The sequence below is a fragment of the Pseudaeromonas paramecii genome, assembly GCF_039540575.1.
GTDB lineage: Bacteria > Pseudomonadota > Gammaproteobacteria > Enterobacterales > Aeromonadaceae > Pseudaeromonas > Pseudaeromonas paramecii.
Genome location: NZ_BAABFC010000001.1, coordinates 1 through 55,385, shown reverse-complemented (window position 1 = coordinate 55,385; position 55,385 = coordinate 1). Strand labels below are relative to the sequence as shown.

Sequence of the window (55,385 nt, the reverse complement as noted above, 5' to 3'; positions counted from 1 at the left end):
AGGCAGGCGAAGCGCTCGCAGGAGCGCGCCTCGATATAGGCACCGACGATGAGGCGATCCACCAGACAGGCCGGCTCATGGGTGCGCACCGCCGCCAGCAACCCCTTGGCATAGCGCCCCGCCGGCAAGGGATGCTCCGGTATCCCCCGCGCCGCCATCAACTCCCGCACCTGGGCATAATGGTGCAGCTCTTCTTGAATCAGTCGCACCAGCTTGCTCAGCAGCGGCCCCGGGGTCAGCAAGTCAAACACCCGCCGCTCATCTTCCGTGGTGAGCCGGCGCCCCAGCACCTCATCCTTGTCCGGCACCGCCTCCAGACCGTCATAGAAGCTCAAGGCCGGCAACCGATGCCGATGCTCGCGAGGCAGACAGTAACGCCGGATCAAGCTGTGGGCGGTCAGCGCCGCCTTCAGCTCACAGTTGGCATGATCTTGCAGCAGCAAGTCCGGCGCCTGCACCGCGGCGCTCAGCCAGGGAATGGGGGTCGGGCAATGCAAGAAGGCATGAATGGGAATCAGCAGATCGGCGTAGTCGTCAATGGGCATGGCATCACTCAGGGCTAACCAGAGGCCCGAGTCTAAGCCAGCCTGGCCGCCCTGCCAAGCCAGCCCCTAGACGGTGGCCCGATGGGGCAGCAGGGCACTCAGGCGGCGCAGGGTGCGTCCGGCCAAGGGCTCCAGCAGGCGGCTATAGCCCCAGGCACAGCTGGCAGCCTGCGCCAGGCACGCCAGCTCCAGCTTGGCGGCATAGCGTTGCAATCCCAGCGCCCCCAGGCTGGCGGCCGTGCTTTTCAAGGCATGGGCCTGCAGGCTGGCCTGAAACCAGTCCTGCTGCCCCAGCAACCAGTTGAGCAGGGTCAGGCGCCGCTGGGTTTCCTCGCTGAAGGTGGTGATCAGTCGACCGGCGGCCGACTGATCCATCTGCGCCAGCAAACATCGAAAATAGGCTTGATCCAGCAGGGTACCTGCCGGGCATGCGTTGTGGTGGTTCACGATAGTCTCCCACGTTGATGGGCAGACACTGCAAAAAATGCGCCTGGATTTTGCCGCAAAGTGCAGTCTCATCCGCTGCCAAACCCCGGCACAGGCAGGCAAAATGCTAAACGACTCTGAGCTGGGCGTTTCAGTTTGCAAATTGCGAAAAAAAAGGACGCTTATGCGTCCCTTTTTGGGTGAGGGAGACTCACGCTGCGGATGACAGCGGCTTACTGCTCCTCGGTGTCTTCGTCAGGCCGCGGCGGCTTGCCACCTTGGGGCGGCTCCGGCATGTTGCTCGGACGACAGCCCAGCTGAGCGCTGGTGTCGGTGCTGCTGGCACCACTGGCGGCAGGCGGTGCCTTGAACAGGGTGCAGACCCCGTCCAGCGACTCACCCTGCGGCGTCTGCACCGAGCAGACATCCCCTTCACCCAAACCGCTACAGGCCGTGATCGCCTCTTGGGGCGGTCCTGGCGGGTGACCATGGTCAGGCAGCTTGGTGGACGCCAAGGCAGCGCTACTGCCCAGCAGGGCCAACCAGGCCGCCAGGGCGACGCGAGTCTTGTTTGTCATGATAAACCTCGTGCTTGTTAGGAGTCCGGTACTACGAGGTCATATTAAGAGAGTCGCTGCCGCCACACAGGGGCTTTTACCCGCTTTTACCCTGGCTTGCGAGGCTTAGCATTTGTCGCCATTTGAATACGACTCAGCGCCTGCCGCCTCTGTGTCCAGTCCCAGGAAACCGCCGGTCTGATGGGCCCACAGCTGGGCATAAATCCCCCCCAGGGCCAACAGCTCGGCGTGGGTGCCCTGCTCGACGATCCGCCCCTTGTCCATCACCACCAGGCGATCCAGCGCCGCTATGGTGGAGAGGCGGTGGGCGATGGCAATCACCGTCTTGCCCTCCATCAGGCGATCCAGGCTGGCCTGAATGGCCGCCTCCACTTCCGAGTCCAGGGCCGAGGTGGCCTCATCCAGGATCAGCAGGGGGGCATTTTTGAGCAGCACCCGGGCCAGGGCGATACGCTGACGCTGGCCGCCGGAGAGCTTGACGCCCCGCTCCCCCACCTGGGCATCGAAGCCTTGATTGCCATAAGGGTCCGAGAGCGTCTCGATAAAGTCCATGGCCTCGGCCTGTACCGCCGCCCGCCGCAGATCCGCCTCGCTGGCTTCCGGCGCGCCGTAGAGGATATTTTCCCGCACCGTGCGGTGCAGCAGCGCCGTGTCCTGGGTGACCATGCCGATATGAGCCCGCAGGCTCTCCTGACTGACCTGACGAATATCCTGGCCGTCGATGAGGATGCGGCCGGCCTCCACGTCATAAAAGCGCAGCAGCAGGTTCACCAGGGTGGACTTGCCGGCGCCGGAGCGACCGACGATGCCAATCTTCTCGCCCGGCTTGATGGTGAGATCCAGCTGATCCAGCACGCCGGCCCCCTTGCCGTAATGGAAGCTCACCTGCTCGAAGCGTACCTCGCCGCGGGTTACCCGCAACGCCGACGCGTTCGGCGCATCCACCACCTCCAGAGGCTTGGCGAGGGTCTGGCTGCCGTCGGCCACGGTACCGATATTCTCGAACAGGGCACTGAGCTCCCACATGATCCACTGGGACATGCCGTTGAGCCGCAACGCCAGGCTGATGGCGATGGCAATGGCACCTATGCTGATGGCGGACTGACTCCACAGCCAGATGGCGGTGGCGGCCACGGCGAAGGCCAGCAGGTAGTTAAGCACCTGGACGCTGACGCTGACCCCGGTGGCCAGCCGCATCTGCCGGTTCACCGTCTCCATAAATTCACCCATGCCCTCACGGGCATAGTCGGCCTCCCGGCGGGTGTGGGAGAACAGCTTGACGGTCTGGATGTTGGTGTAGCTGTCCACCACCCGACCGGTCATCAGCGAGCGGGCCTCCGCCTGGGCACTGGCCACCCGCTTCAGGCGCGGCACGAAGTACCACTGCAACACCAGGTAGCCCAGCAGCCAGGCCACCATGGGCAGCATCAGGCGGGTGTCCGCCTGGCCCACCATCACCAGCATGGAGCCGAAATAGACCAGCACGTAGACCATGACATCCAGCAGCTTCATCACGGTTTCCCGCACCGCCAGCGCCGTCTGCATCACCTTGGTGGCCACCCGACCGGCAAAGTCATTGCTGTAAAACGACAGGCTCTGCTTGAGCAGATAGCGGTGGGCCTGCCAGCGAATCGCCATGGGATAGTTCCCCAGCAGGCTCTGGTGCATCAAGAGCGAATGCAGCAGCACCAGGAGCGGCAGACCGATGAGCAGCAGGGCACCCATCCACAGCAGGCGATCGCCACTGCTGTCAAACAAGGAACCCGGCTGCTGGGTGGACAGCCAGTCCACCAGGCGCCCCAGGAAACCAAACAACACCACCTCCCCCACGGCGATCAGGGCGCTGAGCAGCGACATGAGCAGCAGGTAGGGCTCCATGCCCCGGGTGTAGTGACGACAGAAGCGGTAGAGACCTGCAGGAGGCTGAGTGGGCTCCTCCTCGGGGAAGGGACGGGTCAGCCCCTCGAAAAAGCGAAACATGAGATACCTCGAAATGGTGCGACGGCCGCCGTCATGGGTTAAAGGCCGGCGGCAGGATCCGGTAGGTTAGCAGCCATAAAGACTAGGATAAAGTGCTGTCCTAGGGCAGTGGATCGCTCTGAATGCGAATGACCACCGCATCCTGCCGCCAATACTCCATGTCGCAGTCGATCAGTCGCCCCTGGCCGTCCAGGTTCAGCCGGCAGATCTGCAACAGGGGCGCCCCCTGGGGCAGCCCCAAGGCCCGCGCCACGGCGCCGTGGGCGGCGGTGGGCAGAATGTCGAAGGTGGACTGGCCATAGCCGATGCCATAGCGTTCGGCATACAAGCGCGTCAGGGAGCAGGTGAGATCCATCTCCAGCAGGCCGGGAAACCGTTCCGGCAGCAGGTAGTGCTCCACGTACAAGACATCCCGGGAGTCCAGGGAGCGCACCCGACAGATCTTGAGCAAGGGGCTCAAAGGCGCCAGCCCCATGCGCTGGCACAGCTCGGCGTTGGCCACCACGGGGCCGGCCTGCAGCACCCGGGTGGTGGCGGCGCGGCCCTGACTCTCCACCATGGCCTGGAAGTGGCTCTTGGTGCGCGGATCGTAGATGAGGCGTGGCGGCGCCACGAACCAGCCGCGTCGCTCTTCCCGGTAGATCTGCCCCTCGGTCTCCAGCACCGCCAGGGCTTCCTTCAGGGTGATGCGGGTGGTGGCGAAGCGTTCGCTCAGTGCCCGTTCCGACGGCAGCCGCATACCGGGCCGCAACAGGCCAGCGCGGATCTGCTCCTGCAAGGATTGACGGATCTGGGCCACCTGGGTGGGCTGGCGCTCATCTGGACTCATCCACTGGCTCATGACATCCCCTCTGACATGGTAACGGCGGGCAAAGATAGCATAACCGGGGTCAACTGCTCCCCGAATGCCCCTCACAATAGCCTGCCGACGTGGCGTTTTAGTGTCATGACCCGCTGTCGAACCCCATAACCGCCGGTAAATCACCCATCTGGACTAGTCCAACTAGCCGATTGTTGCGAATTGCATTCTGGCTATTGTTTGCGCTACATCACACCGTTAACCTTCAAGAAACTGTCACCCAGGTGTCACAAGTGGCTGTGAATAATACAAAACAACAGCAACAACCCAATCTGACCTAGTCCAGAAGGAGTCACACCATGAAAGCCCTATCCCTCTGTCTCATCCTGGGCAGCCTTGCCCTCCCCTTCGCCAGCCAGGCAGCGGCCCCGGCCGATCTGGTCAAGGCCGCCCAGGCCGAAGGTGCCGTCAACAGCATCGGCATGCCCGACAGCTGGGCCAACTGGAAAGACACCTGGCAAGACCTGCACAGCCAGTATGGCCTGGCGCACATGGACACCGACATGAGCTCCGCCGAGGAGCTGGCCAAGTTTGCCGCCGAGGCCGGCGACGCCACCGCCGATATCGGCGATGTGGGCCATGCCTTCGGTCCGTTGGCGGTGCAAAAGGGCCTGACGCTGGCCTACAAACCTACTCATTGGGACGCCATTCCCGCCTGGGCCAAAGATCAAGATGGCAACTGGATGTTGGCCTATACCGGCACCATCGCCTTCATGATCAACAAGGATCTGGTGCCCAACCCGCCCAAGAGCTGGGCCGACCTGCGCAGCGGCCAGTACAAGGTGACCGTCGGCAACGTGGGGGTCGCCTCTCAGGCCAATAACGGCGTGCTGGCTGCCGCCATCGCCGGTGGCGGTAACGAGAAAAACCTCAAACCCGCCTTCGACTTGTTTGCCGACTTGGCCAAGCAGGGCCGCCTCTCCCTCACCGATCCCTCCCTGGCCAACCTGGAGAAGGGTGAGGTAGCCGTCGCCGTGCTGTGGGACTTCAATGCCTTGAACTACCGCGACAAGATAGATCCCAACCGCTTCCTGGTGGTGATCCCCTCCGACGGCTCAGTGATCTCCGGCTACACCACCATCATCAACAAGTACGCCAAGCACCCCAATGCCGCCAAGCTGGCCCGGGAATATATCCTGAGCGACGCCGGTCAAATCAACCTGGCCCGCGGCTATGCCCGCCCCATTCGCAGCGATGTGGTGCTGCCGGATGACGTCAAGGCCAAGATGCTGCCGCCGGAGCAATACGCTGCCGCCAAGCCGGTAGGCGACTTTGATGCCTGGAGTGAAGCGGGTAAGGCCCTGCCCCGTCTGTGGCAGGAAAACGTCATGATCTATCAGCCGTAACCGCCATGACACACGCCAAGGTCATCTATCTGCTTATTGACGGCCTGGCCTATCAGGTAGCCCAGCACAGCATGGGCTACCTGCTGGCCTTGTGTGAGTCGGGCGACGCCAGCCTGCACAAGTTGCAGAGCGAGTTGCCCTCCCTCTCCCGTCCCCTCTACGAGACCCTGCTCACCGGTCAGACACCGGTGCAAAGCGGCATCCGCCACAACGGCATCACCCGCCTGTCCCACGGCCCCAGTCTGTTTGGCCTGGCGCAGCAGGCCGGGCTCACCACGGCGGCGGCCGCCTACCACTGGGTCAGCGAGCTGTATAACCGCAGCCCCTATGACGCCCGGCGGGATCGCTTCACCGAGGATCCCAGCCTGCCCATCCAGTACGGCCGCTTCTATCACCAGGACCATTACCCGGACGATCACCTGCTGATCGATGCCGATGATCTGCTGCGCCGCCATCAGCCGGATCTTCTGTTCATCCATCCCATGAACGTGGATGACGCCGGCCATCAGTACGGCCTGTCCAGCCCTCAGTACCGCAACGCCGCCCGGCGTTTCGATATTATGCTGAGCGACTTCCTGCCCGACTGGCGCGCCGCCGGCTATCAGATCCTGATCACGAGCGACCACGGCATGAACGACGACCACACCCATGGCGGCAGCCTGCCCTGCGAGCGGGAGGTGCCGCTGTTCCTGCTGGGCGAGGCCTTCAACCACAGCCCCAGTGTGCCGCCACAGCAGGTGGAGTTGTGCGGCACATTGGCCGACCTGCTGGGCCTGGAGCACGCCCTGCCGGCCTGCCCGGCGCTGCTCAATCCCCCTTGGAGAGCCGCATGACCAGTCTCATCCTAAGCCGCACCACCACCTGGGATGCCCCTCGAACCGGCCCGTCAACCCGCCGGCCGCTAGCCCTGCTGTGGCTGCTACCCCTGCTGTTGCTGCTGGGCCTCTTCTGCCTGGCGCCCCTGGGCTGGGTGCTATGGCATGCCATCTGGAGCCCGGACGGCTTTACCCTGTCGCGCTTTGCGTCCATCCTGGACTCGCCCTTCTACCGGCAGGCCTTCGGCAAGAGCCTGTGGCTCTCCGGCTGCTCCAGCCTGGCTGGCCTGCTCATCGCCGGCGTGGGGGCCGCGGCCCTCACCCGGGTACCGGGCCGCTGGCGCGATGCCGTCATCGCCTTCACCAACATGAGCAGCAACATGGCCGGTGTGCCCCTGGCCTTCGCCTTCATCGTCATCCTGGGCACCAACGGCGCCATCACCCTGATGGCCCGCCAGTGGTGGGGCATTGAGCTGTTTGATCTCTACTCCATGAATGGCCTGCTGCTGCTGTATATCTACTTTCAGCTGCCCTTGGCCCTGCTGCTGCTCTACCCGGCCTTCGACAACCTGCAGCCCCAGTGGCAGGAGGCCGCCGCCCTCTTGGGAGCCAGCCCCTGGCAGATCTTGCGGCACATCACCCTGCCCGTACTGGCGCCGGCCCTGCTGGGCACCTTCATCCTGTTGTTTGCCAACGCCATGGGGGCCTACGCCAGCGCCTATGCCCTGACCCTGGGCAACATCAACCTGCTGACCATCCGCATCGCCAGCCTGGTCTCCGGCGATCTCTTCCCGGATCCCGAGCTGGCCGCCGCCCTGTGCGTCTTGCTGCTGCTGATCCTGGCCCTCATCTGCTGGGGCAATCAGCTGCTGAAGGGGAGGTTCCACTATGCCAATCGCTAGACACTGGCCCAAGGCGGTGCTGGGCAGCCTGATGGGGCTGCTGTTGCTGCCCATCTTCGCCACCCTGGTCTATTCCCTGTCCAGTCACTGGGGCGCCACCATACTGCCAGACGGTTTCTCGCTGAACTGGTACCTGCAGTTGTGGGCCGAACCGCGCTTTTTGGCGGCGTTGGGGCGCTCCCTGCTGGTCTGTGGTGGCAGCCTGCTGCTCACCTATCTGGTGGTGGTGCCGGCGGCCTTCGTCATCTTCTACCGCTATCCGCAGCTGGACAAACCCATGGGGCTGCTGATCCTGCTGCCCTTTGCCATGCCGCCGGTCGTCGCCAGCGTCGGCCTGCTCAGCCTGTATGCTGGGGGAGCCCTGCCCCTGGTGGGCACCCCCTGGATCCTGCTGGGCTGCTATTTCAGTCTGGCGCTGCCCCTGCTCTACCGCGCCCTGGCCAACCGCCTCTCCCGGCTGGCGCTGCACGATTTGATGGCCGCCGCCCAGCTGCTGGGGGCCTCGGCGCCCAAGGCCTTTTGGCTGGTGATACTGCCGTCCCTGCGCAAGAGTCTGTTCTCGGCGCTGTTCTTGAGCTTCTCGTTTTTGATGGGGGAATTCGTGTTCGCCAACCTGCTGGTGGGCACCCGCTTCGAGACGCTGCAGATCTACCTGTACAACATGCGCGCCACCAGCGGCCACTACACCAGTGCCCTGGTGATCAGCTACTTCCTCATCACCCTGCTGCTGACCTGGCTGGCCAGCCGTTTCAACCGATAAGGAGCCACCCATGAGCTTTGTTACCCTGCGTGGCCTGAGCAAACAGCTCCCGGACCGCCCCCTGTTCGACAACCTCCATCTCAGCATTCAAGAAGGGGAGCTCATCACCCTGCTGGGCCCCAGCGGCTGCGGCAAGAGCACACTGCTGCGCGCCCTGGCGGGTCTGACCCCCATCGACGGCGGCCAGATCCTGATGGCCGGCGAAGAGATCACCCACCGCGCACCGCAACAGCGCCAGATTGGCATGGTGTTCCAGCATTACGCCCTGTTCCCCAACATGACGGTGGCGGGCAACGTGGGCTTTGGCCTGAAGATGCAAGGGGTGCCGGAACCCGAGCGCCGCGAGCGGGTGATGCAGATGCTGGAGCTGGTGGAGCTGGCCGGTAAGGCCAACGCCATGCCCGGCGAGCTGTCCGGCGGGCAGCAGCAGCGGGTGGCCCTGGCCCGCGCCCTGGCGGTCAGGCCACGTCTCTTGCTGCTGGATGAGCCCCTCTCGGCGCTGGATGCCCGCATCCGCCGTCATTTGCGCAGCCAGATCCGCGAGCTGGTGCATAAACTGGGGGTCACCACCGTCTTTGTGACCCACGATCAGGAGGAGGCCCTGCTGCTCTCCGATCGCATCGTGCTGATGCAGGACGGCCAGATAGTGCAGACCGGCACCGCCGAAGAGATCTATGCCCGTCCGGTGAACCGCTTCGCCGCCCGCTTCATCGGCCATTACAACCTGCTGGACGCCGAGACGGCACGGCGTCTGCTGGGGCATCAGGGCCAGGGTTACCTGGCCATCCGCCCAGAATGCATCCAGCTACAACCTCAGGCTCAGGGCCAAGCCCGGGTGCTGGGCCACCAGCTGCTGGGCAACGTGGTGCGTTATCAGGTGCAATGGCAGGATCAGCGGCTGGACGTTGATACCCTGAACCAGGGTGTGCAGGGCCTGCTGCCCCCCGGCACCCTGGTGGCGCTGCAGTTTCAGACCGATCAGTTTCGGGAGGTGGCCTGATGGCGCTGGCGCTGTTTGATCTGGATGACACCCTGCTGGACGGTGACACCGCCAGCCTCTGGTTTGAGCACATGGTGGCACGGGGCTGGGCCGACGCAGCCATGGCACAGCAGGAGCAGGCCCTGATGGCCCGCTACTACGCCGGCACCCTGGCCATGGAAGAGTACATGGCCTTTACCCTGAGTCCGCTGGCGGATCGCAGCCAGGCCGAGGTAGCCGACGAGGTGGCACTCTGCCTGACGGAGCGCATCCTGCCCCGCCTCTATCCCGAGGCCCAGGCGCTGCTGCAGCGCTATCGTGAACAGGGGGATCGCCTCATCATCGTCTCGGCCAGTGGCGAACATATCGTCCGTCCGGTGGCCGCACACCTGGGGGTCCAGGAGGTGCTGGCCATCGAGCTGGAACAAGCCGATGGCCGCTATACGGGTCGCACTCAGGGGGTGCTGAGCTTTCAGGCCGGCAAGGTGACGCGGCTGCGCCAGTGGCTGGGGGACGAGCTGGATCTGCTGGGCAGCCATGGCTACAGCGACTCCATCAACGATCTGCCGCTGCTGGAACTGGTACAGCATGCCCATGTGGTCAACCCTGGCGAACGGCTGGCCAGGCTGGCCCAAGCCCGGGGCTGGGAGTCCCTGCAGTGGGGCGGCTAAGCCCGCCCCGGCGCACAAACAAACACCCGCCAACTGGCGGGTGTCTGTTTTGGCTCTCATGGCTGTGATTACTCCGGCGTACTCTGGACCTCGGTGCGCCCCAGATAGTGGTCCAGGATGGTCTGGTAGCTGCCGTCCTGCTTCATGGCCAGCAAGGCGCGGTTAAAGGCGCTCACCTGATCACGCGACACACTCTGCTTGCTGAGCATGAAGGCGGCCGGCGCCTGATAGACCGCCAGATCCGCACGCTGAATTTGGCCTGCCAGCCCCTGTTGGTCGATGGCCCAGCGGGTGGCCAGGGTGTCGCCGAGAAAGCCGTCCAGCCGCCCCTTGAGCAGCTTGCCGTAGTTCTGGCTCTCATCCTCCACCTCTTCCACGTTGGGATGATGCCGCATGCCCTGCATCAGGGGCCCGTAGAAGAAGGATTTGGTGACCCCCAGGCGGAAGCCGCTCTCGATCAAGGCCTTGAGATCCCTGTGCCTTAGCTGGGTGCCCTGCTTGACCCAGAGGTGAGCCGAACTGGGATTGTAGGCCTCGGAAAACCAGGCATACGCGGCCCGCTCGTCGTTGTAGTAGGCCTCCATGGCCACATCCGTGGTGCCGGCCTTCAGCTCCAGCAGCACCCGCCGCCAGGGGCGCTCCTTGTATTCCAGCGGGCAGCCCATGCGTTTGGCAACTTCTTCGAGCACCTCGATGGCAAAGCCGCCCATCTTGCCATCGGCGTTCCGGTAGTGATAAGGCGGCCACTGATCATAACCCACCGACAAGGGGCGCTCACACGCCATGGCCGGCAAGGCCCCCACCAGCCAGAGGCCGCCAAATACGCAACCCGTCAAACCAGCCCAGCGCAGCAACGCACTCATCCTATTCCACAGCCTCATATAGGCTCCTTGTTATCAGGCGTCGGTTTTCACCTGTCGGCGGCCGGCATGCCAGCGCTCGTTAAGCCATAGTGCCAGTGTCATGACCAGACCGCCCACCAACAGACGTGGCACATCCGCCTCTTTTCCCCAGATCACCAGATTGACCACCAGGCCTGCCGGGATCAGGACATTGTTCATCACCGCCAGGGCACCGGGGTTAACCAGGGTGGCGCCCTTGTTCCACCAATAATAGCCCAGGCCCGATGCCACCAAGCCCAACCACAGCAAGATACCCCAGTGCAGTGGCGTACTGGGGTACTTGCTCCCCCCCAGGCACCACCAGGCCGGCAAGGCCACCAGTAAGGCTCCCAGAAAGAAGCAGGCGAACACGCTGTGTTGCGGCACCGGCTTGGCCTGTTTGGCCAGCAACCACTTGTAGCTGACCTGGCCCAGGGCAAAGCAGAGGTTGGCCCCCTGCACCACCAAGAAACCCAGCAGATACTGCTCACTGAGCCCATCGTAACGGATGATGGCCGCCCCCAGCACCGCCAACAAGGCCGAGGCCAGGTAACCCAGATTGAAGCGACCGGCCAGCAGATCGTGGAACAGGGCAATGTAGACCGGGGTGAAGATGGTGAAGATCAGCACCTCGGGCACCGTCAGCAGCAAGAAGGAGTGATAGTAGAAGACATACATGACACCCAGCTGAATGGCACCGATGGCCATCAGCTGCAGCGCAAGCCTGAGGGTCAGGTGGCGCGGCCGCAGCAGGGGCACAAACACCAGGGCTGCCAGCAGGATGCGGGTTAACACAGAGAAATAGGGGTCCACCTGGCCAGCCAGGTAAACGCCGATCAGGCTAAAGGAGAAGGCCCAGACCAAGGTGGTCACGGTCAGATAAATCATCAAGCTTTCCAAGTGGTTAAATTGGGCACAGCATACACCTGGACTGCCAGAGACACCATCAGGCCGGCGTCAGCCCCCGACACTCACTCAAGGCCAGCAAGATCTCGGGGGCCGTCTGCAGGCGGCGCACCTGACCAAACAGGGTCTGGGCCTCGGGATAGGCCTCCCGCAGGTAGCTCAGCCACTGCTTGATGCGATTGGGGAAATAGCGCCCCTTGTCACCTTTGATCTCACGCCCGGCATAATCGTGCATCAGTGCCAGCACCTCGGACCAAGGCAAGGGTGCCTCCTGCTGCCGGATCACGGCGCCCAGATTGGGGATATTCAGGGCGCCGCGGCCCACCATCAGGGAACGACAGCCGGTGATGGCCTGGCAGCGCAGGGCATCTTCACGGCTCCAGATCTCGCCATTGGCGGTGACGGGTATGGGTAGGCGAGCGCGGATCTCGCCGATATGCGCCCAGTTGATGGCCTCGCTGCGATAGCCGTCCTGTTTGGTGCGACCATGGATGGCCAGCTCGTTGGCGCCGCCCTGCACCACCGCATCGGCGATCTCCTCACATTCACTGGCGCAGGCCCAGCCCAAGCGGATCTTGGCCGACAGGGGCACCTCGGCCGGCAAGGCCCGGCGCATGGCCTGCAGGATGCGATAGATAAGCTCAGGCTCCTTGAGCAGGGAGGCGCCCCCCTTGGATTGATTCACATGGCGCGCCGGACAACCGAAGTTCACATCGATACCGGGAGAGCCCAATTGTGCCGCCAGCACCGCATTCTCCGCCATCCATTCGGGGGACTGGCCTAATAACTGCACCCGCACCGGGGTGCCGCTGGCGGTCTTGCCCCCCTGCTTAAGCTCTGGCGCCAGCTTGTAGAAGGTACGGGCCGGCAGCAGGGCATCCACCACCCGCACAAATTCGGTGACACACAGATCATAGGGGTTGATGGCCGTCAGCAGTTCACGCATCAGGGGATCCAGCACCCCCTCCATCGGCGCCAACACCAGACGATCACAGGTAAACGCAACCATGGCAGCTCCACATCACAAGGCGGCGTAACTTACCACGTGGTCGCATGCCGCAAAAGGGGCAAGCTAGTACTGAGTTTGTCGTGATTAAGCCCCCGTTTTCTGCGCCGGAATGACGAACCGGCCGAGAAAACCGATACACTGCTGGTCAGACCCCATACCGAGGCAGGGATATCTTGGCATTGCGTTGGTTCATCTTATTGGGCGCCCTCCTGCCCATGCTGTCACAGGCAGTCGACGTGTACCGCTGGCGGGATGCCCAGGGGCAGTTGCATTACGCCCAGATGCTGCCGGCCAACCTGCCGGAGGGAACCCCCTTCGATAAGGTCAATCTGGCCATCACACCGCCGCCCTTGCCCCCAACCCCCTCGGCGCCCGAACGGCTAAACCAGACACTGCAAGCCCAGGCACCCGCCGCCGGGCTGGAATGTACCCCCGCGCAGCGGGATGCCCGGCAATATGAGCTCAAGCGCGCTGCGGATCTGCTGGAGTTGGGGCAACGCCAGTGCCAGTTACGTTATCCCGGCGGCATGCAGTCTCTGCCCATGGACTTCCAGCGCTGCCTCAACAGCCGCCGCTATCTGTGGCAACAGAACCGCACCGGCATACTGCAGCGCTATCCCTGCGCCTGACAAAACCGGACGGCTCTGCTCTAATAGCCCTTTTGCTTGCCAGGGGATCCCATGACCGCCGATCAGCTGATAGAACAGGCTTATGATTATTTTCTGCAACTGGCTGCCGATCACCTCAGTGCCGAGGATCTGGTGGATCTGACGCTGGAATTCGAGGAGCGCGGCGCCGTGGAGTCAGGTCCGCCAGACGCCAGCTGGAGCGCCGAGCTAGGAGCGCCAATCATAGCCGACGACTGGCAGGAGGTGTGGGTGGGTCTGCTGGATCATCAAGAAGAGTTCTGCGTGCTCTACGCCAAGATACTGGTGCCGCTGGACGGCCGGGCCCAACCCTGGCCCATCCGTTGGAAACCCAAGCCGTAGAGACGACCAAGGCCGCCATCGCGGCCTTGGTTCTTCTTAACTCAGGTTGTTTACCTCAGGCCGATGCCCGTTGCGCCGCCAGACAACGCCGGCACAGGCACAGACCCGCAGCCCGGACCTCTGCCATTGCTGGTGCAGCGGGCAGGCCCATACACCAGCAGGTCTGGGCCGGCTCACCGGCCGTCATGGCGCAATAGCTGGGCTCACCGCAGGCTGGGCACGCATGGGTGGACAGGCGGCCTGTCAGCTGCGCCATCACCTGCTGCCGCGCCGTCTCCGACAACACGGACCAATGGGCGATCTCGTGCCGGGTGCGGCCACAGCCCGTACAGAGCTCCCCGGCCAGCTCGCAGCGTTGGCGACAGGGTGAACTCGGCTTATTCATCCGTTGACTGACCGGCGTCGGTCAGCCGGATCCCCTCGTCTTCGATCAGGATCAGCCCCTGCTTGTACAGGCTGCCGATGGCCTTCTTGAACTGCCCCTTGCTGACCCCAAACAGGTTGGCGATGAGCTCAGGCGCACTGGCATCGCTCACCGGCAGATACCCCTGCTGTTTGTGGAGCCGGGCCAGTATCTTGTCCGCCACCGCCTCGCGCCCCGTTTCACCCGGCGCCTGCAGGCTCAAGTCCAGCTTGCCATCTTCACGCACCAGCTTCACATAGCCCGTCATCCGGCGGCCCACCGGCAGGCGAGTGAATACCTCGTTGCGAAACAACATGCCGGCATAGCGTTCATCGACGATGGCCTTGAAGCCCATGGGGGTATGGGCGCCAATGATGAGACGCACCTGATCCCCGCTCTGGTAGGGCGGCCAGTCGGTGCGCAAGAAGCGCTCCAGCTTGCTGGTGGCCGCCACCCGCCCCTGCTCATCCAGATACAGACGCACCAGGTAGTGCCGGCCCACTTGCATGGTTTCGGCCTGTTCACGGATCGGCACGAACAGATCCTTCTTCAGACCCCAATCCAGGAAGGCGCCAATCTTGTTGGCACTCACCACCCGCAGCGCGGCAAATTCTCCCAGGCGCGCCAGGGGCGCGTCGCCACTGATCTCGGCCTCGCCATCGCCGTTCAGGTAGACAAAGACCGCCAGGGTCTGGCCAACCTCGGCCCCCTGGGGCACATGACGACGGGGCAGAAACAACTCGCCATAGTCCCCCACGTCCAGCCAGGCGCCCTTGGCGTCCAGTTCGACGATGGGAAGATGATTCATTTGGCCTAATTGCACCATGGGGAAACTCGCTCTGGCAGGGATGTCACAAAAGGGCGCCATAGTAGCTTGTCCGGGCTGCGGGGCAAAGGGGCTGAGGGAAAAAGGGCGGTGGCCGTCAGGTGGCTGCCCCCAGTGTCTCCCGACGCTTACCCACTTTCCGGGATCTAGGATCAGGCTAAATTGTGTACAAGATCTCGGATCACACAACTGATTATTATTTGTGCGAACTTTTTGACAGCTCGTCTGTCTACTGAGATAACGGACCCACCTAACCGAAGGAGCAAGCCATGCAACGCATAGACTACTCAAGGATCAAGGCGCAGGTATTTGATGCCATGAACAATTGTGCCTCCCCTTATCAGGAAGCCAAGAGCCACTGCATCAACAAGGGACTCCCGTTTGGTTTACGGGAAGAGGAAATGGTCTCCCAGGCTATCCGTGAATTTCACGGTTGGGATACCCACGAAAGCAGCCTGCTGCGTTAACCTGCCACATTGATAAAGGTGTGTTCGCGCCGCCGACGCAACACTGGCGGGTGCAAACTCAACAAAGGAGCCTCTGGCTCCTTTGTTGTTTTCTAGGGACAGTCGCCCAGGCCCGTGCCCCTCGCTCCCCCAGCACCAGCCAGCCAAGACTGGGAAAAGTCCTGCAGTTGCGGGAACAGTGCCAGAAAGTCCTGCTCCAGTTCGGCGTAGTGCCACAGGAGCTCCTCGCCACCGCCCAGCAAGAAGGCCTCCAGCCGGGTGCGGCGCCGGGCCAGACTGTTCAGCGCCCAGCCGACGCTGTCAACCTCACCATAGGACTCCAGCCAGGCCTCGTCCCGCATCCGGGGCCAAAGCCCCTGCAGGCGCGCCGGCAACTGGTCATGACGTTGCGCCAAGGTGGCATAGAAGTCGGCGAGATAATCCCCCAGAGACTGCTCACAAAAACGCCGCCAATGGCACACCAGAAAGTGATCGTAAAACAGATCCACCATGATGCCGGCCACCCGCCGGCGAGCGGGACTTATCCGTCCACAACTTTGCCGAAACAGCGGGTGGGCGTCGGTCTGCACATCGATCTGGCGGTGCAGTGCCACCCCCAGCGCCAGATCCGCCGGCAGGCTGCCCGGCAGCGGGCCTTTGACAAAGTCCCCCAGCAGGCCGCCGATCTGGTGGGCCGGTTCACCGCCGGCTAACAACAGATGAGCCAAAAAATTCATCTTAACCCGTCACCTTCATCACCCCATCACACCTCAAGCCCGGTTTCCCTTGACCTGGCGCCCCCCCTGGCTACACTGCCGGGCAATCGGCCCGCGCCACTATCAATACCACTATCACCCGTAGCAACTCTATCAAGGCCTGCCCATGACCCAGCCATCGCCCCAGACCGATCCTGCGCACCAGGCGCCCGTGTGCATCATAGGCGGCGGGCCGGCGGGCCTGTTTGCCGCCGAGATCATAAGTCAGCAGGGCTGGGCCGTCGATCTGTATGACCGCATGCCCTCGGTGGGGCGCAAGTTCCTGCAGGCCGGCCGTGGTGGTCTGAACCTCACTCACGGCGAGCCCCTGGCGGACTTCTGCCGGCGCTATTACGAGGCCAGCGACTGGATGACTCCCCAACTGATGGCCTTTGGTGCCGACGCGCTGCGGCAGTGGGCCCAGGGCTTGGGGGTTGAGACCTTCGTCGGCAGCTCGGGCCGGGTGTTTCCCACCGACATGAAGGCCGCCCCCCTGCTGCGGGCCTGGCTGCAGCGCCTCAAGCAAGCCGGTGTACGCTTCTACCCTCGCCATCGCTGGCAAGGCTGGGACGAGGGCGGCGCCCTGCGCTTCGATACCCCGGAGGGCCCCGTGGTTCGCACGGCTCAGGCCACCCTGCTGGCCCTAGGAGGGGGCAGCTGGTCGCGGCTGGGCTCGGACGGCAGCTGGCTGCCCACCCTGGCGGCCGCCGGTGTCGAGGTGACCCCCTTGCAACCGGCCAACTGCGGCTTCGACTGCGACTGGAGCGACCACTTCGCCCAGCGCTTCGCCGGCGAGCCCCTCAAAACGGTGGTGTTGTCGTGTGGCGACGATGCCCGACGGCAGCACAAGCGGGGCGAGGCCATGATCACCGCCACCGGCATTGAGGGCAGCCTGATCTATCCCTTCGTCCCCCTGCTGCGCCGCCAACTGGCCGAGCAAGGCCAGGCCAAGGTGTGGCTGGATCTGCTGCCGGATCGCAGTGAAGATCAGGTGCTCAGCGCCCTGAGCCAATCCCGTGGCAGCAAATCCCTGGCCAATCACCTGCGCAGCCGGCTCAAGCTTGATGGCGTCAAGGCCGGCTTGCTGCGCGAATGCCTGCCCGCCGACACCCTGCAGCAGATGCCCCTGCTGGCCCAGGCCATCAAGGCCCTGCCCCTGACGCTCACCCGTACCCGTCCCCTGGATGAGGCCATCAGCACCGCCGGCGGTATCTGCCTGTCGGCGCTGGATGAAGGCCTGATGCTGCGCCACCATCCCGGCCTGTTTGCCGCCGGCGAGATGCTGGACTGGGAAGCGCCCACCGGTGGCTATCTGCTCACCGGCTGTTATGCCACCGGCCGTAGCGCCGCCCTGGGGATCCTCCACTACCTGGCTCAGTAAGACAGAGAAAGTCCCTCGAGATAGTGGGCTGACAATTTAAAAACGATCGGTCTATAATTGTCGAATGACCACGACACCCACTCCCGTGCGCCGCGGCCCAGGCCGCCCGCCTAAGACCGGCCAATCGCAAGAGCAGAGCCGTGAGGCCCTGATCCGCGCGGGTCTGGCCGCCCTGACCGAATACGGCTTCTATGCCAGCGGCCTCGACGGCCTGCTCAAGGCTGCCGGGGTGCCCAAGGGCTCCTTCTACCACTACTTCGCCAACAAGGAGGCCTTCGGCCTGGCGGTGCTGGAGGCCTATGACCACTACTTTGCCCGCAAGCTCAAGCGCCATTTTGACAACCCGAGCCTGACGCCGCTGGCCCGACTGGCGGCATTTGTCGCGGATGCCAAGACCGGCCTGGCGCGCCATGACTACCGCCGCGGCTGCCTGGTGGGCAACCTGGGTCAGGAGATAGGGGTACTGCCCCAGGCCTACGCCCAGGCCCTGGAGTCCACCTTTGCCCACTGGCAACGGCTGTTGGCGGCCTGCCTTGCCGAAGCGGTGCGCGCCGGCGAGCTGGCCCCCCAGGCCGACTGCGCAGCCCTGGCTCAGGTGTTCTGGCTGGGCTGGGAGGGCGCCGTGATGCGGGCCCGGCTGGTCAAGAGCGCCGCGCCGCTGGATAGCTTTGTCGAGTTTTATTTGGCCGGACTGCCTCGCCCGGCACCGTTTACAACCTGATCATCAGGCTTATTCACCCTTTCCACGTCCAAGGAGCAGCGCATGTTCAATGCCATCCAGATCCACAACGATGAAGCCGGTTACCGGAGCGAACTGACCCAACTTGATCCCGTCCAGCTGCCCGAGGGGGATGTGCAGGTGGCAGTGGCGTACAGCGGTCTCAATTACAAGGACGCCCTGGCCATCACGGGCAAGGGCAAGATAGCCCGCCGCTTCCCCATGGTGCCGGGCATCGACCTGGCCGGTACCGTCACGGCCTCCTCCCATGCCGAGTTTGCCGTGGGTGACCAGGTGTTGCTCAACGGCTGGGGCGTGGGGGAAAGCCACTGGGGCGGTCTGGCCCAGCAGGCACGCCTCAAGGGGGACTGGCTGATCCCGCTGCCGGAAACCTTCACGGCCCGCCAGGCCATGGCCATCGGCACCGCCGGCTACACCGCCATGCTGTGCGTCATGGCCCTGGAGAAGCACGGTATTCGCCCCGACAGCGGTCCCGTGCTGGTGACCGGTGCCGGCGGCGGCGTGGGCTCGGTGGCCATCGCTCTGCTGGCCGAGCTGGGCTACGAGGTGCATGCCGCCACCGGCCGCCCCCAGGAAGCCGACTACCTGCTGGGGCTGGGGGCCAAGGAAATCGTGACCCGGGAGAGTCTGAGCCAACCCGGTGCCCCCCTGGCCAAGGCCCGCTGGGCCGGCGCCGTGGATTCTGTGGGTAGCCACACCCTGGCCAATGTCTGCGCCGCCCTGCACTACAACGGCGTGGTGGCGGCCTGTGGCCTGGCCCAGGGCATGGACTTTCCCGCCAGCGTGGCCCCCTTCATCCTGCGGGGCATCACGCTGGTGGGTATCGACAGCGTGATGCGTCCGAAAGACGAACGCCTGGCCGCCTGGGCGCGGCTGGCCGAGGATCTGAGCCTGGCCAAGCTGGACGCCATGACTCAGGAGATCGCGCTGGCCGAGGCGATCCAGGCCGCCAGTCAGCTGCTGGCCGGCCAGATCCGTGGCCGTCTGGTGGTGGACGTCAACCGCTAGGCGCAAGACGGTGGCAGAGCGGCGCCCCTTGGGCGATACTCTGCCACCTTGTCCGGCAACCGCAGAGTCAGTGCAGACCGTGAATCCGTCTCAGCCCAGCTTCTACTTCCACGACTACGAAACCTTCGGGACCCACCCCGGGCGTGATCGCCCGGCCCAGTTTGCCGGCGTCCGCACCGATGCCGAGCTCAATCTCATCGGCGAGCCCCTGGTGATCTACTGCCAGCTGGCGCCGGATTACCTGCCCGAGCCCGAGGCCTGTCTCATCACCGGCATCACGCCGCAGAAGGTGAACCAGCTGGGGGCGAGCGAGTCCGCCTTCATCCAGGCCATTCACCGGGAATTCTCGGTGCCCCAGACCTGCATCCTGGGCTACAACAACCTGCGCTTCGACGACGAGGTGACCCGCTACACCCTCTACCGCAACCTGATGGACCCCTACGGCTACAGCTGGCAGCAAGGCAACTCCCGCTGGGATCTGTTGGATCTGGTGCGCGCCTGCTATGCCCTACGCCCCGACGGGATCAACTGGGTGTATGACGACGAGGGTAAGCCCAGCTTCAAGCTCGAACGCCTCACCGCCGCCAATGGCCTCGCCCACGAGCACGCCCACGATGCCTTGAGCGACGTGTTGGCCACCATAGCCCTGGCCAAGCTCATCCGTCAGGCCCAGCCCAGGCTGTTCGACTATCTGTTTGACCTGCGCAGCAAACACAAGGTCAAGGCGCTCATCGACCTCATCAGCATGAAGCCCCTGGTGCATGTCTCCGGCATGTTCCCTGCCACCCAGGGTTGCGTCAGCTGGGTGGCACCGGTAGCCTGGCACCCCAGCAATGCCAACGCCGTGATCGTGGTGGATCTTAACCAGGACATCAGCCCGCTGGTGGAACTGGACGCCGAGGCCATCTGCGAGCGGCTCTACACCCCCAGGGCCGAACTGGGGGATCTGCCGCCCATCGGCATCAAGCTGGTACACATCAACAAGTGCCCTGTGCTGGCGCCGGCGGCGAGCCTGAGCGAGTCCCGGGCCGACGAGCTGGGACTGGATCGGGCCCGCTGTCGCCAGAGCCTGGACACCCTGCGCCGCCATCCCGAGATCCGGGAGAAGCTGCTGGCGGTATATGGCATGGAGCGGGAATTCAGCGAGAGTCAGGATGTGGATCTGCAGCTGTATCGGGGCTTCTTGAGCGATGCGGACAAGGCCACCCTGGCACTGATTCTGGCCACCCCGCCGGAGCAGCTGGGCAGCCATCCCTATGCCTTCAACGATCCCCGCCTGCCGGAGCTGCTGTTTCGCTACCGTGCCCGCAACTTCCCCCAGACACTGAGTGACGAGGAGCTGACCCGCTGGCGCCGCCACTGCAGCAGCCGGCTCGAGGGCCAGGCCGACGGCTTCGTGTTGAAGCTGGAGACCCTGCTGGAGCAGTACCAGCAGCAGCCGGACAAGGTGGGGATCATCAAGGCGCTGGCCCGCTATCTCAGCGAGCTCTAAGCATTGCGACCATAAACAGACGGGGCGCCAAGGCGCCCCGTCTTTCTTGTTACATGGCTCGCCGGTGCTACAGCCAGCGGATCATATCGTCGTTACGCTGTCCTGCCGGGTACTCGAAGCCCCCCAGGCGGCGGAAGCCCGCCCCCAGATAGAAGCGTACCGCCCGCTGGTTCTGCATCTGCACGCCGCCCATCAGTATGATGGCCTGGCGGCCCAGGGCGCGGCACAAGTCCACGCCATAGCGCAGCATCTGCTTGCCATAACCCCGGCTCTGATGACCCTCGGCCACCACGGGCGCCAGGCTGGCCGCCGGCACCTCGTCCAGATCCAGGCTATAGCGCAAGAAGCGCTCCAGCTCGTAGTCGGCCAAGGTCATGCGCAGCACCAGGTAGGCCAGGAAATGGCCATCCGGTGCCACCATCACCAGATGCAGCGACTGGTGGGGATCCAGGTTGGCACACAGGGCATGGGCGGTGGCCCCATCCAGCGGATGAGGCCCGAATTGCCGGCGACTCAGGTCGCTCAGACCGGTGAGCAGCTGGGCCAGGGCCGGTCCGTCGTGGGGACGCAGGGGACGAATGAGACAGGCTTGTCCCTGCTCGTCGGTAAACCAGCGCTCGGCACCCGGATGATAGGTGATATCGGCAAAGCTCAGTCTGTTCATCTAACCTCTCCGCGGATCCCAGATCGGCCAGCGCCATAGCTGCTCCGACCTGCATATAAGAGGCAAGAGGCTAGCGATTTTGTGCCGCGAATCAACCATTTTTTGCAGATCGCCTGACCCGGGTCGGCAAAAAAAGCCGACCCGATAGCACTTTGGTGATCCGGCTCTCGTCAGCGCTCGCCGGCCAGGCTGTCGGCGAAGGCGCGCATCTGGGCCAGCTCCCGCTTGAGCTGGCTGGAAAGCACCGGGAAGCGGCGGTAGGTCTTGGGATCGGCGCTGTCAGACTCGATATGGAAGCTCACGGCGATCCGCTCCCGTTTCCACTGGTTGCGACAGTAGAGTCCATAGTAGCGCTCTATCCAGGCCGCCAGCTGGCCGACGCCGTGAGCCTGCATGCTGGGGGTGCGCAGCAGGATCTGCAACACCCCCTTGGGGGTCACGTGGCGGGTCTGGGAGATGCGCCTGATGGTGTCCAGCACCACGAAGGGCATCAGATCCCCCTCGTCGGTCTGCTCCACCGGCCGCAGCTCGGCGGTAGGCGCCTGATGGACGATGGCCGCCATGGCCGGCAGACGCAAGCGGTCAAGCCCCAGGGCCTGCCCATCCTGCAGCGGTATGCCCTGCTCCAGTATGTAGCGGTTGATCTCCAGCACCCGGGACTTGCTGATCCCGCCGATGGGCGACAGCACCCCCGAGGTATCGCCGTCCATGGTGCAGTAGCCGACGCTGGCCTCCGACAGGTTGGAGGTGGCGATGAGCAGCTTGTTGTAGCGGTTGGCCAGCAGCCAGACCCCAGGTGCCCGCACCCGGGCCTGGATGTTCTGCAGCGCCAAGTCATCACGCTGCCAGTTGAGGGGATCGTCCGGCGTCAGATCGTTGATGAGTTTGAGATAGCCCGCCACCAGCTCGCTGATGGACCAGTCGTAATGGGCCGCCCCCACCGCCGCCGCCAACCCCGCGGCGGCACTGCGGGTGACGGAGCCGCTAAAGTCAGACCCTTGATAGACGGTGCACAGCACCTGGGGCATCACAACCTGGTTGAGCCAGTCCAGTTCGGTTTGGCCGGCCGCCCGGGCTGGCACCTGGATGCGCCCCCGGGCCAGGGTGGCGGCATAGGCGGCCTCCCCCAGGCTCAGCAGCGCCTGCACCTGGGCAAAGTAGACCAGGGCGCCGCACAGGGCCGAATCGGCCCCACCGGAGAGGCTCAGCGCGTAGCCGCCGGTGTAGGTCTTGCGCTGCCAGTCCCACAGCCCCAGAGCCACGGCGCGGCAGGCCACCTCGTGGGCATCCTCCACCGCCACCTGACAGGCTTGGCTCAGGGGCTGCAGATGGCGCTCAGGCGCCCAGGCAAAGTCCACCTGGTGGATGCCATTGGCCTCGTCACAGGCCGGTTGCATGGCCTGTGAGCTCAGCAGCCGCTGGGCGCGGTTCACCGCCAGATCCACACAGGCGCTGTGCACCTGCCAGGGGGCAAAGCTCAACCGGTCGGTGGCCAGCACCAGCTCGCCGTTGCTGGCGATCATGGCATCGCCGTCATACACGGCACGCCCCGCCTCGCAGCCCAGCAGGTTGGTGTAGGCGTAGACGGCGCCACAGGCCCGGGAGCCTTCCAGCACGAAATGGCGGCGGGCCTGCTGCTTACCCAGGGCGAAGTGGCTGGCGGAGGGATTGAGGATCACGTCCACCTGCCGCTCGTAGAGCTTACGCCCCGGTCGGGCCGCCACCCAGGAGTCCTCGCAGATCTCAAAGCCCAGGCGCACGCCCTGCACGTCGAACACCAGATCCCCCACCGGCACGCGCTGGCCGGCCAGGGTCAGCTGCACCACCTGCCCGGCGGGCCAGGGGGTGAACCAGCGCGGCTCATAGTGGATGCCGTTGCGTGCCAGGTGCTGCTTGCACACCACCCCCAGGATGCGGTTGCTGGCCAGCAGGGCCACGGCGTTATACAGCTGTCCGCCGGAGATGAGCAGCGGGAAGCCCACCGCCACCAGCATCTGATCCGGCACGCTGCGGCTCAGGGTCAGCAGATCCTCCGGTACCCCTTCGAGCCAGTCGGCGGCGAAGAACATGTCCTCACAGCCGTAGCCGGTGAGTGACAGCTCGGGCATCAGCAGCAGATCGGCCTGCTGCGCCTTGGCCTCGGCGATGGCTTCACGCATCAGGCCCAGGTTGCCGTCGATATCCAGGGGGGTGGTGTTGATACAGGCGGTAGCCAGTGTCAGGGTATGGCGCATAGTCTTCCTCGATTACCGGCCTGCCAGATTGGCCAGTACTGTGTCCCGTGTGCTGGCCGATACGGCAAACACGTCCATGAGATTGTTCAAAAAATCCAGATCCCGGCACAGGGTCTTGCCCGGCGAGTCGGAGATCTTGGCCACCGGCTGGCCCCCCAGACGCACCAGCTTCATCACCATGTTGAGAGGCCGGTTGACGGCAAAGTCCCCCATCAGCCAGGTGCCGATGCCAAAGGAGAGCTTCACCCGCCCCTGGAAGTGGCAGTAGATGGCAACGGCGCGGGCAAAGTCCAGCCCGTCGGAGAACACTAGCGTCTTGCCGGCGGCGTCCACGTCCAGCTCCGCCAGCCGGGCCAGGATCTTCTCGCCCCAGGCGATGGGATCGCCGCTGTCGTGGCGGAAGCCGTCGTAGCGCTGGGCCAGGGTGAAGTCCAGATCCCGGCAGAAGGCATCCACGCCGATGACGTCGGTGAGGGCCACCCCCAGCACACCGCGGTATTCACGGATCCAGTTCTCCAGCGCCGCCTTCTGACTCTGCTCGAGCCGGTAGCCAAGCCCCTGGTGGGTCTGCAGCCACTCGTGGGCCATGGTGCCGACGCAGGGCAGGCCAAACTGACGGGCCAGATGGGGGTTGCTGGTGCCGACAAAGTGATCCGGCAAGGCCTCGGCCAGCCGCGCCACCACCCGTTGCTGGGCGGCAAAGCTGAAGCGCCGGCGGGTACCGAAGTCCGAGAAGCGAAAGCCGCTCAAGTCATGCTGGCTGGCCAGCCGTTTGAGCTGAGCAATTTTGGCATCGGTGGCCGCCAGGATCTGATCCTCGTCCAGGTTCGGGTAGCAGGCGCGGTTGCGCACCTCGCTCAGGGTGGCCAGCACCGGGATCTCCAGGGGAGAGACCAGCAGCTGCGGCCCCTTGGCCCGGATCAGCAGCCGATCGCCCCGCACCGTCAGTTGCAGCCGCTGGGGGTCGAAGCGGTAGTGACGCAAGAAGGCCAGATAGTCCTCCGACAGGTAAGGCGCCTGGGTCTTGAGCCAAGCGGCCTCCGCCTCGGTCAGCCTCAGGGCGGCCAAGTCCTGCAGGTTGGCCCGCAGTGCCGGCAGGTAGGGGGTGAGATCCTCGTCGCTGCGGCAATGAAAGGCCCACTCCCCCTCGGCCTGGGGCAGCTGATGCAGGTAGGCCTGCTGCATGGTCAGCTTGTAAAAATCGGTGTCGATGAGACTCTGGATACAGGGGTGATCCGACATGCCTGCTCCCGGGAAAACGGGACCGGGCGGTCCCTGATGGGCGGAGAATACCATGATCCGCACCGGCAGGGCGACAGCCGACGGACTTCACCCCGTGGGCGCTTTCCAGTACCCTGAGCGCCACAGGAGACGAGACGATATGCAAAACACCCAGCCCAATGGCTCAGCCCCCAAGGCGCAGATCATTGCCGTCATGGGCTCGGCCTTCAACCCGCCCACCCTGGGCCATGCCGACGTCATCGCCCAGTTGGACGCCGTGGCCGATGCCATCTGGTTGGTGCCGGCCTTTGCCCATGCCTGGGGCAAGGCCATGGCCCCCTATGCCGAGCGCTGTGCCATGCTGGCGGCCTTTGTGGCTGACCTGCAAAACCCCAAGCTGAGCATGCAGGCGGTGGAGCAAGAGATAGCCCGTGACGGTCCCGTCTACAGCATCGATCTGCTGGAGTACCTGGAGCGGCACAAACCGACCCACAGCCGCCTGCTGCTGGTGCTGGGACCGGACAACCAGGCGGCCTTCGAGCAGTTTCACCGCGCCGCCGATATTCAGGCGCGCTGGGCCTGTTTCTTCGCCCAGGAGCGGCTGGCGGTGCGCAGCACGGCCCTGCGGGCCGCCTTGCAAGCCGGTGAACCCATCGACGGGTTCACCACCCCTGGGGTGGCCCGCTATCTGGCGGACCACCCCCTCTACAGGGCGGGTTAGTCCACCAGCACCCGGGCGTTGATGGCCTGCAGGGGCCGATTGTTGGGGTGGCCCATCACGGCGGCAAAACGAGCGATCTGCGCCTTGGAGGCCTGGATGGGATTCTTCAACACCAGCCAGCGCACCCCTTCGGAGCAAGGCGGCGTGGTCAGCGACCCGGCAAAGCGATAGTAGTCCCGACTCTTGGGCAACAGATCCGCCACGTTCACCGGGGTCGCCAGCACCTGATGCTCCCCGGCCTTCTGCGGCATGGCCGCCCACAGGGTATCCAGCAGCGGGTTGGCCGCCCCCTCCTCCACCATCAAACCCAGCACCGCCAGGTTGCCCTGGTCGTCGGCATGCACCAGGTGGATCTCCATGGGATATTGGTGGCCGTCGATGTAGTTCTCGCTGGGAGCATGGAAGTGGAACTGCTTGAGCATGAAATCAGCCGAATCGAGGTGCATTTGGCTACCGGCGGCATAGTTCACCTGTACCGTATGGCCGTTGTTGAGGATCTCGCTCCCACCGGCTTGATAGGCGGGCGCCAGAGGGGACAGGCTGGTGGCATAGGCGCCGTGGATGTCGATGGGCGTCTGGTGCTTGCCGCTGGCACACAGGGCAAATTCCGGTGCTAACGCCCCCCAGTGTTCCGGCCCCTGGGCGCCGGAGTAACCCCAATGAACATCCGTTTGAGCCAACAGGGAACCGCTAAACAGCAGGGGAAGCAGGGCAAGGCAGGTTTGCTTGGTCATGGTTTGTACGTCCTTGATGAGTGTGATGAGGGTCACATGGAAAACGGCTGGCAATCTAGCGCCCTTGCCATCGTCAAATCTTGAGCGGCGTCAATCAGACCCCAAATTCACAGGACCGCCGGCTTGTTCAACGGCGAGGCTTTGCCTAAGGTGGACCCTTTGCCGTGGCAACAGGAGTCCCGCCATGAAAGCCGCCGTCATTGGTACCAACTGGGGAAGAGTTCATGTAGGCGCCCTGCGCCAGGCCGGCTGCGAGGTCACCACCTTGCTGGCCCACGATGCCGAACTGGTGGCCCGCATCGCCGCCGAGGAGGCCATCCCCTGCCACGGCACGGATCCTGCCCTGCTGGTGGGGGCCGATCTGGTGACCATCGCCACCCCCACCGACAGCCACCTGGGCTACCTGCAGGAGCTGGCCAACCCCTATGTGCTGTGTGAAAAACCCCTGGGGCTGATGCCGGGCAATCAGGCCGACTTTGCCGCACTGCCGCGAGCCGGTCGCTTCATCAGCTATCCCTTTCCCTTTTTGGACGGCGCCCAGGCCATCGCCCAGCGGGTACGCGCCGGCGAACTGGGTTCCCTGACCCGGGCCACCCTGGTGGTGGGGGTCAACCTGCCCTACGCCAAGACCCCGGTGGAGTGGTTCTTGGAAGATGTGGTGCACCCCTTCTCCTTGCTCTACGGCCTGTTTACCCGCTTTGAATGGCTGGGGGTGCGCTTTGCCGGCGGCAACAACCTGACGGTGCAGATGCGGGTGGACGATGCCCTGCTGGACATCATGCTGTGTGATTGGCCCAAGCCGGGCCTGCACTTTGATCTCACCCTGGTGGGCCAGCAGGACAGCTGCCAGCTGCGCGGCGGCTTTCGCCCCAGCCGCGGCTGGTGGATGGAACCCCTGATGGTGGACGATCTGCCGGTGACCGCCGGCGAGCCCGCCGAACAGCAGATCTGGCTGCGGGCCAATCAGCGGGTGGTGGCCACCCTGTGTTCGCACCTGCGCGGCGAACTGACCCTGGAGCAGGCCCAAACGGCAGGCCTGTACGATCTGGAGCGGGCCTACCGGATGGAGGCCCTGTTCCTGCCCCTGTGGCAGGCCGGCGCCCAGCAGCAGGCCAGGAGTCCGGTGAGCGACGCGCCCTTTAGCTGGACCTGAGGCTTATCGGGCCGGCGGCAGGTCGGGTGCCCGCCAGCGCCCCGCCTCGGCGCGGTAGCAGACCAGCCCCGGCTCCCGGGAGCTATGCAGCACCAGCCCCAGCCGTTCACACAGGGCGCGGCTGGGCTCGTTGTCGCAGTGGGTATGCACCTCCAGCCGTTGCAACCCCATCTCCTCCAGCCCCTGACGGATGAGATAGGTCACCACCATGGTCATGATGCCCCGCCCCCGATAGGGCGTCGCCAGCCAGTAGCCGATGCGACCCCGGCCCAGGCTGCGCACCAGGCCGTTGAAGCCCGCCAGCCCCACCAGCTGTCCCTGCCAGCAGACCCCCAGCAGCAGGGCTCGCTGTTGGGCAAACTGCAGCTGCGCCTCCTGGATGTAACGCTCACAGGCCTCAAGCGAGTTCAGCTCGGCCACCCAGGGCAGCCAGGCAGACAGGCTGGAGCCCTCCGCCTGGCAGAGGGTCAGCAGGGCGCCCGCATCCTCTTGCTTCAAGAAGTGCAGGCTGAGGGAATCGTTCAGGGTATGGATCAACATGGGCGCCTCCGGGAGGCCGCATCATAGTGGCCGCCGGGCCCCGACTCAAGGAGATGGCGGTGTCTGATCCCGGCCGGCACGGATCTGCTTGCGCAGCCGCAACAAGCCCAGCCGATAGGACTCCCCATCGCCGTACTCGAAGAAGCGCGGATAACGCTCATGGGCTGCCAGGATGCGCCTGGCATGCTTGATGGGGCACCAGTACTGCTCGGTGCGGGCCGCTATCTCGCGAAAATAGGCCGCCAAGCCATTGCCATAGGAGCAGTAGCCACAGTTGATCTTCTCAATCAGGTTCAGGTAGGGCAGATCCTGACGGTCGAACACCAGGTAGTCGCTGCGCCTGACCTTGGGGATGCCGTAGACAGGAAAACAGAGGGCCTGATAGAGCCACAAGAAGCCATCCAGCAGCAACATGGGCAGCACGCCGGCATAGATTATCGGGGCGGTGAGCATGGCGCGCCAGGAGGCACGCCGCAAGTAACGGGCCAGCCCCAGCTTGAAACGCCGCTGCTGGGTGGCCACCTCGGCGCTAAAGCGCACCCGCTTCTGCTCTATGATGACGTGAAATCGCTCGCGATTGAGGTGAAACTCCTGTTCCATCTCCTCCTGCAGCAGACGTATTTTGGCGATCAGTTCATCCAGACGGTCGGCCATGATGGTGACTCCTTGGGTCTGTGGCATTGGGATTGTGGTTCACTCGACGCTACTTGCAGTATAGTCAGGCCTGCCTTCGCCCAACTTCTAGGAGCCCTCATGATCAGCTGGATCCTCGCCGCCGCCCTCACCGCCAGCAATCCCTGGGCCAGCCAAGCGTTTCCTGCCCCGGGCGCGGCAGATGCCATCGGCACCTACACCGCCGGCTGCCTGCAAGGCGCCATTCCCCTGCCGGAGCGCGGCACCGGTTACCAGCTGCTGCGTCCCAGTCACAGGCGCTACTACGGCCACCCCGTGCTCATCGCCTACCTGCAGCAACTGGCGCGCCGCAGCCACACAGTGGGGCTGCCTGATCTGCTGGTCGGTGATCTGGCCATGCCCAGGGGGGGGCCCTTTACCAGCGGCCACAAGAGCCATCAAAGCGGCTTGGATGCCGACATCTGGTTTCGCTTCGCCCCGTCTGTGCTGAGCCGGGCCGAGCGCGAGGATCCTACCCCGCTGGACCTGGTGGATGACCGGCGCAACCGGGTCAACCGCCAGTTCTCGCCCCAGCACCTGCGCCTGCTGCAACTGGCCGCCGAAGACGCCCGGGTGGAGCGGATCTTCGTCAACCCTGCCATCAAGCTGGCCGCCTGTCAGGCCCTGCAGGGCAAGCCCCGCGGCTGGCTGGCCAAGCTGAGGCCCTGGTTTGGCCACAGCGCCCACCTGCATGTGCGCCTGCGCTGCCCCGCCGGTAACGATTGTCAGCCTCAGGCACCGGTGCCGGCCGGTGACGGCTGTGGCGAGGAGCTGCTCTCCTGGTTTGCCCCGCCCAAGCCCGCCACGGGGAGCCAGACTGTCAAGGCGCCCGCCGCGCAGCCGGCCCAGTGTCGGGCCCTGCTGACCCCCTGAGCCCGGCCGACCACACAATGGCTGACAGACCTGCACTTGGCCGCCGGCACTGGTACACTGACGGCTGTCGTTTTGCGATTGGGGCCGAATTGTGTCTGTTTTTGCCCGCTTAGCCTGGTTCTTTCGCGCCCAATGGCGCCGTTATCTCACCGCCATCGCCTTGCTGTTGGTGGTGGCCCTGCTCCAACTGCTGCCCCCGCGCCTGGTGGGCACCCTCATCGACCGGACCCTGGCCGAGCCTGGCAGTCTGTCGTCCCAGTGGCCCCTGCTGGGGCTGCTGCTAGGCATAGGCCTGCTCATCTATCTGCTGCGGATCGGCTGGCGCCTGCAACTCTACGGGGCGGCCTATCGCCTCTCCTGCCAGCTACGCCAGCAGCTGTTTGCCCATTTCTTGCGCCTCCCCTTGAGCCGTCTGGGGCAAGATGGCACCGGGGATCTGATGGCCCTGGCCACCAACGATGTGCAGGCGGTGGAGCAGACCGCCGGCGACGGCGTCCTCACCCTGGTGGACGGCCTGCTGATGGGCTGCCTGGTGCTGGTGGTCTTGTTCCTGCAGTATCCGGCCTGGCTCATCCTGCTGGCCCTGGCGCCCCTGCCCCTGATGGCCTGGCTGCTCAGCCGGCTGGGCAAACGGCTGCATGGCCGGTTCGGCCAGGCCCAGGCCGCCTTTGGTCAGCTGAACAATCAATGCCAGGAGGCCCTGACCGGGATCCGGGTGGTCAAATCCTACGCGGTTGAACCCCTGACCGAGCGACGCTTCGCCCGCCACAACCGGCAGGCGGTGGATGCCAACCTGGCGGTGGCTCAGATCGAGGCGCGCTTTGAACCCGTGATCTACCTGTGTATCGGCGGCGCCTACCTGCTGGCCATCGGCGGTGGCGGTGTCATGGTGGCCCAGGGCAGCCTGAGCGTCGGCCAGCTCACCAGCTTCTCCTTGTACCTGGGGCAGCTCATCTGGCCCATGTTCGCCCTCGCCTGGTTGATGAACATCATCCAAAAGGGCAGCGCCGCCTACGGTCGCATCGAGGCCTTGCTGGCCCTGTCGCCGGCCTTGCCGGCAGCAACAGATCCGCTCCCCCTGCCACCGGGACGCACCCTGCGGCTGGACATTGCCCGCCACGGGCCGGCTGACCACCCCTGGCTTAGCCAGATACAGGCAGAACTCAGTCCAGGCCGCATGCTGGGCCTGGTGGGCCGCTCGGGTTCCGGCAAGAGCACCTTGCTGCGCCTGCTGTTGCGCTTCGAAGATCCCAGCGCTGGCCAACTGACCCTAGATGGGATAGCGGTCAGCCGGTTGGACGAAGCCCAATGGCGCGACCTCGTGGCCTACGTGCCTCAAGAACCCTTCTTGTTCTCCACCTCCATCGCCGACAACCTGGCCCTGGGCAAGCCGGATGCCAGCCAGGCCGAGCTGGAGGCCGTGGCCCGTCTGGCCTGTGTGCACCATGAGATACTGGCGTTTCCCGAGGGGTACGCCACCTTGGTGGGCGAGCGCGGCATCACCCTCTCCGGCGGCCAGAAACAGCGCCTGTGCCTGGCCAGAGCCTTGTTGCGGGATGCCCCCATACTGGTGCTAGACGATGCCCTGAGTGCCGTGGATGCCCAGACCGAGCAGGCGATTCTTAGCCTGTTGCGGCAGGCCTGTGCCCACCGTTTGCTGGTGATCACCAGCCACCGTCTGTGTGCCGTGCAGGGGGCCGATGAGATACTGGTGCTGGAGCAGGGCCGGATCCGCGCCCGCGGTCAACATTCCGAGCTGCTGGCCAGCCTGCCCTGGTATCGGCAACTGTGGGATTATCAATCGCTGCAAGCGGACCTGGGGCTGGTTGAGGAGGTGGTCCTATGAAGATGACCTTGCGCCGTCTGCTGGCCTATGCCCTGCCCCATTGGCGGCCCTTGATGCGGGCCTTGGGCCTGCTGTTGCTGGCAACCCTGGCAGAGGTGGCGGGCCCCCTGCTCATCCAGTATTTTGTCGACGATTACCTGCTCAAGCCGCCCCTGTTACTGATCCCCGCCCTGCAGCTGGGGGCCCTCTATGTGGGGCTGCAACTGCTGTGTGCCTGGGCCGGCTACCGCCAGGCGCTGGGCTTCAATCAAGTGGCCCAGACTCTGGTGGCCCAAGTGCGCCAGTCCTTGTTTGCTGCCACCTTGCGGCTGCCCAGCAGCTGGCTGGATCACAGTCGCACCGGTCAGCTGATCTCCACCCTCACCAACGACACCGAGGCCCTGAAGACCCTCTATCTGCAGATCATTGGCCGTACCCTGCAAAAGGGCCTGCTACTGCTGGGAATACTGGCGGCCATGGCCTGGCTGGATCTGCGGCTGGCCTTGCTGGCTGGCGGCTTACTGTTGGGCACCCTGGTGATCATGGTCGGCTACCAAAGATGGAGTCTGCCGCTGGTGCGTACCAGCCGCCAGCTGCTGGCAGAGATCAACGGCCAGCTTAACGAGTCCCTGCAGGGCATGGCGGTGGTACGGGCCTTTAATCGGGGCCGTCACGCCCTGGCCAGCCTGGATGGGCTCAACGAGCGGCAACGCCAGGCGCGCATGCAGGAGCTGCGGCTGAACGGCCTGCTGCTGCGGCCCCTCATCGAGCTGCTCAAATTGCTGGTGATCGTGGGGCTGCTGGCCGCCTTTGCCAGCCCCGGCCCCCATCCGCTGCAGGTGGGACTCATCTATGCCTTCTTGAGTTATTTGGGCCGCATGATAGAACCGCTCAACGAGCTGGCCAACATGGTGGGCCAACTGCAGCAGGCCCTGGTGGCCGGCGAGCGGGTCTTTGCCCTGCTGGATGCGCCCCAGGAGCGGCAAAACGGCCGTGACTGCCAGCTGCAAGGCGCCGTGCGCTTCGAGGCGGTGACCTTTGCCTATCAGGCGGGGGGTAAGCCGGTGCTCAGCGACATCCACTTCCAGCTGGCCCCGGGGCAGATGCTGGCCCTGGTCGGTCACACCGGCAGTGGCAAGAGCAGCCTCATCAGCCTGCTGCTGGGACTCTACAGTCCACAGCAGGGGCGGATCTGGCTGGATGATGCCTCGCTGCAGGAACTGGATCTGGGCCAGGTTCGGCAACAGATCGGCCTGGTGCAGCAGGATCCCTTCATCTTCGCCGGCACGCTGGCGGACAACATCCGCCTGGGACGGGAACTGGACGAGGCCAGTGTCCGGCAGGTGCTGGAGACGGTACAGTTGCCGGCCTTGCTGCAACTGCCGGTTGACCAGTGCTTGGCCCTGTCCCTGCAGGAGGGCGGCCGCAATCTCTCCGCCGGTCAACGTCAGTTGCTCTCATTGGCCCGGGCCCTGGCCGGTCAGCCCAGGCTACTGATCCTGGACGAAGCCACCGCCAGCGTGGATGCCTACACGGAACAGCTGCTGCAGCAAAGCCTGAACCGCTTGCGGGGTCAACACACCCTGATCGTCATCGCCCACCGCCTCTCCACCGTGGTGGAGGCCGATCAGATCCTGGTGCTGAGCCAAGGACGCATTCTGGAGCAGGGTAACCATGCCAGCCTGCTGGCTCAGGAAGGTCACTACGCCCACCTCTGCCGTCTGCAGCAGCAACTGCAAGCCCATAGGAGTACGGTATGACCACCATCACCACCTTCTGCGGCCACTGTGGCCGCCTCAATCGTCTGCCGGCGGTGCGCCTGCACCAGGCCCCCCGCTGTGGCCACTGCCAGCAGACACTGTTTGCCAGCCAGCCCCTGGCGGCGACAGACGCCAACTTCGATCGCCTGATTGGCTCGGATCTGCCGGTGCTGGTGGATTTTTGGGCCAGCTGGTGCGGGCCCTGTCGGCAGTTTGCACCTGTGTTCGAGGCCCTGGCCCGGGAGCAGGAGCCACGTCTGCGCTGCGTGAAACTCGACACCGAGGCCCAACCCGCGGTGGCCGGTCGCTACGCCATCCGCTCCATTCCTACCCTGATGCTGTTCCGCCAAGGCAAGCTGCTGGGCCAGATGCAAGGCGCCCTGCCCAAGGGAGTCCTACTGCAGTGGCTCGACAGCCAGCTGGCCCCAGAATGAAAAAACCCCGCAGCTGCGGGGTTCTTTCAAGGCATGACCGACACGGGAACATCTCACCACAGGGAAGGCTTAGTGCTCAGTAAACAGACACTCGACAGTCCCATGTCAACCGACCTTATTCGCGCCAGAACGGCTTGTGGGTCTCACTGTAGCGATCCCCTTCGGTCAGACCGATATCCCGTAGCAGGTAGGGGGGCAGCTCGGCCAGCTCACGCCGACTGCGCGCCCGTTCGTACCAGGTCATGAACAAGGACAGCAGACTGGTGTGGGAAGCCGTTGCGAGGTGAGAAGCGGTATGCGTGGCCATGATGTGTCTCCTCTTGGTGTTGGGCTAACTATAGTCCCGCCCCTCAGGCCCCACAATTGACCATTTTTCCTGCTTCGGATTAGAAAAAATAATCTTTGAGCTGGCTCACATGGCATTTTTGCGCCAGATCAACAGGCTTGCCCTGGCAGACACGTAAAGAAGTATCATTAGTATCAGTATAGCGTCGGACCACAAGATTGAGCCTCGTTAGAGGCCCATCAGCCAGGCCAGGCCCTGCCTTATCCCGGCTTCTGGCTGTCGATCGCTTGCCTCATGCTCCAGGCTCAGCATGCCGGTATAACCTTGGGCCCTGAGTGTCAGCAAGAAGGGGCGCCAGAACTCGGCACCATGGCCGTCACCCGGCAGGCAATAGCGCCAGCTGCGCGGCCCCAACCGCTCATCCCGGCCGTCCAGCAGACCCCAGCGTGCCTGCAACTGGGGATCGGCCTGCCAATCCTTGAGGTGAACATGAAACAGCGCCTCCCCCAGCAGCTCGATGGCGCTCAGGGGATCCATGCCCTGCCACCACAGATGAGAAGGATCCAGGTTGGCGCCCAGCGCCGGGCCGCAGGCCTCTCGCAGCGCCAGCAGGGTGCCCGGGGAATGCACCAGGAAACCGCCATGCAGCTCCAGCGCCAGGCGCACCCCCAGGCTCTGTGCCCGCCGGCTCATTGCCTGCCAGAAGGGGATCAGCTCCCGCTGCCAGACCTGCTGGTAATAATCGGTAAACTCGTAGGGCCAGCCCACCACGGGCCAGTTGGGCACAGCCCCCTGGCCACCGACCCCGGAGAAGGTCACCAGGGTCGGCACCTCCAACGCGGCCGCCAGCTCGAGGGCCTGACTAAGCTGCTGACGGTGCAGGCGGGCCAGCGCCGGATCAGGATGCAGGGGGTTGACGTGACAGGCCAGCGCGCCTACCTGGCAGCCGGCCGCCGCTATCTGCTGCTGCCAGGCCTGTCGCCGGGCCGGCTGACGCAGTAGCGCCAGGCGGGGGCAATGGGCCTCGCCGGGATAGCCGCCACAGCCTAGCTCCAGCTGTGTCACCCCCAGCGACTGCGCCAGCGCCAGCACGTGGGCCAGGCTGGCCTCCGGCAAGGCTGCATCAAAGAAGCCCCACTTCATGCGACGCCCTTCTGGCCTCCCAGTAGTTCGGCCATCTGTGACGCACTCAAGGGACGTGCCAGCAGATAGCCTTGCACCCGCTCCACCCCGAGGGACGACAAGAAGGCCAGCTCCGCCTCCTGCTCCACCCCTTCGGCCACCAACTGCAAGTCAAAGGCACGGGCCAGCTGAACGATGGCCTGCACTATCTGCTGCTGCTGGGGCTGCTCATGGATATGGGTGATGAAGGAGCGATCTATCTTGAGCACATCCAGCGGGAAACGACTCAAATAGCCCAGATTGGAGTAGCCGGTGCCAAAGTCGTCGATGCTGATGCGCACCCCGCTGCTGCGCAGCTGTTCCAGTTGTCGGAGCACCGGGATGGCGTTATCCATGATGACGCTCTCGGTCAGCTCCAGCTCCAGACGGTCGGCCGGATAGGCATGCTGGCGCAGCAGATTGGTCACCTGCTCGTCGAAGTCATGCTGGTGCACCTGCAAGGCCGATAGGTTGACTGCCATGGGCAGCATGGGCAAGCCGGCGCGGCCCCAGGCCAGATTCTGGCTCATGGCCTGTTCCAGCACCCAGTGACCTATGTCCAGTATGATGCGTGACTGTTCGGCCACCGGAATGAAGAGCCCGGGCGGCACCAGCCCCAGCTCCTCGTTCTGCCAACGCAGCAACACCTCGACGCCGACGATGCTGCGACTGGCCAGATCGTATTGGGGCTGAAAATTCAAGAAGAACTCATCCCGTCGGATCGCCTCCTTGAGCTTGCGCTCCATGGTCATGCGGCGCAGGGAGTCCGCACCCAGCTGGGCGTTGAATTCCGCCAGATGGCCCTTGCCATGGTTCTTGGCATGATACATGGCGATGTCCGCCCCCCGCACCAGGGCATGATAATCGCGCCCATCTTCCGGGTAGGTGCTCATGCCCATGCTACAGGTCAACTCATAGCCGATGCCGTCCACCTCCAGGGGTTGCTCCAGTTGGCGTCGCAGCAGATTCCCCTGCTTGATGGCAGCCAAACGGCTGGCGATACCGCCCAGGATCACCACAAACTCGTCGCCACCGAGCCGCCCCACCGCATCTGAGGCTCCCAGGCAGCCCTTGAGCCGCTCGGCCACCACCTGCAACACCTTATCCCCCACGCCGTGGCCCAGGGTGTCGTTGATGTTCTTGAAGTTATCCAGATCGATGAAGAAGAGCGCCACCCCCTGCCCGGAGGTCTGAGCCTGCTGCAAGATACTCTGGCAGCTTTGTTCCAGACCGGGGCGATTGAGCAGATCCGTCAGATAGTCGTGCATGGCCAGGTGACGAATGAGATCTTCGGCCGCCTTGCGCTCCGTGATATCCCGAGCGGTGCCGGCAGTGCCCACCACCCGTCCCTGCTGGTCTCTTACCGGCACCTTGATGGTCTCGGCCCAGCTGATCTTGCCGCCCTCCCCCGTGATGATCTCCTCACGGCGCAGCAAGGTGCCGCTGTCCATCACCTGCCTGTCATCCTGCAGGTATGCCTCCGCCTGACCACAGCTGGAGAGATCATAATCCGTCTGACCAATCAGGCTCTGGGGTTGGCGGCCAAACGCCTTGCCAAAATGCGCATTGACGAATTGAAAGTGACCCTGGGTGTCTTTGACCCAGGCGAGATCCGGGATGCTGTCCATCAGCGCCTGCATGTGACGTTGACCCTGCTCCAAGCGTCGGTTGTGACGCCACAACGCCAGCAAGAGAGCTAGAAGGCTGATCAGGATCAGTAATCCTGAAAAAAGAACGGCTAACATTCGCTTTTAACTTCTCCCATCGGCGTTGGATCAAGCTGCTCGGGTTAGGAGGCCGTTTGGAGATCAAAAGGCCCCGAGACGCAACCATAGGCAGGAGGCGCTACCGGGCCCATGACACTACTGAGCATCGCAGTGCCGTGGCACGCCGTCATGTATTGCCCACCAAAGCTGTAGCCAGGGTCACACTCAATGACCAAGACGACCCTTGTGAGTCCGAGTTTTCGTCAGCAGGTCCTACCAGCCGGGTAGCCACCCGCCCGGCGCAGGCAGCCAGGGTCAGCGGGGAGCAGTGCTCGGCATCCTATGCCGGGTACCACGGGTGTGAGTCGGCCCGCAATTATGTGTTTTTTCTCGATTTTTTTTGCGTCAGGCCGATCAATTGAAACAACGCCCCTTGTCACCCAAGGGGTTATTTATGCAAGATTTCAGACAAAACAAACAAGCAGCGGCGGGGTATCCCGGCCTGATCTTGACTTGACCCCACAAGGAGCCAACGTGAATACCTTTGCCCAACCGATTGCCGCATCGACTCTCAGCTTCTCGTCGGCATCAAGACAGCCCCAGTGTGGCCGGCTGCATCGCTGGATCAGCTACTTCAGCTTCAATGGCAAGATGCGCATCCTGTTGGGCTCTGTCATCTTGCTGACCACCCTGGGCAACCTGATCTCCGCCAACATCACCCGGGAGGAGATCCGTGAGGTGATTGAAGCCGGTCTCGTCAATCAGGTGGAAAGCTATGGCCAGCTGCTGGCGCCCATGCTGAGTCAGGATCCCGCCACCTTTATCGCCCAGGCCACGCCCCTGCTGGAGGCCGCCCGTTGGGGTGAAGGCAAGAGCGGCTACCTGTTCATCACCAATCGGCAGGGCCAACTGCTGGTCTATCCGCCGGATCACGCTCGTCTGGGCAATTACCTGGACCCCGTCCTGCTGCAAGACAGTGACGAGAACGTCAACCAGGCCTTCGTACGAATCGCCCAGTCCGGTCACAGTGAGCTGATCCGCTACCCCTACATGAAACCCGGCAGCAGCCACAAAATCTTGAAGGCGGCCTATGTCTACCCCCTGGGGGATTACCTGCTGGTTTCCGGCGTCTATCTGGATGCCGCCGATACGGCCTTCTTCAACTACCTCAAGCACAGTGCCGGCATTTTGCTGGTGATCCTGGTGGCCCTGGCCCTGCTGGTGGGCCTGTTTGCCCGCACCATCTCCGCCCAGGTCAAGCAGGCGCTGGCCGGGCTGCAAGCCATCGCCAACAAGAACCTGAGTCACCCTATCCTGGCCATCGGCCGGGATGAGTTTGCCACCATCAACCAGGCGCTGGAGAGTACCCGTCTGCAGCTCGCCGGCCTCTTGCATCAGCAGCAGGACAACGCCCTCTCCCTGTCTGCCGCCTCCAGCCAGCTCAACGACGGCATGGTGGAAGTGGGGGGAGCCATCCTGGAGCAACGGCAACGGCTGGACAACCTGGCGGCCGCCATGGAGGAGATGGTCACCACCATCCGCGAAGTGGCGCAAAACGCCCAGCACTCTGCGGTCAATGCCCAGGAAACCGACCAGTTGGCCGGAGGTGGCGTCGGCAAGATCGGCAGCACCATCCAGGCCATCGAGCTATTGACCCGCAACCTGGACTCCAGCGCCCAATCGGTGAACGAGGTGGAGGACAAGGTTGGCGTCATCAGTTCCGTTGTGGATACCATCAACGGCATCTCGGAGCAGACCAACCTGCTGGCCCTCAACGCCGCCATCGAGGCGGCCCGCGCCGGCGAGCAAGGGCGCGGTTTTGCCGTGGTGGCCGATGAGGTACGCCAGCTGGCCAAGCGCACCCAGCAGGCTACCCGGGAAATCGCCGACATGATCACCGCCCTGCAGCAGCAGACCCACCAGGCGGTGGCCATGATGCAGACCAGCGTCAAGACGGCCCAACAGGCCAAGGGCGAGGCGGGGGATGCCAGCGAGCGCTTCATGGCCATCGCCCAGCAGACCAGTGAGCTGTCCGAACACAGCGAGATGATCGCCTCCGCCGCCGAAGAGCAGACCCTGGTGGCCAACCAGGTCACCGATGCTCTGGTGGTGATCCGCGATGCGGTGGAAGAGACGGAGCATGTAGCCAAGGAGCTGGGACAGACCAGCCAGAGCCTGCGCCAGGCCGCAGAAGGCATGGAACAGATGGTGATGAGCTACCAGTTGTCCCGCTGATCCCAATGCAGGGCCAGCCCGGCTGGCCCTGCATATTCATTCAACGCGCAAGACCAATCCGCCCCTCCCCCCCACCTGGCCACCACCGCATTCCCTCATTAACACCCAGGCAACAGATTCGTTCGCCACTGATCGATGACTGCCACGGATCCGGTTTCAAAGAAATCTGGATTTCTCAGTATATTGTTTCAATAGAGCCCCTCATTTGGCGTTCATCTCGAATTTTGCCGCTTTTAAAACCAAAGAAACTGCCAACCCATTGCGCGATTGTTGAGGAATTACTCTAATAGGTCACCCCAGAGATCCGGCAGCAACATAAGACCGGAATTGTTAATTATTTCTTACATTTGGCGGGATGGACGTCGCTAGATGGCCCCTTTCTATCAAGTAAATGAGGTATTGATATGCATAGCTATTCGGAGGCCAACCTGGCCGACCGAGTCGTGGCCCCCGCCGGACAACCCAACAGCAACCTGTTCACGCGGCTGATCACCCACCTGAGCTTCAGCGGCAAGATGCGGCTGTTGCTGGCCTTGGTGATGGTATTGAGCCTGGCCGGTAATGCCATCACAGCCGACAAGGCTCGCCAGCAGATCCGCACCGTGATACTAAACGACCTGCAGTCCCAGGTGGAGACCATGGCCCACTATCTGGCCAGCCTGCCCCAGGAGGCGGAAGCCACCGTCATCGCCACCGTCACCCCGGTGTTGGAAAACGCCCGCTGGGATCAAGGGGCCGGTTACTTCTTCCTGGCCGACCGTAGCGGGGCCCTGCGGGTCTACCCACCGGATCATGCCCGCATCGGCTCGCACCTCACCGGCATCCTGCTGGACGGCAACACAGAGAATCTCGACCAGGCGCTGGTGCGCATCGCCCGCAGTGGTCAGCCGGAGATGATCTATTACCACTACAACAAACCCGGCAGCAGCGAGTCGCTGCCCAAGGCCGCCTTTATCTACCCGGTGGGCGACTTCGTGCTGGGCGCCGGCGTCTATCTGGATGCCGCCGATACCGCCTTTGCCCGCTTCCTCAAGCACAGTGCCGGCATACTGCTGGTGGTGTTGCTGACCCTGGCCCTGTTCATCACCCTCTTCTCCCGCAGCCTGGCGGCCCAGGTTAAGGTAGCCCTGGCCGGCCTGCAGGCCATCGCCCGTCGGGATCTGAGCCAGGTGATCCACGCCGAGGGCAAGGATGAGTTCGCCACCATCAACCGTGCGCTGGAGAGCACCCGGCAGCAGCTCACCGGTCTGCTGACTCAGCAGCAGGAAAATGCCCACTCCCTGTCGGCCGCCTCCAGCCAGCTCAACGACGGCATGGTGGAGGTAGGCGGTGCCATCCTGGAGCAACGCCAGCGACTGGATACCCTGGCCGCGTCCATGGAGGAGATGGTCACCACCATCAAGGAAGTGGCACAAAATGCCCAACACTCCGCCTGCAGTGCCCAGGAAACGGATCAGTTGGCCAACGGTGGTGTCGGCAAGATAGACAACACCATTCAGGCCATCGGCCTGCTGACCCGGGATCTGGACTCCAGCGCTGACTCGGTGAACCAGGTGTATGACAAGGTCAGCCTGATAAGCTCGGTGGTGGACACCATCAACGGCATCTCGGATCAGACCAACCTGCTGGCCTTGAATGCTGCCATCGAGGCCGCCCGGGCCGGTGAGCACGGTCGCGGTTTTGCCGTGGTGGCTGACGAGGTGCGCCAGCTGGCCAAACGCACCCAGTTGGCCACCCGGGAGATCGATGAGATGATCGGCGCCCTGCAGCAGCAGACTCGCCAGGCAGTCACCCAGATGCAGACCAGTGTCGCCACCGCCCAGCAGGCGCGGGATCAGGCGACGGATGCCAGCGAGCGCTTCCTGGCCATCGCCCGCCAGACCGGCGAGCTGGCCGAGCACAGCGACATGATTGCCGCCGCCGCCGAACAGCAGACCCAAGTAGCCAACCAGGTCACCGATGCCCTGGTGGTGATCCGCGATGCGGTGGAAGAGACGGAACACGTGGCCAAGGAGCTGGGGCAGACCGGCCACAGCCTGCGGCACTCGGCCGAAGGCATGGAAGCCATGGTGATGAGCTATCGGCTGCCCGCCTAATCACAGGTTTTTGGTTGAACAAAAACGCCGTCCTAGGACGGCGTTTTTTTATACCGGCTCGCCGGCCTCGTCCATCGCCACCACCTGGGTTTCCGCCAGGGCCATGGCCTGCCAGTCGGCAAAATGCGGATCACCCAGCAGGGTGTCGCGGTAGGCGGCGGCCACAGGCGGACAGTCGATGCCGTAGGTGGCCAGGCGCGAAGCCACCGGCATGAACATGGCATCGGCCACGCTGTAGGAGCCAAACAGCCAGGGGCCCGCACTGCCATGGGCCTCACGGCAGGACTGCCACAGGGTGAACAGACGCACCAGATCTGCCTGGGCCGCCGCCGACAGGCTGACCCGGCGCCGGGCGCGGATATTCATGGGCAACTCAGAGCGCAATGCCGTGAAGCCGGCGTGCATCTCACAGGCCAGGCTCCTGGCCTGGGCCCGCACCAGGAGATCGGCCGGCCACAAGGCCGGATTGACGTCGGCGGCGTATTCGCAGATGGCCAGCGACTCCCAGAGGGTCTGCTGTGGCAGCACCAGCAAAGGCACGGTACGGCCGCCCCCCAGGGCTGCCACCTGAGGGTGGAATTCCGGGGTATCCAGCCAGAGTTTTTTGAGTTCAAACGGGATGCCGGCATGGCGCAGGGCCATGAAGGGACGCAGGGACCAGCTGGAATAGTTGCAATTGCCAATCACCAGGCAGGGTAGGCTCATCGGGACTCCTTGTAGGTTCACCCAGGCTAACGGAAGCCCTATCCTGCGCCATTGGACGACGGGATCAACCCTCTGAAGGCAGGGAATTGCCAAAAAAAACCCCGCGCCAGGCGGGGTTCTTCCATAACGGCCGGGCTTAGAGCACCTTGGCGATGGCCTGGCACAGGGGGCCTATGTTGGACTGGGTGATCCCCGCCACGCTGATGCGGCCTGAGCCGACGATGTAGACGCCGAACTCGTTTTTCAGCCGCGCCACCTGCTCCTTGGACAGGCCGGAGAAGGAGAACATGCCGTTTTGCTCGGTCATGAAGCTGAAGTCCTGGCTCACGCCTTCGGCCTTCAGGGTGGCGACAAACAGCTCGCGCATCTTCCAGATGCGATCCCGCATCTCCTTCACCTCGTCGATCCACTGGGCCTTCAGGACCGGATCCTTGAGCACAGTGGTCACCACGGCGGCGCCGTGGGCCGGCGGGTTGGAGTAGTTGGCACGAATGGTGGTCTTCACCTGGCTGAAGGCCACCTGGGCCACCTGGGCGCTGTCGGTTACCAGGGTGAAGGCGCCCACCCGCTCGTTATACAGACCGAAGTTCTTGGAGAAGGAGCTGGCCACCAGCATCTCGCGATGATGACGGGTGAACAGCCGCAGGCCGGCGGCGTCTTCATCCACACCCTTGGCAAAGCCCTGATAGGCGAAGTCGAAGAAGGGCAGCAGCTGCTTGTCGGCACAGAGCTTGGCCAGGGTTTCCCACTGCTCCAGGGTCGGATCTATGCCGGTGGGGTTATGGCAGCAGCCGTGCAGCAGCACCACATCGCCGGGGGCGGCCTGGCTCAGATCCGCCACCATGCCGTCAAAGTCCAGCCCGCGGGTCACCGGGCTGTAGTAGCGGTATTCGGCGGTCTCCATGCCGGCGGCGCCGAACACTTGGAAGTGGTTGACCCAGGTGGGGTTGGAGATCCACACCTTGCGGGCGATCTGCTGGCGAGCCAGGAACTCGGCACCGATGCGCAGGGCACCTGTGCCCCCCGGCGCCTGAGCGGTACGGGCCCGCTGGCTGGCCAGGATCTCGTGATCGGCACCAAACAGCAGGATCTGAACCTGCTGGCCGTACTCGGCGGTGCCTTCGATGGAGAGGTAGTTCTTGGTCTTTTCCGTTTCCAGCAGGATCTGCTCGGCCTGCTTGACGCAACGCAGGATCGGCGTCTCGCCAGCTTCGTTCTTGTAGATGCCGACCCCCAGGTTGATCTTGTCGGTGCGGCTGTCGTTACGAAACTCTTCGGTCAATCCCAGAATGGGATCCGCGGGCGCGGCGGTTACCTTCTCAAACATGTTAGTCCCTGTCCTGTAGGTGAGAATGGGCTCGTCTTGCGGGCACAAGCCGAGATACTCGGTACGGCCCGCCTGTTATACCACCCGAGCGGGTGGCAAAAAATGCTTTTCATCACGTCTGCCTGCCGGGCGGTCAACCCAGCAGCTGCCACTGCTGGCCCAGGCAATAGGCCTCTAACGGCAACCAGCTACCACTGTCCACCAGGGGCGCCAGCAAGGCCGCCAAGCCACTGCCCAGGGCCGTGGCCGACCAGCGCTGCCCTTCTGGCAGGGGCTGGGCATAGTGGCGAACGAACTCGGGCCAGCGCGCCGGCAGGGCCAGCCGCAATGGGCGACCCAGTGCCTCGGCCAGGCTCTGGGCCTGGGCCAGGGCCTGGGGATGCAGATCCCCTACCTGCCCCCAGGCCACCCCCGGCGTCATGGCCTGCATGAAGCGGGTCGCCAGCGCCGGACACTCGGGCGGCGAGAGCAACAGCAGCTGGCCCGTCTCCTGCGGCAGGCTGACATAGCCGCTGCGCCGGCTCACGGTGAGCACCCGCTGGGCCGGCGCCTGGGCCCACAACAGCTTGGTGAGCCGAGCCAGGGCCGGCTCCGGCAGGGCCAGCTCTCCCAAGGTGGCCAGAATGGGGGCCGCATCCAGCATGCCGCCCTCGCTGAAAAACAGGCTGAAGGGCACCGAGGATCGCAGCCGCAGCAGGCCATCCTGACTGGGCTCAATCCCCGACTCCCGCAATGCCGTCAGCTCCACCTCCGGCCAGGCATGCTGGCGATCGCCGTGCAGCAAGGCTCCCAGCACCTGACGGTGGCAGCGGGCCGGCAACTCCAGCCCCAGGGCCTGCAAGCGCGCCTCGGCACTGCCAGCGGACAGGATCTGCTGCTCGGTCTGCAGCTGGCCCAGCCGTTGGCGGCCCAAAGGGGTGAGGCGATAGCGCCCCTCCCCCAGATCCTCCGCCAGCCCCTGCTCCTGCCACAGCGCCAGTTGCAGCAAGGCCCAGCGTTTGCGCACCCGTACCGGCGCCTCCCCTAGCAGGGCCGCCACCAGCAAACGGGTGCCATCGTGTTCCAGTGCCTCGTGCATGCCTTCCCTGCCCTGCTGCAGACCCATTACCAATAAAAAAAGGGGGCACTCGGGCCCCCTCCATCAGGCGTTCAGACGCACCTCGTCGCCGCTGGTGTAGCCGAAGCCACGCAGGCCCACCACGTGCACGTGTTCATGCTGGCCGTGCACCTTGCGGATCAGCTTGTAGGTGGTGCCCTTCTCCGGGCTGATGTTCTCCGGCGCGGCGATGAGCAGCTGCATGTCCTGCCGTTCGCACAGCTCGAACAGGGTGGCGATGGACTTGGCATCCAGCCGCGCCGCCTCATCGAGGAACAGCAGGCGGCAAGGCTGCATCTCCTTGGCCCGCAGCCGCTTGGAATCCTCCTCCCAGCTTTGCAGCACCATCAGCAAGATGGCCTGGCCGGTGCCGATGGCCTCGCCGGTGGACAGGGCGCCGCTCTCGGCCCGCAGCCAGCCGTCCACGCCCCGCTGCACCTCAATCTCCAGCTCCAGGTAGTTGCGGTAGTCCAAGAGTGCCTCCCCCAACACCTGATAGGAACGCTCGCCCTGATCGATGTGGGGGTTGAGGCGGCCAAACAGCTTGGCCATGGCCTCGGAGAAGCTCATCTGGTTGTCGGCAAACAGGTCCTGGTGCAGGGTGGCCTGCTCCCCCAGGGCGCTGAGCAGTCGGCCATAGGCCTCCCGCACGTTGACGTTGAGCCGTACGCCGCGTACCTGACCGAAGGCGATGTTCTGCAGCCCCTGGTTGAGCACCCGGATGCGGTTCTGCTCCCGGCGGATGATGTTGTTGATCTTGGCCGCCACCTCGGTGGAAGAGAGCGACAGGTGAGTCTCACGCTGCTTCAGCTCTTCGGCCAGGCGGGAGAGCTCGATCTCCATCTCTTCGATGGCTTCCACCGGATCGTCCGAGCGGATGATGTCGTGACGGATCCGCTCCTTGAGATAGCGATAGACCTTCACATAGAAGGCCACCTTCTGGGCCGTGTTGCGATTGCCCTCGGACAGCCGCAAGGTGTCCCGCAGCTCCTCGTCGTGGGCCACCGCCAGGCGCAGGGCCCCCAGGGCCTTGTCGGAGATGGAGCGCAGCTCGTCGCCGTCCAGATAGGCCAGCTCGCGGCGGTTGAGGCGCTTCTCCACGTCGTTGTCCCGGGCCAGCCGCACCACCTCGTTCCAGTTCACCTTGTGCTGGATCAGGGCCTTGCGGGCAGTTCTGTAGTCCTTGCCTTCCAGCAGAAGGCGCTGGCTCAGGCTGTCGATGTCCCGGCGGCAGACCTGGAACTGGGCCTCGGCCTGGGTGCGGCGGGTGCGGGTGCGCACCAGCTGCTCCTCCACCTGACGCTTGTGCTCCCGGGCCTTCTCCTCCATGTCGGCAGCCACCTGCAGCCCCATGGCACAGAGCTCCTGGCGGAACTCGTCCAGGGTCTGGCGCTTGGCCTCGAAGCTCGATTGCAGGGCGGTCTTCACCTGCATGGCCTCGGTGAAGCGGCCCTGGATCTGCTGATGCTGCTCGGCGGCCTGCCGGCGGGTCAGCTCGGCCTGGGCCAGCTTCTCCTTGAGGCGCTCGCTGATCTGGGAGGTTTCCCCCAGCATGGACTCGGCATCGGCATAGGCCAGATGGGGCACCCGCCCCTGCAGCTCGTCCAGGGCGAAGCTTTGCCGACGCAGCAGGCTCAGCTGTTGCTCGGCCTGCTGCAGTTGTTCCTGCAGCGCCTCTATCCCCTGGGGATCTTCCTTCAGCAGGTGCTGCTGCTCGGCCAGTTTGAGCAGGGCAGCGCCGTGGCGGGCCAGCCACTGCTGGGCCTCCTCCAGCTGGGCCTGCTGGGCGCGCAGCTGAGCCAGCTGCTCATCCAAGTCCCCCTGGGCCAGCAGGTGCCACTGGGGCTCGAGTCTTTGCAGCCGGGTGAGCCGCTGCCCCTGCTGCTGCAGGGCGGCTTGCAGCTGACCCTGTTGCTGCTGGGCCTGCTCCAGCTGGCCTTGCCACTCCCGCAGCTGGGCCTGTTTGATGGCCAGCTCCTCTTCGGGATCGGGCAGGAAGGCCACGTTCTGGTGTTCGGCAATAAACTGGCTGAAATGGTGATAGGTGCGGGAGAGCTTCTGCTGCTCGAAGGCCAGCTTGGCATGCTCCTCGATGAGGGCCTCCCGCTCGCTCTCCAGCGCCGCGATACGCTGCTCCCGGGCCGCCCGGCCAAACTGCGGCTGGTGCGGGAAGCGCGAATAACGCAGCTGACGATCGCTGGCGCGCACCACCAGGGCCTGACCCCGCTCGCTGGCCTCCAGCAGATCCTCGTCGAAGGCATCCGGATTGCCCTGGATGAGGTAGATGTCCTCCGGCAGATCCTCCAGGCCACCCAGGGTGGTGACGGCGGCGTCCAGATCCGCCACGACGATGGCGTTACGCGCCGGGCCGTAGAGGGCGGAGTAATAGGGGGCGTCTTCCAAGCTGATGTCGTCGTAGACGTCACTCAGCAGGGTGCCGTGCAGCTGCTCGGCGATGCGCAGCAAGCCTTCGTCGGCGGCGCCGCCCACGTTCTGCAGCCGGCGGATCAGGCTCTCCAGTGACAGCTTGCGCTCATGCAGCTTGTTCTTGCTGGCCTCGGTGGCCCGTTCGGCCTCCAGGGTCTTGTGCATGGCCTGGCTCACCGCCTGGGGGTTTTCCAGGGCTTCACCGCACAGCTCCCGCAGCTTGTCGAGCTTCTCCTGGGCGATGAGGTAGGCCGGCGCCAGCTTGCGCAGGGTCTCGATACGCTCCTGGGTGGGTTGCAGCCGCTGCTGAACACCGATGCGTGACTCGGCGGCCTCCCGCAACCGGCCCTGCACATCCTCCTGGGCCGCCTGGGTCAGCTCGATGGCCAGAGCCAGATCCGCCTCGCTGGCCAACGGCTGGCCCAGGGCCTGGGACAGCTCGCTCACCTCGGCCTGCAACCGGCTGCGTTGCTGCTGGTTGCGCTCGGCCTCCTGCAAGGTGCGCACTATGGCCTGGCCACGGGCCTGCAGCTGACGGGCCTCGTCGGCTTGCTTGAGCAGGGCCTGACTCTGGCTCCAGGCCTCGCTGCGGGCCACAGGCCCCATTATGCCGGTGAGCAGGGCCAGGGCCGATTCATACTGATCGGCGGCGGCGCGGGCCAGGTTGAAGCGCTGCTGCAGCGCCAGCAAGGCCTCGGTCTGAGCCTGCTCCTGGTGCTTGGCCTGCTGCTGAAAGTGGCCCAGGGTCTCGGGCTCCAGCTGCGGCAGATTGCACAACTCCCGGGCGGCCTGCAGGGCCTGGCGAGCCTGACGGTACTGAATGGCGCGGGTCTGCTGCACATCCAGGGCCTGCTGGTAGTCGGCCAGCTGGCTCTTGAGGCTGTCCACCTCCGCCTCGGCCTGGCCCTTGCGCCCTTCCAGCTCGGCCTTCTGCTCGGCGATCTCCTCGCTGATGGCCAGCTGTTCTTCCAGACGCTGGCTCAGGTCCGTCACGTCCTCGGCGTACTGGGCAATCTTGCCGTTCAGCGCCACGGCGTTGATCACCTTTGCCAGGTGCTCGGAGGCCACCTCCAGCTCGTCGGTGAGCTGGGTTTCTCTCGCGCTCATCTGCTCCACTTCATCCGCCAGATAGATGGCGCGCTGCTTCTCTTCCCGCACCAGACGGTGCTTGTCCTGCAGCTGACGGCGCCAGTGCAGGGCGCCCTCGGAGAGCCGGCTCTTCTCGGCGCTGTTGCGCACATAGTCCGCCGCCACATAGTGGGTGGTTTCTGTGATGAGGTTGCGGAACAGATCCCGCTGGCCCTGGGTTTCGCGAATGGCGTCCAGGGTGCGGCGGTTTTCGTAGATGGCCGCTTCCATGTCCTGGAAGGCCTTGCGCACCCCTGAGTTCTCCGGCAGCAGGTATTCCCGCAGGGAGCGGCTGATGGACGAGGAGATGCCGCCATACAGGGAGGCCTCGATCAGCCGGTAGAAGCGCGATCTATCCTTCTGATCCCGCAGCTTCTTGGGGGTGATGCCGTACTCGAACATGAAGTTGTGATAATCGGTCACCGAATTGAACTTGGCCACCTTGAGGGCCCCCAGCTCGGCGGCGGCCTTGCGCAGATCGGCGAAGGCCCGCACCTTGGCCTTGCCGTCATCCAGCCGCTCCAGCAGCAGGTCGGTGGGGGCCACCTCGTCCGGCACCTCCAGCAGGGCGAAGGGGGTGATGTTGACCTTGTTGTCCCGGTTGGCCACCTGCTCCAGGTGGACGCCCACCCAGATGCGCTGATCCCGGGAGTTCACCACGTCCAGCAGTGAGTAGCAGTGGCCGCGCTTGAGCTTGCCGTACAGCCCCTTGTCGCGGCTGGCGCTGGAGCTGCCCGCCTCCGTGGTGTTGCGAAAATGCAAGAGCGACTGGTCGGGGATGAGCGCCGTGATGAGGGCTGCCATGGAGGTGGACTTGCCCGCACCGTTGCCGCCGGAGAGGGTGGTCACCAGGGCGTCCATCTCGAAGGTCCGGGCAAAGAAGCCGTTCCAGTTCACCATGGTGAAGGATTTGATCTTACCGCGCATGCTCATACATCCAGCCCCAGTTGTTCTTCTTCCATCTCGTCATCGGTTTCATCCAGCAGGTGTTCGCTGGTGGGCAGCTCATCATCGTGCAGGATGGCCTCCCCTTCGCGGATCATCCGCAGCTGCACCTCACGGGGATCCTCGTCACCCCGCACGTCGGCGCCAAAGCGGAACACCGACTCGTTGATGCGAAAGCGATCGCCGGTGCCCAGGGCGGTGACCATGCCCAGCCGCTTCAGGCGCCGCAGGGTGGTGCGCAGCCGCTCCAGCAGCCGGCGTTTGTCCAGATCCGAGCCGCCACTGCGCTGGTGCACCATGCGCAATAGCTGCTGCTCGTCCGCCAGGGTCAATATCTCCTCCTGCAGATCCGCCAGGTTGAAGATGCCTTCGTTGGCCAGCCGATCCGGACTCAGGTAGAGGTAGCACAGCACCTTGCCCACCAGCATATCCAGCTCGGAGAGCACAGAGGTGGCGATGTCGGAGCTGGGCCGCGGCCGCAGGTAGAAGAAGCCTTCCGGCGCCTTGATGAGCTCGGCGGCATAGCGGGCATAGAAGACATCCAGCTCGCTGTGGAACTCCAGCAGGTAGGAGTGGTTGTCCAGATCGTCGGCACTGATGTGCCGGCCGCTACGCAGGGCGGTGTCCAGCTTGGGGAACAGGGGGTTGGCAATGGCCTGGGCCAGTCGCAGCCCCATGGGGAATTCAGTATTGGTCAATGACATGGGCCTGTACCTTAGCACCGGTTTCGTTGATGGGTTTCCACTTGGGCTGCTTGAAGCCCGCCAGCTCCGCCTCGGCATGACCCAGGCGCACCGCCTCGTCCACCAGCATGCGGGTGACGTCGAAGTGCTGGAACTGGGGATAGGCCTGCAGGTACTCCCGCAGCACCTCCGCCAAATCCAAGGGCTTGCCTTCATCCCGATAGGCGGCCAGATGGGCCTGGATCCGCTCGGTGAGGGCATTGCCCAGATCCTGCATCTGCTGGTATTCCAGCTCTTCTGGCACCTCGCCCGTGACCTCCTCGCCATGCAGCGCCAGAGTCTCGTCCCGCAGCTCCAGCAGCCGATGCTCCTGGGCCACCCGCAGCAGCCAGTTATGCTGATCGAAGTCGCGGATGGAGTCCCGCAGCCGCTGGCTGAAGGCGCGGTGCTTGTCCATGTCGATGGCGGTGCGGATGAACTTGTGCACGTGGCGGTCGTAGCGGGCCCACAGCTCGATGCACTGCTGGCCCCAGCTGATGATGGCGTCGATCCGTCCCTGCAGGCTGTGGGTCAGATCCGCCACATGGAACAGCTCGTCGCGGCCCTGGCAGGCCTCCTGAATGTTGAGCAGCCCTTCCTGCAGCTGATGGCCCGCCGCATCCAAGGTGTCCTGCAACTCTTTGAGGGTCTGGCCCGTCTCGTGCAGCAGCTGCTCACAGCTGTGGATGGCCTGGGTCCAGTTGAGGTTCAAGAGCTCGGCGATCTGGGCCTTGACGTGGTTTTGCTGCTCGTCCATGGCCCGCTGGGTGAGATCGATGCGCCCCAGTATCTCCTCCACGGAGAACTTGAGCCGCGGGTAGACCTGCTGGTTCCACTGCTGGATGTCGTCCGCCGCCAGGGCCGAGCGATAGCTCTTCTCCAGCTCGCCGGCCACCTGCTCCAGCAGCAAGGAGAGCTTGATGGTGCTCACCTCCCGCTGTTCGGCGAAGAAGTCGACGATGGACACCGCCAGCCGGGTCAGTCGGTAGAGGCTTTCGCCGGCGGTGGGATCGGCGTTGAAACGCGACAGCAGCTTCTGGCGCACCAGTTCGTTGATGGCGTTGTTGGCCCGGCTGGTGACCGTTTCGTCTACCTGGCCAAACACCTGGCTGACATAGCCGAAGGCATCGTGCAGGGCCGCCTCGGTCAGCTCCTGGCTCAGATCCCCCTTGGAGAGGGCCGAGATGGCGATGAGAAAGGCCAGACGGTCGTTGGGCAGGCTCAGCGCCAGCCCTTCCTGCCTGACCCAGCCCACCAGCTCGGGCAGGGTGCGGGATTGCTCTGTCATGCTCGCTTGGTACTCGATTGGTTATCTGTGTTGTTCTGTGTGGCCGCGGACGGCGGCCAGGCGGCGGCCGTCGGACGCCGGGCCATCACATGGACATAGCGCCCCAGGGAAACAAAGGGTTCCTGGCGGCAGTAACGCTGCTCCATGGCCAGCAGATCGTCAAACTTGGTCACCTGATCCGTCTTGTGGCGCATGTAGTCATGGATGACCCGTACCCCCGTCTTGCCCAAGAGCGTCATGCCGGCGTCGGTCAGCCAGCCATAGACGGCCTCAGGCTCCTGAGGATTGCTGGGGGTCAGCTTCTGCTTGCGCTGCTTGACCAGGCCAGCCCGGATGTAGTCGAAGTTGCCCACCACCAGGCTCTGAAACAGCAGGGCCTGCCGATTGTAAAACATCAAGGAGAGGATCCCTTCGGGCGCCAAAAAACCCAGCAAGGATAACAGTGTGTCCCGCGGCGCACTGAGCCATTCCAGCACGGCGTGGCACAAGATGAGATCAAACTCACCCTCCAGCTGGGCCGGCAGATCCTGGATGGCGCAATGGATGAGTCGCACCCGGTCGCTGAGCCCCTGCTCGGCCAGCTGGCGCGCTGCCTCGTCCAGCATGTCGGCGGAGAGATCGCACAGCACCACCTGGTGCCCCAGTGCCGCCAGCTGTTGGCTGAAGAAGCCAAAGCCGCCGCCGGCATCCAGAATGCGCAGGGGACGCTGGGGCAACTGCGCCAGACACGTCAGCAAATCCTGCCACACCACGGCGGCGCGGATCCGCCCTTTGCCGGTGCCATAGATGTTCTGGGCAAACTTCTGCGCCAGGCCATCGAAGCTCTGATCGGCTTGGGCTTTATTCGCTTGGCTCTGATCCCGCTGCAAAATCTTGGGTTCCCCTGAGGTGATTGGCCGGCTATTCTGGCACATCCCCCGGGGCCTGAAAACGGCACCCCTTCCAGTCGTCGAGAGAATGGCCATGTTCTGGTTAAAAAAGGTGCTGGGCAATCTGCTGATGCCGCTGCCCATGGTGTTGACCCTGCTGCTGCTGGGTCTACTCTTGCTGTGGCTGACCCGTCGGCAGCGCCTGGGCAAGACGCTCATCACGCTGGGCGTACTTCTGCTGTGCCTGTTTTCCCTGCGGCCCGTCAGCCTGGCGCTGCTGCGCCCCCTGGAGCAGCAATACCCGGCCTACGCCGGCCAGGGCCGGCTCGATTACATTCTGGTGCTGGGCCACGGCCAGGTGAGCGACCCGACCGTGCCCGCCTGGAGCTACGGGACCGAAGACAGCAATGCCCGGGTGGCCGAGGCCATCCGTCTCAAGGCCCTGCACCCCGAGGCCACCCTGGTGTTCTCCGGCAACACCCAGGACGATCCCCTCTCCTGCGCCGGTTACTACGCCCAGCGCGCCGAGGCCGCCGGCATCCCTCGCAGTCAGATGGTGCTGTTTGAGGATGCGTTCGATACCCAGGACGAGATACAGCATTACGCCAGCCTGGTGCACGGCGGCAAGACGGCGGCCCTGGTGACCTCCGCCTATCACATGCCCAGAGCCATGGCCATGGCCCGCGGGGCGGGCTTCACTCCCACCGCCGCCCCCACCGACTTCAAGGCCAAGTTGGCACAACGTCCCCTGCCCCTCTACTCTCAGCTACCCAGCAGCCGCTTCCTCTACCTGAGCACCCTGGGGGTGCATGAGCGGATCGGCCTGCTATGGACCCGTCTGCGGGGACAGTCCAAAGATTGAGCTTTGTCCAAGACAAACACTGACTTGGATCAGTAAAAAACCAAAAAAATTTCGAAGCGCCAAAGGCCTTCGACTACCCGGGGCCAGACTTCGCTCTTATAATGGCCCGCAGCTAATACCATCTGGAGGATGAAAGAATGAGACAACCATTGGTCATGGGTAACTGGAAGTTGAACGGCACCAAAGCCTCTGTTGAAGCCCTGGTTAAGGCGCTGATCGAACCGGCCGCCAAGGCAGAAGGCGTTGAAGTGGCCGTTTGCCCGCCGGTGATCTTCCTGGGCCTGGTCGAGAAGCTGGCTGAAGGCAGCCGTATCCAATACGGTGCCCAGAACGCCGACGTTCACACCTCTGGTGCTTTCACCGGTGAAAACTCCCCGGTCATGCTGAAGGAATTCGGCTGCAAGTACGCCCTGGTGGGTCACTCCGAGCGCCGCACCCTGCACGCCGAAACCGACGCCGTGGTAGCCGCCAAGTACGAAGCCATCCAGGCTGCCGACCTGGTACCGGTACTGTGCATCGGTGAAACCCTGGAACAATTCGAAGCCGGTACCACCAACCAGGTGGTTGAAGAGCAACTGAAGGCCGTGATCGACCGTTGCGGTATCGCCTCCTTCGCCAAGGCCGTGGTTGCCTACGAACCCGTATGGGCCATCGGTACCGGCAAGACCGCTACCCCGGAAATCGCCCAGGCCGTTCACGCCCACATCCGTGGCTACCTGGCCGGTTTCGACGCCGACGTGGCTGCCAAGGTACAGATCCTGTACGGTGGTTCCGTGACCGGCGCCTCTGCGGCCAACCTGTTCGGTCAGCCGGACATCGACGGTGGTCTGGTGGGCGGCGCCTCCCTGAAGCCGGATGATTTTGCTCAAATCATCGCTGGCGCCAAGCAGTAATAGAAACAAACGAGGGTGCCTGTGGGCACCCTTGTCTTTGAGCTCGCTGACCGTCGCCCCCTGGATCCTGCCGGGACAAGGCAGTGCATTATAAGAAGCGGCAGCTCTGCCACGCCGAGCTAGACTGCAGATCGACATCCAGCGTGAACCGACGGCCAAGCGCCGACTTTTTTAACGTTCTGACGACTTATAGAGGCACACTATGATCAAGAAAATTGGCGTCCTGACCAGCGGCGGTGACTCACCGGGCATGAATGCGGCCATCCGTGCCGTGGTGCGTGCTGCGCTGTCCAAGGGCATCGAAGTTTACGGTGTTCGGGACGGCTACCTGGGTCTGCACCAGGACCGGATCGAAAAGCTGGAGCGCCACAGCGTCTCTGACGTGATCAACCGCGGCGGTACCTTCCTGGGCTCTGCCCGCTTCCCCGCCTTCAAGGAAGAATCCGTCCGCCGCGAAGCCATCGAAAATCTGAAGAAACACGGCATCGACGCCCTGGTGGTGATTGGTGGTGACGGCTCCTACATGGGTGCCAAGAAGCTGACCGAGATGGGCTACCCCTGCATCGGCCTGCCCGGCACCATAGATAACGACATCGCCGGTACCTCCTTCACCATCGGTTTCGACACCGCCCTGAACGTGGTGATGGAAGCCATCGACCGTCTGCGTGACACCTCCACTTCCCACAAGCGGATCTCCATCGTGGAAGTCATGGGTCGCCACTGCGGCGATCTGGCCATGCACGCCGCCGTTGCTGGCGGTGCCGAGTTTGTGGTGGTGCCGGAGAAGGGCTTCAACAAGGCCGATCTCATCGCTCAGATCGACAACGGCATTGCCAAGGGCAAGCGTCATGCCATGGTCACCATCTGTGAGCATGTCACCGACGTCAACGCCCTGGCCAAGGAAATCGAGGCCCACACCGGCCTGGAAACCCGCGCCACCATTCTGGGCCACATCCAGCGCGGTGGCAGCCCCACCGCCCGCGACCGTATCCTGGCCAGCCGCATGGGCGCCTATGCCGTCGAGCTGCTGATGGAAGGTCACGGTGGCCGCTGTGTCGGTATCATGAAGAACCAGCTGGTGCACCACGACATCATCGACTGCATCGAGAACATGAAGCGTCCGTTCGACGAAGAGATGTTCAAGCTGAGCGACACCCTGTTCTAACACAGGCGCGTCAGTCAGATAACAGCAGACGGGAGGCCATGGCCTCCCGTTTTTTTGCCGCCCCATTTCATCGCCGGGCAGGCTATGGCGCTGCCGACGCCTCGCAGCGCTGCCACCAGGCCAGCAGTTGCGCCGTCAGCCAGTCGGGAGCGTCCAGCGGCAGATCGTGGCCAGCCTGTTCGTGCCAGCGGATCGGCAATTGCCAGTATGCCGCCAGCCGGGCTGAACAGGCACAGTACACCAGTCTATCCTGCCGGCTGGCCAGCACTAATGTCGGGCAGGCGGGTCGAGCAGGTGCGGCCCGCGCGGCGCAATACAGCTGACGCAACAGATTACTTCGCCGGGTGCCCATCGCCTTGGCCCAGCGTTGCCATTGCGGCAGGCAGGTGGTGCGGACCAGGGGATCCTGGACTGTCATGGCCAGCAGCATGGGCTCACGGGCAACGGCGCCCAGCAACAGGGCCCAGGGCAACCGCAGCAGGGCGCCGGGCCGCAGCCGTTGATACCAGGGGTTGAGTCCGGCCAGGGAGGTATTGATCAGCGTGAGGGAGGCCACTTCATGGGGTAACGCCTGGGCCCACCCCAGACCCGCCAGCCCCCCCAAGGAGAGGCCGACGATATGCCAGGGCGGCTGGGCAGCGTTCGGCAGTTGTGCCCGCAAGGCGGTCACCAGTTCGGCCAGGTGGCAGGGGGAAACTTGCTGCCACAGGCGCCCGTTGCCCGGGATGTCCGGGCAATAGACGGCCTGCCCCCAGGCCTGCGTCAGCGACACCGGCCACTGCTGCCAGTGGCGGGCATCCCGGGAGACTCCCCGCAACAGCACCACAGCATGTCGCCCCATAGGTCACTCCGAGCTGGCTTTGCTTCTGTTTCAAGCCTAGCTGTGATCTCTCTGTAGGTTGTTCACTCGGGGCATTCCCGGAGAATTGGAGGCGCCAACCAAACCA

The 55,385-nt window shown here is 64.2% G+C and carries 52 protein-coding genes (1 of these 52 running past the window's edge); 24 read left to right on the top strand and 28 right to left on the bottom strand.

Features of this window, described 5'->3' with window-relative positions; all coding sequences use genetic code 11:
* The 5 genes from ABD847_RS00260 to ABD847_RS00240 form a co-directional block, all read right to left on the bottom strand.
* On the bottom strand, positions 1 to 545 hold the 5' portion of the coding sequence (locus ABD847_RS00260; RefSeq protein WP_345008878.1) for a MiaE family protein. Its footprint begins 214 nt before the window's first position; the window shows 545 of its 759 coding nt (coding positions 1–545); the start codon lies at positions 543 to 545; its stop codon lies off the left edge, out of view.
* A 66-nt stretch (positions 546 to 611) separates the two neighbouring features.
* Positions 612 to 992, bottom strand: a complete 381-nt coding sequence (locus tag ABD847_RS00255; RefSeq protein WP_345008876.1) for an Hpt domain-containing protein — start codon at positions 990 to 992, stop codon at positions 612 to 614.
* Between the two features lie 212 nt (positions 993 to 1,204).
* Positions 1,205 to 1,549, bottom strand: coding sequence for a hypothetical protein (locus ABD847_RS00250; RefSeq protein WP_345008874.1), 345 nt, complete (start codon positions 1,547 to 1,549; stop codon positions 1,205 to 1,207).
* 105 nt (positions 1,550 to 1,654) lie between these two features.
* On the bottom strand, positions 1,655 to 3,529 hold the full coding sequence (locus ABD847_RS00245; protein WP_345008872.1) for an ABC transporter ATP-binding protein: 1,875 nt from the start codon (positions 3,527 to 3,529) through the stop codon (positions 1,655 to 1,657).
* Between the two features lie 100 nt (positions 3,530 to 3,629).
* Complete coding sequence (locus tag ABD847_RS00240) at positions 3,630 to 4,370, bottom strand: UTRA domain-containing protein (RefSeq protein ID WP_345008870.1); 741 nt, start codon at positions 4,368 to 4,370, stop codon at positions 3,630 to 3,632.
* 317 nt (positions 4,371 to 4,687) lie between these two features.
* Here ABD847_RS00240 and ABD847_RS00235 point away from each other — a divergent pair, with 317 nt between their 5' ends.
* Genes ABD847_RS00235 through ABD847_RS00210 form a run of 6 tightly spaced genes read left to right on the top strand, consistent with a single transcriptional unit; the run spans position 4,688 to position 9,861 of the window.
* The gene (locus ABD847_RS00235; RefSeq protein ID WP_345008867.1) at positions 4,688 to 5,734 is read left to right on the top strand and encodes an ABC transporter substrate-binding protein; all 1,047 of its coding nucleotides are present in this window, start codon (positions 4,688 to 4,690) and stop codon (positions 5,732 to 5,734) included.
* Between the two features lie 5 nt (positions 5,735 to 5,739).
* Positions 5,740 to 6,567 (top strand): alkaline phosphatase family protein, encoded by an 828-nt coding sequence (locus ABD847_RS00230; protein ID WP_345008865.1) that lies wholly within the window; start codon positions 5,740 to 5,742, stop codon positions 6,565 to 6,567.
* Positions 6,564 to 7,451: an ABC transporter permease gene (locus ABD847_RS00225; protein WP_345008863.1), complete on the top strand. Its 888-nt coding sequence runs from the start codon at positions 6,564 to 6,566 to the stop codon at positions 7,449 to 7,451. The genes ABD847_RS00230 and ABD847_RS00225 overlap by 4 nt, the downstream gene beginning before the upstream one ends.
* Positions 7,438 to 8,211 carry an ABC transporter permease gene (locus ABD847_RS00220; RefSeq protein ID WP_345008862.1) on the top strand — a complete coding sequence of 258 codons (774 nt, stop codon included), beginning with the start codon at positions 7,438 to 7,440 and terminating at the stop codon, positions 8,209 to 8,211. Before ABD847_RS00225 ends, ABD847_RS00220 begins: the two co-directional genes overlap by 14 nt.
* 10 nt (positions 8,212 to 8,221) lie before the next feature.
* A complete protein-coding gene (locus tag ABD847_RS00215; RefSeq protein WP_345008861.1) occupies positions 8,222 to 9,211 on the top strand; it encodes an ABC transporter ATP-binding protein in 990 nt (329 codons plus the stop codon).
* Complete coding sequence (locus ABD847_RS00210; protein ID WP_345008860.1) at positions 9,211 to 9,861, top strand: HAD family hydrolase; 651 nt, start codon at positions 9,211 to 9,213, stop codon at positions 9,859 to 9,861. The genes ABD847_RS00215 and ABD847_RS00210 overlap by 1 nt, the downstream gene beginning before the upstream one ends.
* Before the next feature lie 68 nt (positions 9,862 to 9,929).
* Here the strand turns inward: ABD847_RS00210 and ABD847_RS00205 are convergent, their stop codons facing one another.
* From ABD847_RS00205 to dusC, 3 genes are read right to left on the bottom strand one after another with little or no spacing between them, the layout of a single operon-like run.
* Positions 9,930 to 10,742: a substrate-binding periplasmic protein gene (locus ABD847_RS00205; RefSeq protein WP_345008858.1), complete on the bottom strand. Its 813-nt coding sequence runs from the start codon at positions 10,740 to 10,742 to the stop codon at positions 9,930 to 9,932.
* Positions 10,743 to 10,757: 15 nt separating this feature from the next.
* The gene (locus tag ABD847_RS00200) at positions 10,758 to 11,630 is read right to left on the bottom strand and encodes a DMT family transporter (RefSeq protein ID WP_345008856.1); all 873 of its coding nucleotides are present in this window, start codon (positions 11,628 to 11,630) and stop codon (positions 10,758 to 10,760) included.
* Positions 11,631 to 11,688: 58 nt separating this feature from the next.
* Positions 11,689 to 12,657: a tRNA dihydrouridine(16) synthase DusC gene (gene dusC / locus ABD847_RS00195; RefSeq protein WP_345008854.1), complete on the bottom strand. Its 969-nt coding sequence runs from the start codon at positions 12,655 to 12,657 to the stop codon at positions 11,689 to 11,691.
* A gap of 215 nt (positions 12,658 to 12,872) precedes the next feature.
* On the opposite strand from dusC, the gene ABD847_RS00190 reads away from it, so the two are divergent.
* Positions 12,873 to 13,286 (top strand): DUF4124 domain-containing protein, encoded by a 414-nt coding sequence (locus ABD847_RS00190; RefSeq protein ID WP_345008852.1) that lies wholly within the window; start codon positions 12,873 to 12,875, stop codon positions 13,284 to 13,286.
* A 51-nt stretch (positions 13,287 to 13,337) separates the two neighbouring features.
* The gene (locus tag ABD847_RS00185; protein ID WP_345008850.1) at positions 13,338 to 13,646 is read left to right on the top strand and encodes an HI1450 family dsDNA-mimic protein; all 309 of its coding nucleotides are present in this window, start codon (positions 13,338 to 13,340) and stop codon (positions 13,644 to 13,646) included.
* A gap of 55 nt (positions 13,647 to 13,701) precedes the next feature.
* On the opposite strand, the gene ABD847_RS00180 is transcribed toward ABD847_RS00185, so the two are convergent.
* Both ABD847_RS00180 and ABD847_RS00175 read right to left on the bottom strand, forming a co-directional pair.
* Positions 13,702 to 14,031 (bottom strand): DUF1289 domain-containing protein, encoded by a 330-nt coding sequence (locus ABD847_RS00180; protein WP_345008847.1) that lies wholly within the window; start codon positions 14,029 to 14,031, stop codon positions 13,702 to 13,704.
* Positions 14,024 to 14,857: a CvfB family protein gene (locus ABD847_RS00175; RefSeq protein ID WP_345008845.1), complete on the bottom strand. Its 834-nt coding sequence runs from the start codon at positions 14,855 to 14,857 to the stop codon at positions 14,024 to 14,026. The genes ABD847_RS00180 and ABD847_RS00175 overlap by 8 nt, the downstream gene beginning before the upstream one ends.
* 287 nt (positions 14,858 to 15,144) lie before the next feature.
* Here ABD847_RS00175 and ABD847_RS00170 point away from each other — a divergent pair, with 287 nt between their 5' ends.
* On the top strand, positions 15,145 to 15,342 hold the full coding sequence (locus tag ABD847_RS00170) for a hypothetical protein (protein WP_345008843.1): 198 nt from the start codon (positions 15,145 to 15,147) through the stop codon (positions 15,340 to 15,342).
* A 92-nt stretch (positions 15,343 to 15,434) separates the two neighbouring features.
* Here the strand turns inward: ABD847_RS00170 and ABD847_RS00165 are convergent, their stop codons facing one another.
* The gene (locus ABD847_RS00165; protein ID WP_345008841.1) at positions 15,435 to 16,058 is read right to left on the bottom strand and encodes an acyl carrier protein phosphodiesterase; all 624 of its coding nucleotides are present in this window, start codon (positions 16,056 to 16,058) and stop codon (positions 15,435 to 15,437) included.
* 145 nt (positions 16,059 to 16,203) lie between these two features.
* Between ABD847_RS00165 and ABD847_RS00160 the strand changes: the two genes are divergently transcribed.
* From ABD847_RS00160 to sbcB, 4 genes are all read left to right on the top strand, one after another.
* Entirely contained in the window at positions 16,204 to 17,457 is a 1,254-nt protein-coding gene (locus ABD847_RS00160) for a TIGR03862 family flavoprotein (RefSeq protein WP_345008839.1), read from the top strand.
* Positions 17,458 to 17,521: 64 nt separating this feature from the next.
* Positions 17,522 to 18,178, top strand: a complete 657-nt coding sequence (gene acuR / locus ABD847_RS00155) for an acrylate utilization transcriptional regulator AcuR (RefSeq protein WP_345008836.1) — start codon at positions 17,522 to 17,524, stop codon at positions 18,176 to 18,178.
* Between the two features lie 42 nt (positions 18,179 to 18,220).
* On the top strand, positions 18,221 to 19,204 hold the full coding sequence (gene acuI, locus ABD847_RS00150; protein WP_345008834.1) for an acrylyl-CoA reductase (NADPH): 984 nt from the start codon (positions 18,221 to 18,223) through the stop codon (positions 19,202 to 19,204).
* 79 nt (positions 19,205 to 19,283) lie between these two features.
* Positions 19,284 to 20,696 carry an exodeoxyribonuclease I gene (sbcB, locus tag ABD847_RS00145; RefSeq protein ID WP_345008832.1) on the top strand — a complete coding sequence of 471 codons (1,413 nt, stop codon included), beginning with the start codon at positions 19,284 to 19,286 and terminating at the stop codon, positions 20,694 to 20,696.
* A gap of 67 nt (positions 20,697 to 20,763) precedes the next feature.
* Here sbcB and ABD847_RS00140 read toward each other — a convergent pair whose 3' ends face one another.
* The 3 genes from ABD847_RS00140 to pncB all read right to left on the bottom strand — a co-directional run bounded on the left by ABD847_RS00140 (position 20,764) and on the right by pncB (position 24,836).
* The gene (locus ABD847_RS00140) at positions 20,764 to 21,360 is read right to left on the bottom strand and encodes a GNAT family N-acetyltransferase (RefSeq protein ID WP_345008830.1); all 597 of its coding nucleotides are present in this window, start codon (positions 21,358 to 21,360) and stop codon (positions 20,764 to 20,766) included.
* A 170-nt stretch (positions 21,361 to 21,530) separates the two neighbouring features.
* Positions 21,531 to 23,594, bottom strand: a complete 2,064-nt coding sequence (locus tag ABD847_RS00135) for a nitrilase-related carbon-nitrogen hydrolase (protein WP_345008828.1) — start codon at positions 23,592 to 23,594, stop codon at positions 21,531 to 21,533.
* Between the two features lie 12 nt (positions 23,595 to 23,606).
* Positions 23,607 to 24,836: a nicotinate phosphoribosyltransferase gene (pncB, locus tag ABD847_RS00130; RefSeq protein ID WP_345008826.1), complete on the bottom strand. Its 1,230-nt coding sequence runs from the start codon at positions 24,834 to 24,836 to the stop codon at positions 23,607 to 23,609.
* Between the two features lie 139 nt (positions 24,837 to 24,975).
* On the opposite strand from pncB, the gene ABD847_RS00125 reads away from it, so the two are divergent.
* On the top strand, positions 24,976 to 25,536 hold the full coding sequence (locus ABD847_RS00125) for a nicotinate-nicotinamide nucleotide adenylyltransferase (protein ID WP_345008824.1): 561 nt from the start codon (positions 24,976 to 24,978) through the stop codon (positions 25,534 to 25,536).
* Here ABD847_RS00125 and ABD847_RS00120 read toward each other — a convergent pair.
* Positions 25,533 to 26,270: a carbonic anhydrase gene (locus ABD847_RS00120; RefSeq protein ID WP_345008822.1), complete on the bottom strand. Its 738-nt coding sequence runs from the start codon at positions 26,268 to 26,270 to the stop codon at positions 25,533 to 25,535. The genes ABD847_RS00125 and ABD847_RS00120 overlap by 4 nt on opposite strands.
* A gap of 184 nt (positions 26,271 to 26,454) precedes the next feature.
* Between ABD847_RS00120 and ABD847_RS00115 the strand changes: the two genes are divergently transcribed.
* Positions 26,455 to 27,423, top strand: a complete 969-nt coding sequence (locus tag ABD847_RS00115; protein WP_345008820.1) for a Gfo/Idh/MocA family protein — start codon at positions 26,455 to 26,457, stop codon at positions 27,421 to 27,423.
* Between the two features lie 3 nt (positions 27,424 to 27,426).
* Here the strand turns inward: ABD847_RS00115 and ABD847_RS00110 are convergent, their stop codons facing one another.
* Entirely contained in the window at positions 27,427 to 27,963 is a 537-nt protein-coding gene (locus ABD847_RS00110) for a GNAT family N-acetyltransferase (RefSeq protein WP_345008818.1), read from the bottom strand.
* Between the two features lie 45 nt (positions 27,964 to 28,008).
* Positions 28,009 to 28,617: a hypothetical protein gene (locus ABD847_RS00105; RefSeq protein WP_345008816.1), complete on the bottom strand. Its 609-nt coding sequence runs from the start codon at positions 28,615 to 28,617 to the stop codon at positions 28,009 to 28,011.
* Positions 28,618 to 28,716: 99 nt separating this feature from the next.
* On the opposite strand from ABD847_RS00105, the gene mepA reads away from it, so the two are divergent.
* From mepA to trxC, 4 genes are all read left to right on the top strand, one after another.
* The gene (gene mepA, locus ABD847_RS00100; RefSeq protein WP_345008814.1) at positions 28,717 to 29,508 is read left to right on the top strand and encodes a penicillin-insensitive murein endopeptidase; all 792 of its coding nucleotides are present in this window, start codon (positions 28,717 to 28,719) and stop codon (positions 29,506 to 29,508) included.
* A 91-nt stretch (positions 29,509 to 29,599) separates the two neighbouring features.
* Positions 29,600 to 31,354 (top strand): ABC transporter transmembrane domain-containing protein, encoded by a 1,755-nt coding sequence (locus ABD847_RS00095; RefSeq protein ID WP_345008812.1) that lies wholly within the window; start codon positions 29,600 to 29,602, stop codon positions 31,352 to 31,354.
* Complete coding sequence (locus ABD847_RS00090; RefSeq protein ID WP_345008809.1) at positions 31,351 to 33,093, top strand: ATP-binding cassette domain-containing protein; 1,743 nt, start codon at positions 31,351 to 31,353, stop codon at positions 33,091 to 33,093. The genes ABD847_RS00095 and ABD847_RS00090 overlap by 4 nt, the downstream gene beginning before the upstream one ends.
* Positions 33,090 to 33,527, top strand: coding sequence for a thioredoxin TrxC (gene trxC / locus ABD847_RS00085; protein WP_345008807.1), 438 nt, complete (start codon positions 33,090 to 33,092; stop codon positions 33,525 to 33,527). Before ABD847_RS00090 ends, trxC begins: the two co-directional genes overlap by 4 nt.
* Before the next feature lie 115 nt (positions 33,528 to 33,642).
* Here the strand turns inward: trxC and ABD847_RS00080 are convergent, their stop codons facing one another.
* From ABD847_RS00080 to ABD847_RS00070, 3 genes are all read right to left on the bottom strand, one after another.
* Positions 33,643 to 33,834, bottom strand: a complete 192-nt coding sequence (locus ABD847_RS00080; RefSeq protein ID WP_345008805.1) for a DUF1127 domain-containing protein — start codon at positions 33,832 to 33,834, stop codon at positions 33,643 to 33,645.
* A gap of 207 nt (positions 33,835 to 34,041) precedes the next feature.
* On the bottom strand, positions 34,042 to 34,956 hold the full coding sequence (locus ABD847_RS00075; protein WP_345008803.1) for a sugar phosphate isomerase/epimerase family protein: 915 nt from the start codon (positions 34,954 to 34,956) through the stop codon (positions 34,042 to 34,044).
* Positions 34,953 to 36,719, bottom strand: coding sequence for a putative bifunctional diguanylate cyclase/phosphodiesterase (locus tag ABD847_RS00070; RefSeq protein WP_345008801.1), 1,767 nt, complete (start codon positions 36,717 to 36,719; stop codon positions 34,953 to 34,955). Before ABD847_RS00070 ends, ABD847_RS00075 begins: the two co-directional genes overlap by 4 nt.
* Before the next feature lie 495 nt (positions 36,720 to 37,214).
* On the opposite strand from ABD847_RS00070, the gene ABD847_RS00065 reads away from it, so the two are divergent.
* Complete coding sequence (locus ABD847_RS00065) at positions 37,215 to 38,915, top strand: methyl-accepting chemotaxis protein (RefSeq protein ID WP_345008799.1); 1,701 nt, start codon at positions 37,215 to 37,217, stop codon at positions 38,913 to 38,915.
* Between the two features lie 404 nt (positions 38,916 to 39,319).
* Entirely contained in the window at positions 39,320 to 41,011 is a 1,692-nt protein-coding gene (locus tag ABD847_RS00060; protein WP_345008797.1) for a methyl-accepting chemotaxis protein, read from the top strand.
* Between the two features lie 48 nt (positions 41,012 to 41,059).
* Here ABD847_RS00060 and ABD847_RS00055 read toward each other — a convergent pair whose 3' ends face one another.
* From ABD847_RS00055 to cmoM, 7 genes are all read right to left on the bottom strand, one after another.
* Entirely contained in the window at positions 41,060 to 41,716 is a 657-nt protein-coding gene (locus ABD847_RS00055; RefSeq protein ID WP_345008795.1) for a glutathione S-transferase, read from the bottom strand.
* A gap of 136 nt (positions 41,717 to 41,852) precedes the next feature.
* Positions 41,853 to 43,043 carry an amino acid aminotransferase gene (locus tag ABD847_RS00050; protein ID WP_345008793.1) on the bottom strand — a complete coding sequence of 397 codons (1,191 nt, stop codon included), beginning with the start codon at positions 43,041 to 43,043 and terminating at the stop codon, positions 41,853 to 41,855.
* A 133-nt stretch (positions 43,044 to 43,176) separates the two neighbouring features.
* Complete coding sequence (locus ABD847_RS00045) at positions 43,177 to 44,121, bottom strand: hypothetical protein (RefSeq protein WP_345008791.1); 945 nt, start codon at positions 44,119 to 44,121, stop codon at positions 43,177 to 43,179.
* 63 nt (positions 44,122 to 44,184) lie between these two features.
* Complete coding sequence (gene mukB / locus ABD847_RS00040) at positions 44,185 to 48,621, bottom strand: chromosome partition protein MukB (RefSeq protein WP_345008789.1); 4,437 nt, start codon at positions 48,619 to 48,621, stop codon at positions 44,185 to 44,187.
* A 2-nt stretch (positions 48,622 to 48,623) separates the two neighbouring features.
* Positions 48,624 to 49,343 carry a chromosome partition protein MukE gene (mukE, locus tag ABD847_RS00035; RefSeq protein WP_345008786.1) on the bottom strand — a complete coding sequence of 240 codons (720 nt, stop codon included), beginning with the start codon at positions 49,341 to 49,343 and terminating at the stop codon, positions 48,624 to 48,626.
* A complete protein-coding gene (gene mukF / locus ABD847_RS00030) occupies positions 49,324 to 50,649 on the bottom strand; it encodes a chromosome partition protein MukF (protein WP_345008784.1) in 1,326 nt (441 codons plus the stop codon). Before mukF ends, mukE begins: the two co-directional genes overlap by 20 nt.
* The gene (gene cmoM, locus ABD847_RS00025) at positions 50,646 to 51,563 is read right to left on the bottom strand and encodes a tRNA uridine 5-oxyacetic acid(34) methyltransferase CmoM (RefSeq protein WP_345008782.1); all 918 of its coding nucleotides are present in this window, start codon (positions 51,561 to 51,563) and stop codon (positions 50,646 to 50,648) included. Before cmoM ends, mukF begins: the two co-directional genes overlap by 4 nt.
* A 49-nt stretch (positions 51,564 to 51,612) precedes the next feature.
* Between cmoM and ABD847_RS00020 the strand changes: the two genes are divergently transcribed.
* The 3 genes from ABD847_RS00020 to pfkA all read left to right on the top strand — a co-directional run bounded on the left by ABD847_RS00020 (position 51,613) and on the right by pfkA (position 54,438).
* A complete protein-coding gene (locus ABD847_RS00020) occupies positions 51,613 to 52,380 on the top strand; it encodes an ElyC/SanA/YdcF family protein (protein WP_345008779.1) in 768 nt (255 codons plus the stop codon).
* 137 nt (positions 52,381 to 52,517) lie between these two features.
* A complete protein-coding gene (tpiA, locus tag ABD847_RS00015) occupies positions 52,518 to 53,273 on the top strand; it encodes a triose-phosphate isomerase (RefSeq protein WP_345008777.1) in 756 nt (251 codons plus the stop codon).
* Between the two features lie 202 nt (positions 53,274 to 53,475).
* Complete coding sequence (gene pfkA, locus ABD847_RS00010) at positions 53,476 to 54,438, top strand: 6-phosphofructokinase (RefSeq protein ID WP_345008775.1); 963 nt, start codon at positions 53,476 to 53,478, stop codon at positions 54,436 to 54,438.
* An 82-nt stretch (positions 54,439 to 54,520) separates the two neighbouring features.
* Here pfkA and ABD847_RS00005 read toward each other — a convergent pair whose 3' ends face one another.
* On the bottom strand, positions 54,521 to 55,279 hold the full coding sequence (locus ABD847_RS00005; protein WP_345008773.1) for an alpha/beta fold hydrolase: 759 nt from the start codon (positions 55,277 to 55,279) through the stop codon (positions 54,521 to 54,523).
* Positions 55,280 to 55,385: the final 106 nt, after the last annotated feature.

What these genes read in the sequence shown, in the direction of transcription:
- ABD847_RS00125 (WP_345008824.1), top strand. Translation starts at nt 24,976, where the DNA reads ATGCAAAACACCCAGCCCAATGGCTCAGCCCCCAAGGCGCAGATCATT.
- ABD847_RS00135 (WP_345008828.1), bottom strand. Translation starts at nt 23,594, where the DNA reads ATGCGCCATACCCTGACACTGGCTACCGCCTGTATCAACACCACCCCC.
- ABD847_RS00005 (WP_345008773.1), bottom strand. Translation starts at nt 55,279, where the DNA reads ATGGGGCGACATGCTGTGGTGCTGTTGCGGGGAGTCTCCCGGGATGCC.
- cmoM (WP_345008782.1), bottom strand. Translation starts at nt 51,563, where the DNA reads ATGTGCCAGAATAGCCGGCCAATCACCTCAGGGGAACCCAAGATTTTG.
- ABD847_RS00165 (WP_345008841.1), bottom strand. Translation starts at nt 16,058, where the DNA reads ATGAATTTTTTGGCTCATCTGTTGTTAGCCGGCGGTGAACCGGCCCAC.
- ABD847_RS00115 (WP_345008820.1), top strand. Translation starts at nt 26,455, where the DNA reads ATGAAAGCCGCCGTCATTGGTACCAACTGGGGAAGAGTTCATGTAGGC.
- ABD847_RS00200 (WP_345008856.1), bottom strand. Translation starts at nt 11,630, where the DNA reads ATGATTTATCTGACCGTGACCACCTTGGTCTGGGCCTTCTCCTTTAGC.
- ABD847_RS00110 (WP_345008818.1), bottom strand. Translation starts at nt 27,963, where the DNA reads ATGTTGATCCATACCCTGAACGATTCCCTCAGCCTGCACTTCTTGAAG.
- ABD847_RS00230 (WP_345008865.1), top strand. Translation starts at nt 5,740, where the DNA reads ATGACACACGCCAAGGTCATCTATCTGCTTATTGACGGCCTGGCCTAT.
- ABD847_RS00215 (WP_345008861.1), top strand. Translation starts at nt 8,222, where the DNA reads ATGAGCTTTGTTACCCTGCGTGGCCTGAGCAAACAGCTCCCGGACCGC.
- ABD847_RS00190 (WP_345008852.1), top strand. Translation starts at nt 12,873, where the DNA reads ATGCTGTCACAGGCAGTCGACGTGTACCGCTGGCGGGATGCCCAGGGG.
- pncB (WP_345008826.1), bottom strand. Translation starts at nt 24,836, where the DNA reads ATGTCGGATCACCCCTGTATCCAGAGTCTCATCGACACCGATTTTTAC.
- ABD847_RS00105 (WP_345008816.1), bottom strand. Translation starts at nt 28,617, where the DNA reads ATGGCCGACCGTCTGGATGAACTGATCGCCAAAATACGTCTGCTGCAG.
- ABD847_RS00180 (WP_345008847.1), bottom strand. Translation starts at nt 14,031, where the DNA reads ATGAATAAGCCGAGTTCACCCTGTCGCCAACGCTGCGAGCTGGCCGGG.
- ABD847_RS00220 (WP_345008862.1), top strand. Translation starts at nt 7,438, where the DNA reads ATGCCAATCGCTAGACACTGGCCCAAGGCGGTGCTGGGCAGCCTGATG.
- ABD847_RS00080 (WP_345008805.1), bottom strand. Translation starts at nt 33,834, where the DNA reads ATGGCCACGCATACCGCTTCTCACCTCGCAACGGCTTCCCACACCAGT.
- tpiA (WP_345008777.1), top strand. Translation starts at nt 52,518, where the DNA reads ATGAGACAACCATTGGTCATGGGTAACTGGAAGTTGAACGGCACCAAA.
- dusC (WP_345008854.1), bottom strand. Translation starts at nt 12,657, where the DNA reads ATGGTTGCGTTTACCTGTGATCGTCTGGTGTTGGCGCCGATGGAGGGG.
- ABD847_RS00250 (WP_345008874.1), bottom strand. Translation starts at nt 1,549, where the DNA reads ATGACAAACAAGACTCGCGTCGCCCTGGCGGCCTGGTTGGCCCTGCTG.
- mukE (WP_345008786.1), bottom strand. Translation starts at nt 49,343, where the DNA reads ATGTCATTGACCAATACTGAATTCCCCATGGGGCTGCGACTGGCCCAG.
- ABD847_RS00140 (WP_345008830.1), bottom strand. Translation starts at nt 21,360, where the DNA reads ATGAACAGACTGAGCTTTGCCGATATCACCTATCATCCGGGTGCCGAG.
- ABD847_RS00245 (WP_345008872.1), bottom strand. Translation starts at nt 3,529, where the DNA reads ATGTTTCGCTTTTTCGAGGGGCTGACCCGTCCCTTCCCCGAGGAGGAG.
- ABD847_RS00235 (WP_345008867.1), top strand. Translation starts at nt 4,688, where the DNA reads ATGAAAGCCCTATCCCTCTGTCTCATCCTGGGCAGCCTTGCCCTCCCC.
- pfkA (WP_345008775.1), top strand. Translation starts at nt 53,476, where the DNA reads ATGATCAAGAAAATTGGCGTCCTGACCAGCGGCGGTGACTCACCGGGC.
- ABD847_RS00020 (WP_345008779.1), top strand. Translation starts at nt 51,613, where the DNA reads ATGTTCTGGTTAAAAAAGGTGCTGGGCAATCTGCTGATGCCGCTGCCC.
- trxC (WP_345008807.1), top strand. Translation starts at nt 33,090, where the DNA reads ATGACCACCATCACCACCTTCTGCGGCCACTGTGGCCGCCTCAATCGT.
- ABD847_RS00240 (WP_345008870.1), bottom strand. Translation starts at nt 4,370, where the DNA reads ATGAGCCAGTGGATGAGTCCAGATGAGCGCCAGCCCACCCAGGTGGCC.
- ABD847_RS00060 (WP_345008797.1), top strand. Translation starts at nt 39,320, where the DNA reads ATGCATAGCTATTCGGAGGCCAACCTGGCCGACCGAGTCGTGGCCCCC.
- mukB (WP_345008789.1), bottom strand. Translation starts at nt 48,621, where the DNA reads ATGCGCGGTAAGATCAAATCCTTCACCATGGTGAACTGGAACGGCTTC.
- ABD847_RS00175 (WP_345008845.1), bottom strand. Translation starts at nt 14,857, where the DNA reads ATGAATCATCTTCCCATCGTCGAACTGGACGCCAAGGGCGCCTGGCTG.
- acuR (WP_345008836.1), top strand. Translation starts at nt 17,522, where the DNA reads ATGACCACGACACCCACTCCCGTGCGCCGCGGCCCAGGCCGCCCGCCT.
- mepA (WP_345008814.1), top strand. Translation starts at nt 28,717, where the DNA reads ATGATCAGCTGGATCCTCGCCGCCGCCCTCACCGCCAGCAATCCCTGG.
- ABD847_RS00185 (WP_345008850.1), top strand. Translation starts at nt 13,338, where the DNA reads ATGACCGCCGATCAGCTGATAGAACAGGCTTATGATTATTTTCTGCAA.
- ABD847_RS00225 (WP_345008863.1), top strand. Translation starts at nt 6,564, where the DNA reads ATGACCAGTCTCATCCTAAGCCGCACCACCACCTGGGATGCCCCTCGA.
- mukF (WP_345008784.1), bottom strand. Translation starts at nt 50,649, where the DNA reads ATGACAGAGCAATCCCGCACCCTGCCCGAGCTGGTGGGCTGGGTCAGG.
- ABD847_RS00075 (WP_345008803.1), bottom strand. Translation starts at nt 34,956, where the DNA reads ATGAAGTGGGGCTTCTTTGATGCAGCCTTGCCGGAGGCCAGCCTGGCC.
- acuI (WP_345008834.1), top strand. Translation starts at nt 18,221, where the DNA reads ATGTTCAATGCCATCCAGATCCACAACGATGAAGCCGGTTACCGGAGC.
- ABD847_RS00050 (WP_345008793.1), bottom strand. Translation starts at nt 43,043, where the DNA reads ATGTTTGAGAAGGTAACCGCCGCGCCCGCGGATCCCATTCTGGGATTG.
- ABD847_RS00205 (WP_345008858.1), bottom strand. Translation starts at nt 10,742, where the DNA reads ATGAGGCTGTGGAATAGGATGAGTGCGTTGCTGCGCTGGGCTGGTTTG.
- ABD847_RS00210 (WP_345008860.1), top strand. Translation starts at nt 9,211, where the DNA reads ATGGCGCTGGCGCTGTTTGATCTGGATGACACCCTGCTGGACGGTGAC.
- ABD847_RS00090 (WP_345008809.1), top strand. Translation starts at nt 31,351, where the DNA reads ATGAAGATGACCTTGCGCCGTCTGCTGGCCTATGCCCTGCCCCATTGG.
- ABD847_RS00160 (WP_345008839.1), top strand. Translation starts at nt 16,204, where the DNA reads ATGACCCAGCCATCGCCCCAGACCGATCCTGCGCACCAGGCGCCCGTG.
- ABD847_RS00170 (WP_345008843.1), top strand. Translation starts at nt 15,145, where the DNA reads ATGCAACGCATAGACTACTCAAGGATCAAGGCGCAGGTATTTGATGCC.
- ABD847_RS00070 (WP_345008801.1), bottom strand. Translation starts at nt 36,719, where the DNA reads ATGTTAGCCGTTCTTTTTTCAGGATTACTGATCCTGATCAGCCTTCTA.
- ABD847_RS00120 (WP_345008822.1), bottom strand. Translation starts at nt 26,270, where the DNA reads ATGACCAAGCAAACCTGCCTTGCCCTGCTTCCCCTGCTGTTTAGCGGT.
- ABD847_RS00045 (WP_345008791.1), bottom strand. Translation starts at nt 44,121, where the DNA reads ATGCACGAGGCACTGGAACACGATGGCACCCGTTTGCTGGTGGCGGCC.
- ABD847_RS00055 (WP_345008795.1), bottom strand. Translation starts at nt 41,716, where the DNA reads ATGAGCCTACCCTGCCTGGTGATTGGCAATTGCAACTATTCCAGCTGG.